Annotated in this window: 28 protein-coding genes and 1 pseudogene (2 of these 29 running past the window's edge); 10 read left to right on the top strand and 19 right to left on the bottom strand. The window is 73.5% G+C overall.

The features are described from left to right. The 3 genes from ACP56T_RS13760 to ACP56T_RS13750 form a co-directional block, all read left to right on the top strand. Nucleotides 1-163, top strand: the 3' portion of a protein-coding gene (locus ACP56T_RS13760; protein WP_430912693.1) for a 2OG-Fe(II) oxygenase. Its footprint begins 548 nt before the window's first position; the window shows 163 of its 711 coding nt (coding positions 549-711); its start codon lies off the left edge, out of view; its stop codon occupies nucleotides 161-163. Between the two features lie 223 nt (nucleotides 164-386). Further along, on the top strand, nucleotides 387-1346 hold the full coding sequence (locus ACP56T_RS13755) for a DMT family transporter (RefSeq protein ID WP_430912692.1): 960 nt from the start codon (nucleotides 387-389) through the stop codon (nucleotides 1344-1346). Between the two features lies 1 nt (nucleotide 1347). Continuing rightward, a complete protein-coding gene (locus tag ACP56T_RS13750) occupies nucleotides 1348-1800 on the top strand; it encodes a GNAT family N-acetyltransferase (protein WP_430912691.1) in 453 nt (150 codons plus the stop codon). A 63-nt stretch (nucleotides 1801-1863) separates the two neighbouring features. Here the strand turns inward: ACP56T_RS13750 and ACP56T_RS13745 are convergent, their stop codons facing one another. From ACP56T_RS13745 to ACP56T_RS13730, 4 genes and pseudogenes are all read right to left on the bottom strand, one after another. Beyond that, nucleotides 1864-2370, bottom strand: coding sequence for a Ros/MucR family transcriptional regulator (locus ACP56T_RS13745; protein ID WP_430912690.1), 507 nt, complete (start codon nucleotides 2368-2370; stop codon nucleotides 1864-1866). 311 nt (nucleotides 2371-2681) lie between these two features. Continuing rightward, the gene (locus tag ACP56T_RS13740; RefSeq protein ID WP_430912689.1) at nucleotides 2682-4403 is read right to left on the bottom strand and encodes a B12-binding domain-containing radical SAM protein; all 1722 of its coding nucleotides are present in this window, start codon (nucleotides 4401-4403) and stop codon (nucleotides 2682-2684) included. Nucleotides 4404-5175: 772 nt separating this feature from the next. Continuing rightward, a pseudogene (locus tag ACP56T_RS13735) lies at nucleotides 5176-6972 on the bottom strand (carbamoyltransferase family protein); the annotation flags it as partial. Nucleotides 6973-7020: 48 nt separating this feature from the next. Next, nucleotides 7021-7971 carry an SGNH/GDSL hydrolase family protein gene (locus tag ACP56T_RS13730; RefSeq protein ID WP_430912688.1) on the bottom strand — a complete coding sequence of 317 codons (951 nt, stop codon included), beginning with the start codon at nucleotides 7969-7971 and terminating at the stop codon, nucleotides 7021-7023. Between the two features lie 71 nt (nucleotides 7972-8042). Here ACP56T_RS13730 and ACP56T_RS13725 point away from each other — a divergent pair, with 71 nt between their 5' ends. Beyond that, on the top strand, nucleotides 8043-8861 hold the full coding sequence (locus ACP56T_RS13725) for an aspartyl/asparaginyl beta-hydroxylase domain-containing protein (RefSeq protein WP_430912687.1): 819 nt from the start codon (nucleotides 8043-8045) through the stop codon (nucleotides 8859-8861). 14 nt (nucleotides 8862-8875) lie between these two features. Here ACP56T_RS13725 and ACP56T_RS13720 read toward each other — a convergent pair whose 3' ends face one another. Continuing rightward, a complete protein-coding gene (locus tag ACP56T_RS13720) occupies nucleotides 8876-10612 on the bottom strand; it encodes a CocE/NonD family hydrolase (RefSeq protein ID WP_430912731.1) in 1737 nt (578 codons plus the stop codon). A gap of 234 nt (nucleotides 10613-10846) precedes the next feature. Here ACP56T_RS13720 and ACP56T_RS13715 point away from each other — a divergent pair, with 234 nt between their 5' ends. The 3 genes from ACP56T_RS13715 to ACP56T_RS13705 all read left to right on the top strand — a co-directional run bounded on the left by ACP56T_RS13715 (nucleotide 10847) and on the right by ACP56T_RS13705 (nucleotide 13938). Next, complete coding sequence (locus tag ACP56T_RS13715) at nucleotides 10847-11617, top strand: thioesterase II family protein (protein WP_430912686.1); 771 nt, start codon at nucleotides 10847-10849, stop codon at nucleotides 11615-11617. Between the two features lie 191 nt (nucleotides 11618-11808). Then, nucleotides 11809-12024, top strand: a complete 216-nt coding sequence (locus ACP56T_RS13710; protein WP_430912685.1) for a hypothetical protein — start codon at nucleotides 11809-11811, stop codon at nucleotides 12022-12024. Between the two features lie 333 nt (nucleotides 12025-12357). After that, nucleotides 12358-13938 carry a hypothetical protein gene (locus tag ACP56T_RS13705; RefSeq protein WP_430912684.1) on the top strand — a complete coding sequence of 527 codons (1581 nt, stop codon included), beginning with the start codon at nucleotides 12358-12360 and terminating at the stop codon, nucleotides 13936-13938. Between the two features lie 10 nt (nucleotides 13939-13948). Here ACP56T_RS13705 and ACP56T_RS13700 read toward each other — a convergent pair whose 3' ends face one another. From ACP56T_RS13700 to ACP56T_RS13655, 10 genes are read right to left on the bottom strand one after another with little or no spacing between them, the layout of a single operon-like run. Next, nucleotides 13949-15310, bottom strand: coding sequence for a TldD/PmbA family protein (locus ACP56T_RS13700; RefSeq protein WP_430912683.1), 1362 nt, complete (start codon nucleotides 15308-15310; stop codon nucleotides 13949-13951). Then, the gene (locus ACP56T_RS13695) at nucleotides 15303-16763 is read right to left on the bottom strand and encodes a TldD/PmbA family protein (RefSeq protein ID WP_430912682.1); all 1461 of its coding nucleotides are present in this window, start codon (nucleotides 16761-16763) and stop codon (nucleotides 15303-15305) included. Before ACP56T_RS13695 ends, ACP56T_RS13700 begins: the two co-directional genes overlap by 8 nt. 16 nt (nucleotides 16764-16779) lie before the next feature. Then, on the bottom strand, nucleotides 16780-17718 hold the full coding sequence (locus ACP56T_RS13690; protein WP_430912681.1) for an ornithine carbamoyltransferase: 939 nt from the start codon (nucleotides 17716-17718) through the stop codon (nucleotides 16780-16782). Between the two features lie 52 nt (nucleotides 17719-17770). After that, complete coding sequence (locus ACP56T_RS13685) at nucleotides 17771-18967, bottom strand: cytochrome P450 (protein ID WP_430912680.1); 1197 nt, start codon at nucleotides 18965-18967, stop codon at nucleotides 17771-17773. Continuing rightward, nucleotides 18964-19173, bottom strand: a complete 210-nt coding sequence (locus tag ACP56T_RS13680; protein ID WP_430912679.1) for an MbtH family protein — start codon at nucleotides 19171-19173, stop codon at nucleotides 18964-18966. Before ACP56T_RS13680 ends, ACP56T_RS13685 begins: the two co-directional genes overlap by 4 nt. After that, nucleotides 19170-21752, bottom strand: coding sequence for an amino acid adenylation domain-containing protein (locus ACP56T_RS13675; RefSeq protein WP_430912678.1), 2583 nt, complete (start codon nucleotides 21750-21752; stop codon nucleotides 19170-19172). Before ACP56T_RS13675 ends, ACP56T_RS13680 begins: the two co-directional genes overlap by 4 nt. Next, a complete protein-coding gene (locus ACP56T_RS13670) occupies nucleotides 21749-37192 on the bottom strand; it encodes an amino acid adenylation domain-containing protein (RefSeq protein WP_430912677.1) in 15444 nt (5147 codons plus the stop codon). Before ACP56T_RS13670 ends, ACP56T_RS13675 begins: the two co-directional genes overlap by 4 nt. Then, nucleotides 37185-38450 (bottom strand): MupA/Atu3671 family FMN-dependent luciferase-like monooxygenase, encoded by a 1266-nt coding sequence (locus tag ACP56T_RS13665; protein WP_430912676.1) that lies wholly within the window; start codon nucleotides 38448-38450, stop codon nucleotides 37185-37187. The genes ACP56T_RS13670 and ACP56T_RS13665 overlap by 8 nt, the downstream gene beginning before the upstream one ends. Further along, nucleotides 38447-42994, bottom strand: coding sequence for a type I polyketide synthase (locus ACP56T_RS13660; RefSeq protein ID WP_430912675.1), 4548 nt, complete (start codon nucleotides 42992-42994; stop codon nucleotides 38447-38449). Before ACP56T_RS13660 ends, ACP56T_RS13665 begins: the two co-directional genes overlap by 4 nt. After that, nucleotides 42991-48237, bottom strand: a complete 5247-nt coding sequence (locus tag ACP56T_RS13655; RefSeq protein ID WP_430912674.1) for an amino acid adenylation domain-containing protein — start codon at nucleotides 48235-48237, stop codon at nucleotides 42991-42993. The genes ACP56T_RS13660 and ACP56T_RS13655 overlap by 4 nt, the downstream gene beginning before the upstream one ends. A gap of 480 nt (nucleotides 48238-48717) precedes the next feature. On the opposite strand from ACP56T_RS13655, the gene tyrS reads away from it, so the two are divergent. After that, a complete protein-coding gene (tyrS, locus tag ACP56T_RS13650; protein WP_430912673.1) occupies nucleotides 48718-49977 on the top strand; it encodes a tyrosine--tRNA ligase in 1260 nt (419 codons plus the stop codon). Nucleotides 49978-49992: 15 nt separating this feature from the next. Here the strand turns inward: tyrS and sbnB are convergent, their stop codons facing one another. The 3 genes from sbnB to ACP56T_RS13635 form a co-directional block, all read right to left on the bottom strand. After that, nucleotides 49993-51060 (bottom strand): 2,3-diaminopropionate biosynthesis protein SbnB, encoded by a 1068-nt coding sequence (gene sbnB / locus ACP56T_RS13645; RefSeq protein WP_430912672.1) that lies wholly within the window; start codon nucleotides 51058-51060, stop codon nucleotides 49993-49995. Beyond that, nucleotides 51057-52034, bottom strand: coding sequence for a 2,3-diaminopropionate biosynthesis protein SbnA (sbnA, locus tag ACP56T_RS13640; protein WP_430912671.1), 978 nt, complete (start codon nucleotides 52032-52034; stop codon nucleotides 51057-51059). Before sbnA ends, sbnB begins: the two co-directional genes overlap by 4 nt. Nucleotides 52035-52219: 185 nt before the next feature. Next, on the bottom strand, nucleotides 52220-52819 hold the full coding sequence (locus tag ACP56T_RS13635) for a hypothetical protein (protein WP_430912670.1): 600 nt from the start codon (nucleotides 52817-52819) through the stop codon (nucleotides 52220-52222). Between the two features lie 232 nt (nucleotides 52820-53051). Between ACP56T_RS13635 and ACP56T_RS13630 the strand changes: the two genes are divergently transcribed. Next, nucleotides 53052-54320 (top strand): NHLP bacteriocin system secretion protein, encoded by a 1269-nt coding sequence (locus tag ACP56T_RS13630; protein ID WP_430912669.1) that lies wholly within the window; start codon nucleotides 53052-53054, stop codon nucleotides 54318-54320. Nucleotides 54321-54410: 90 nt separating this feature from the next. Next, entirely contained in the window at nucleotides 54411-54953 is a 543-nt protein-coding gene (locus tag ACP56T_RS13625; RefSeq protein ID WP_430912668.1) for a cyclic nucleotide-binding domain-containing protein, read from the top strand. A gap of 19 nt (nucleotides 54954-54972) precedes the next feature. Here the strand turns inward: ACP56T_RS13625 and ACP56T_RS13620 are convergent, their stop codons facing one another. Then, a protein-coding gene (locus tag ACP56T_RS13620) for an NHLP bacteriocin export ABC transporter permease/ATPase subunit (protein ID WP_430912667.1) crosses the window boundary here: on the bottom strand, nucleotides 54973-57671 show its 3' portion. 157 nt of this gene lie beyond the right edge of the window; the window shows 2699 of its 2856 coding nt (coding positions 158-2856); its start codon lies beyond the right edge, outside the window; the stop codon is at nucleotides 54973-54975.

Below are 57671 nucleotides of genomic sequence, written 5' to 3'. Positions count from 1 at the left end.
GGTGGTGGATCTGACGCGGGGCGAGGGCGTGATCTTCGCCGTCCACACGCGCCCCTTGCGCGGCGCGCGGGGATATTACCGGGTGAATCTGCGCCACGGCGTCAGCCGGCTGCGCTCCGGGGCGCGCCACGTCGTCGGCATCATCTTCCACGATGCCCGCTGAAAGCGGGTAGACTGTCGACGCGGCCGGCCACGCCCTATGACGGAGCGGCCGCGCGAACCGGCGGAGGGCGTGGCCGGACCGAAGAGCACGGGCCAAAGAGGGCGGGCCAAGAGGATGACAGGCATATGAGGACGATGCGGACGGGCCGCCGGCCGGCCTTCGGGGCTCTCCTCTCCCGCGCCTTCGCGATCGCGAAGACTCTCGGGACCATGCGGCTCCCGCGATGAAGCGCACGGAGATCGTCTCGGCCGCCCAGCCGGCTGCGCTGCCGGCGGGCGCCGCCGCCTCGACGGCCTATCCGCTCCTCGTCGGGACGGCGCTGCTCTGGGCGGGCAACACGGTCGCCGGGCGCTGGGCCCCCGGCGAGGTCTCGCCGCAGGTGCTCACCTGCCTGCGCTGGGCCATCGCCTGTGTCGTGCTGCTGGTGATCGCGCGCCGCCGGTTCCTGGCCGAGCGGCGCGTGCTGGCGCCCTACTGGCTGCGCGTGCTGCTGATGGGCGCTTGCGGCTACACCATCTATGCGAGCCTGTTCTACGCGGCCGGCGCCTACACGAGCGCCGTCAACCTCGCGCTGTTCCAGGGCGCGATCCCGGTGCTCGTCATCCTGATGAACGTCGCCGTGCGGGGCACGCCCGTGCGGCTCGCGCAGGGGATCGGCGTCGTCGTCACCCTGCTCGGGGCGGCGGTCGCCGCGACCCACGGCGACTGGACCGTGGCGGCGACCATGAACTTCAACCGCGGCGACCTCCTGATGCTCACGGCCTGCATCTTCTATGCCGGCTACACGGTTGGTTTGCCGGCACGTCCGCCGGTCTCCGGCGTCACCTTCTTCACGGCCATGGCGGCGGCGGCCTTCCTGACCTCGCTGCCGCCGCTCGCCGTCGAATACGCGGCCGGGCACCTGATCTGGCCGACGCCGAAGGGCTGGGCCATCGTCGCCTTCGTGGCGCTCGGGCCCACCCTCGCCGCCCAGCTCTCCTTCATGCGCGGCGTCGAGCTGATCGGGCCGAACCGCGCCGGCCTGTTCGTCAACCTCGTGCCCGTCTTCGGCGCGCTGCTCGCGGTGGCGCTGGTGGGCGAATCCTTCGGCCGGCCCGATGCTGTGGCGCTGCTGCTCGTGCTCTGCGGCATCGCCATCGCCGAGCGGCGCCAAGCGCGGCCGGAGAAGAAGAACGGCGGCTGACATGAGCGGAGACGGATGGCGGGTGCGGGACCTGCGCCCCGACGACGAGGCGGATTGGCGCGGCCTCTGGTCGGGCTATCTCGCCTTCTACGGCGAGGCGCTGCCCGAGGCGGTGACGGCGGCCACCTGGGCCCGCGTGCTCGATCCCGAGGCGCCCCTCCTCGGCCGGGTCGCGGAGCGGGACGGCGCGGCGGCCGGCTTCACCCTGTCGGTCCTGCACGCGGGCACCTGGACGCTGGCGCCGGTCTGCTATCTCGAAGACCTGTTCGTGCGGCCGGACCTGCGCGGGGCGGGTGTCGGCCGCGCGCTGATCGACGACCTCGTCGCCCTCGCCCAGGCGCGCGGCTGGGGGCGCCTCTACTGGCACACCCGCGAGGACAACGCCCTCGCCCGGCGCCTCTACGACAGCTTCACCCCGGCCGACGATTTCCGGCGCTACCGGCTCGTGTTCTGAACGGCGAAGGCCGGACCCGCTGCGGCGGGCCCGGCCTTCTCGCATCGTTCCGGGCGTCGCCGCTCAGGCGTCGGCGACGGCCTTCTTGCGGCCGCGGGTCTTCTTGACCTCGGGCTCCGGCGCCGGCTCGGGCGTGGCGGGGGCCTCGGCCGTCTTGCGGCGCTGCTGGCCGAGGCCGAGATTCTTGGCGAGCGCCGAGCGTGCGGCCGAATAGCTCGCCGACACCATCGGGTAATCGGCGGGCAGGCCGTAGCGGTCGCGATAGCCGTGCGCGTCGAGGCCGTGCCGGGTCAGGTGGCGCTTCAGGCTCTTGTAGGGCTTGCCGTCGATGAAGCTGACCAGCGCGTCGGGGGTGACGGACTTGCGGATCTGCGCCGGGCTGGCCTTGGTCTTCTCCGGCTCCTCCGAGGCGGCCTGCGTCTGGCCGAGACCGGAGAGCGCGGCATGCACGCTCGCGATGAGGGCGGCGAGATCGGCGACGGGAATGGAGTTGTTCGAGACGTAGGCCGACACGATATCGGCGGCGAGTTCTACGTGGTTGTTGTGCTCGACCGGCACTGCCTCAGACATTCGACATTCCTTCTGCTTATCCTGTTTCGGACCTTTAAGCGGATCACAGAAGAACGCAAGCACGAGTGTGCAATCGCGGCACGAAAAAGTCTTTGGCAGTGGACGAGGCCCGAGCATTTCGCGGCACCGGTCCGAGAAGCCGAAACAATGCCGTTACCTTGATCGGCCCGCACCCTGCGGCTCGCGGCTCCGGCCGGCGCGTTGCTTGGGTTCGACATGGCCGTTCATGCCGCGCGGACCGCGCGTCGTTCGCGGAACCATTTCGGACGGCGTAAACCATACGGCCGCGCCGTCCTTCCCCGGCGGAGCCTCTACAGGGCGGCGAGATCGACGGTCCGGGCCGGGGAAGCGGCAGGCCGTCCGCCCGCATGGGCGAGCCGCTCGAAGGCGAGGGCTGCGGCGCGGTCGGAGCCGTGATCGGCGCCCGGCTCGTAGCCTTCCCATTCGCGCAGCGGCGCCATCCAGTAGCGGTCGTCCTCGTCCCGTCCGACGAGCTTGGCCTCGAAGAGGTCGCGCTCGATGAACAGCCGCATCGCCGGCCGGCCGCTGGCGCGCGGATGCGCGTTGACCATGCGCATCGTGGTCTCCACCGTCCGGTGGACGCGCTCGGGGTCGAGGGCCGTGGTGGTGGGCTGGTTGAGCCCCACCGATTCGCACAGGCGATAGACGGGATGGTTGCGCGGTACCGTGTAGCCGCGCGCCTCGGCCACGCGGGGCAGGAAGTATCCGGCGGTGATCGGCGCCGCGCCCGAGGGGCGCACGCAGGAATAGGCGGGATGGTGCGGCGCGTCCGCGGCGGCGCTGCCCGGCATGAAGCGCAGGACGTTGAGGTTGAGATAGTCGGGCTCGCACCGCTCGATCCCGAAGCGGATCGCCGCGATGTCCTCCTCGAAATCCGTGGGCCGGTAGGCGACGACGCGCGAGCCGGACTCGTCCAGCACCGCCTTCGGCAGGCCGAGGATGATGAAGTAGCTGCTCGGCAGCCGCGCCGCCCGCATGTCGGCGAAGGCGCGCACCACCAGCGACGGATAATTCTCCGCATCGCGGAGCTGCGTCGACCAGCTGCCGTTGAACTTGCCGATGGCGAGGCCCACGCCGGGGTCGATATGCTCGACGCCGAAGAACATGTAGTCGCAGCCATGGGCGACGAAATGCTGCATCATACCTGCGTCGATCATGTCGATGCGGGTGTTGGACCCCCATTTCAGGCCGCTTTCCCCGAGCAGCCGGGCCTCGCGCTCGGCGGCGGCGCGATTGACCGTGAAGGTGTCGACGTCGAGATAGACCGCCTCGAACCCCTGCGCGCGCAAGGATTCGAGCTGGTCGCGCAGGGATGCCTCCCCGAGCCGCGCGACGCCGCCCCCCTCCGTGCTCTTGTTGCAGTATCCGCAGCGCCAGGGGCAGCCGCGCTGCGTGAAGAGCTGCGCCGATTTCAGCTGCCGCCCGTCGGGAGCGCGGAAGATGTCCATGTCGTGCACCGCCGGGACGTGGACGAAGCCGAGCCCCTGGTCGATGGCGTCGAAATTCGCCACGCGCGGAGCCGTGCTGCGGTGGAAGCGGCCGTCCGGCGCGACGTAGCAGAGGCCCTGGACCTCGGCGCGGCCTTCCGGGAAGCGGCCGGCGGCGACCAGCTCCGCGATCCGGGGCATGGCGTCCTCGCCCTCACCCTCGAAGAACGCGCTGATCCAGGGGGAGGCGCGCGCGATGTCCTCCACGCCCTTGGCGGCGTAGCCCCCGACGATCACCGGCACGTCTTCCCGGCCCGCCTGCAACAGGGCGTCGCAGACGCGGGCGGCGCTGACGTCGAGCTCCGGCCATTGCGGCGACATGCAGCCGGCGAAGGCGACGAGATCGCTGCGCACCGCCGCGCGGCAGACATCCTCGATGGTGACGTCGCCGCGTTCGAGATCGAGCTGAAGGACGTCCCGGAAGCCGGCATTCCGAAGCGCCGAGGCGAGAACCGGCAGCGCCTTGTTGGCGCCGTTGAAGCTCCGGGACCGAAGCGCCTCGCCGATGAGCAGGATGCGGATCATGATCCCTCGTGAGCTGGCGCCCGATCCCGCGGCCGAGCGTGACGGATGCGGCGCCGACGAACGCTCCGGTCCTCGGGAATAGCGGCGAGTATGATCAATACGGCGCGACTTCACAACATGGGATCGCGACGTCGAAACCTGACAATCGTGCGATCACGCCTGAAAATCGCAAGGCCGCGACCGCATTGATCGTCCAAGAGTAGAATATTTCCCGCCGATATGGCGTCGATCCGCTCGCCGCATGCGGCCCGGCGGTTCGCGAATGCGGGGTTTCGATTGCCGATCCCATGAAAGCCGGCTCGGGACCGTCGATGGGCGGACGGGACCCTCAGAACATCGCGTAGAGCGAGGTCGCGACATCCGCCGTCTCCGGCGGCAGCGCGTCCGCCAGGATGCGCGCGGTCCGGGCGTGCCGGGCGCTCGCCTCCGCCAGCGGGAGGTCCGTCTCGCGCTCCCATAGCGACCGAAGGGCCTCGGCCAGCCCGTGCTCGTCGTCATAGGCCGCCACGGTCCATCCGCGAACGCCCCTGCGGCGCTCGGTCTCGGCGCGGGCGATGAAGCGCGGCGGAGCGGCCGGCGCGTCGTCCAGGGGGCGGATGCCCCGCGCGGCCGCGAGTTCGTGGAGCGGCAGGATCGTCGTCTCGAAGAGGTCCGCGATCTCCGCCGCGACGCGCTCCGCCATACCCTCCTCCGCGAGGGCCCGATCGAACTCGTCGGCGAGGAGCCGCACAGTGGCTTCCAGCTCCGCGAGCATCGGGATCGGCGTACCGACCGGGGGCTGCTCCGATTTCCACAGGAGGCAGTCCTCGAGGACGAGCAGGTCCATCCGGGTCCGCATGAAGCAGGCATAGGCGTGCCTCGGGCTGCACACGATGGGCTCGTCGCGCACGTTGAACGAGGTGTTGACGAGGACCCCGCAGCCGGTGAGCGCCTCGAAGGCGGTGAGCAGCGCGTGGAGATCCGGATTGTCCCGCGCGTCGACGGTCTGGACGCGGGCGCTGTAGTCGACATGCGTCACCGCCGGCACGTCGGAGCGCGCCATGCCGATCGTCGCGACGAGATCGTCGGCGTCGAGGATCTCGGGCGGTTGCGGAAGGCGGCGCTCCGCGCGGACCGGCGCGACGAGCAGCATGTAGGGGCTCTCGCCCTCGAGATCGAAATACTCCGCCGCCCGTTCGCGCCGCACGGCGGGGGCGAAGGGCCGGAACGATTCGCGGTTCTTGATCGCCACGTTCATCGCCTGCTGCATCGCGGGATCGCGCGGGTCCCCCAGGATCGAGCGGGCGCCGAGGGCGCGGGGGCCGAACTCCATCCGCCCGCGCAGGACGCCGACGACCTTGCCCTCCGCCAGGGCTGAGGCGACGATGGCGGCGCGCGCCGCGTCGTCCGCGCAGACATGGTGCGGGAGGCCGTGCCGGTCGAGCAGGGCGCGCACCTCCTCGCCGCCGAAGGCCGGCCCCAGGAAGCTGCCGTTCTGCCCGTCGCGTCTCCCGGCGATGGGCGGGCGCGGGACGCGGAAATGCGTATGCGCCGCCAGGAGCGCCGCCCCCACAGCGCCGCCGGCATCCCCCGCCGCCGGCTGGATCCACAGGCCGTCGAACAGGCCCGCGCGCAGGAGCTTGCCGTTCGAGACGCAGTTGAGCGCCACCCCGCCGGCCATGACCAGGTGGCGGGCGCCCGTCTCCCGCTTGGCGGTGCGGGCGAGGCGCAGCACCGCCTCGTCCAGCACGCATTGGATCGAGGCCGCCATGTCCCGCTCGCGCCGGGTGATGCGCGATTCCGGCAGCCGCGCCGGGCCGCCGAAGAGCTCGGCGAAGCGCGCGTTGGTCATCTCCAGCCCGTCGAGGAACCCGAAATACCCGGTGTTCAGCCGGAACGCGCCGTCCTCCCCGAGGCAGATCAGGCGGTCGAGGATCAGCGGCGCGTAGCGCGGCTCGCCGAAGGGCGCGAGCCCCATGAGCTTGTACTCGCCGTCATTGACGGCAAACCCGCAGAACTGCGTGACCGCGCTGTAGAGGAGCCCGAGCGAATGCGGGTATTCGATTTCGCGCAGGAGCTCGATCTCCGATCCCTCGCCGAGGCCGATGGTCGTGGTCGCCCATTCCCCGACGCCGTCGACGGTGAGGATCGCGGCCCGGTCGAAGGGCGAGGGATAGAACGCCGAGGCGGCGTGCGCCTTGTGATGCCCGGCCGTGAGCAGGCTTCCCGCAGCCCCGAGGCCGCCGAGCAGATCGCGCGTCAGCCGCTGGATCCACAGCTTCGAGCCGAGGATCGTCCGCGCCGCCGCCTCGAATTGCTTTCGGCTCGGCTCGCCCGCCGCGATGCAGCCGCGTACCACCCGGTCCCAGGTCAGCACGGGGTCGTCGTGATAGGCGATCCCGTCGATGTCCGCGATGTCGATCCCGCCCTCCTCCAGGCAGTAGTTGATCGCCTGGAGGGGAAAGCGGGGATCGTGCTTGCGCCGGGAGAAGCGCTCCTCCTGCGCGGCGGCGACGATGCGGCCGTCCACGACGAGCGCCGCGGCGGCGTCGTGGTAGAGCGCGGAGATTCCGAGCACGCGCGTCGTCATGGCCGCCCCGCCGTCCGGGCCGTCATCGCGGCCGCGCGCCCCCGGCGCCTATCCGGCATCGCCCGTTCCGGCGAGCACCCGCTCGATGGCGGGCCGGATCGAGGCGGCCAGGGCGCGATGTCCGGCGGGCGTCGGGTGGATGTCCCGCGGGAACCGGAACCCCCGGCGCGTCTCGGGCGGATAACGCCGCAACTCGGGCAGAGGGTCGTGCAGGAGGCAGCCCGTCGCCTCGCTCAGCTCGGAAAAGCGCGCGCGGTAGGCTGACGGGTCGGCCTCGCCCTCCACGAAATCGTGGAGCGGCAGCGGCACGATCAGCACCGGCCGCCGGCTCTGCGCGATCCAGAGCGTCAGGATGGCCCGCATCAGGAGCCATGAGGGGTCGTCCGCGTCGTCGTATTCCGGCAGGGGGGCGGGCGACGGCGCGAGCCGGCCGTAATGCTTGATCTGCCGCAAGCCGGCGCTCGTCTCCGGCGAGAGGGCGCTGGCCCCGAAGGGAAATCGCGGAACGGGGACGCCCCGCAGGGACAGGCCGTCCGGTCCGAGCTCGAAACGAGGCTTCGCATAGGCGCAGAACGTCCCCGATTCGTCGATGAGGGGCGTGTATGTGGGCTTGATCCGCCGAATATTGTCGATCAGCACGGCGATTACAAGGAGATCGTGGGATATTTCGCGCCCGAATTCCCGCCAGCACAAATATTGCTGATCGGTGCCCGTCGCGGGCAGGCCGAGATTGTATATCTCCACGCCCTGCATCAGATTAGACAGGCGGTCGCCGAAGCGTTCGGCGTTCGGGACGCCGTCGCCGGCCGTGAACGAGTCCCCGAACAGAAGGACACGTCGCATGCCCGGCTTCGGTTCGCCGACGAACTCATGGTCGCTGCGAAAGCCGAGCGCGTTGGTGCGAATCGGGTAGCCGCCGTCCTCATGCGGAACCCGCGCCCGCAGCCCCGGCACGAAGCGGTAGCCGAGCACGGGATCGAAGCGGAAGAGCTGGCGCATGCTGGGATGCCCGCCGCGCGCCCGGCCCGCGACGGTTCGGGATGAGCCGCCGAGACAGGAGAGGAACAGCGATGGACGATAAGCCCGCCGTCTCGCCCGAGCAATTGGAGCGGCTGCTCGCGGAGTTCGACCGCCTGCGCGCCCGGCACGGACCCGCCGCCCTCGACCGGGTCGAGGAGGCGCTCTTCGGGGAGCCGCCCGAGCCCGTCGGGGACGGCTCCGAGCGTCCGACCTTCCGCGTGCCGGGGCTGACGGCCCGCCCGTGGCACGACCCCGCGAGGTTTCCCGCCTGCCATGCGCTCGAGGCGGGGGCGGAGGCCATTCGCGGGGAGTTGCTCGACACGCTGGGCCGGCGCGAGGGGTTCCAGGCCTACCGGCAGGATTGCGACTTCTTCGTCCCGAAGGACCACTGGAAGACCATGTATTTCCTTGTGGGCGGAAACCGCGTCGAGGAGAACCGGCGGCTCTGCCCGCGCACGGCCGCCATCCTCGACGCCATCGACGAGACGTTCGGGATGGTGATGTTCTCCGCCCTCCTGCCGGGGGGGCATATCGCGCCCCATCGCGGGCCCTCGAACTGCCGCATCACGATCCATCTCGGCCTCGTCGTCCCCCCCGATTGCGGTCTGCGCGTGGGCGAGGAGACGCGCGGCTGGGAGGCGGGCCGGTGCCTCGCCTTCGACGACACCTTCGAGCACGAGGCGTATAACCGGAGCGGCGAGGCCCGCTTCGTCCTGTTCGCCGATGTCTGGCATCCCGAGCTGTCGGAAGCCGAGATCGCCGCGCTGACGGCCATGCAGCGCCTCTTCGCCCAGGGCAGCAACCCGCAGAGCCTGGGCCGTGTCCTGGCCGATCGCGAGGCGGAGCGCGGGCACGCCTGGTGGGCCTGAGCCTCCCGCCGCGCCTATCGCATCCGCAGCGGAAGCACGAGGCGCGACGCGTGGGCCCCAGCGCGCAGCACCTCGATCTCGGGGGGCTCGTCCGGCACCGGCTCGAAATTGTCCCGGTCCGCCCCGGCGACGGCGAGGCGGATGGCGTGGCCCGCCGCGAACAGATGCGACACGGGCATCAGGTCGAAGGTGATCTCGGTGATCTCGCCGGGCACCAGCGGCCGGGCATGGGCGCGGGTCAGGCTGCGGTAGGGAACCCCCTGGGGCAGGCGATAGGGCGGCGGCTCGTCCGTCGGGGCGGGGCGATGCAGCGCGCGGCACAGGCCCTCGGTGACGTAGCGGACCTCGCCCCCCGGCGAGACGTCCTCGAGATAGGCGAAGACCTGCCCGTCCTCGGCGCTGGAGCGCAGGAACAGGGTCAGGATCGGGTGCCCCGTGACCTCGGCCGCCCGGTCGAGGGGGGCCGACTGGTAGACGAGGAGGCGCCGGTCGCGCGCCCGCCGGTCGGGGTAGCCGACCCTGGTGCCGCCGACATTGGCGAGCGACACCCAGCGCGAGGTCGGCCCGCTGCTCGCGGCGGGGTCGACCCGGTAGCGGTCCCATCCGGTCTCGGCGGCGGGAGGGGTCCAGCTCAGGCGGTGGCCGCCCTCGAGATAGAGCGGCGTCGGCGGGAAGCCCGGCGGCGGCCAGGTCTCGGCGCTCTTCCAGGCTTCCTCGCCCATGGTGAAGTAATGCACCGGCGGCTCGCGCTCGATGCCGTTGGCGAGGCCCTTCAGATGCCGGTCGAAATAGCGCAGCACCTCGCCGAACTGGTCGAAGCCGCTCCTCCGGCTGGGAGCGAAGGGATTCGGGTTCTGCGTCCCGCCGTGATCCCAGGGGCCGAGCAGCAGCCGGTTGTCGGGGGAGCGGACGCTCAGGAAGCGCTTGACCGCTGCCAGTCCGTTGGCGCCGTCGAAATAGCTGCTGACGCTGTAGACCGCGGCGCCGGATGCCTCCAGCTCGGGGAGGAAGGCGTGGGGGCTGAACGCGTCGTACTGCACGCCCGCCGCCGTCCGGTCGTCGCGAAAGGCGATGCCGAGCGCGGTCTCGATGATGTCGTAGTTCTCCGCGTGGCCGGCGACGGCCGCCGCGCGTTCCCGTCCGTCCTCGTCGCCGTCCACGGGCGCCGCGCCCTCGATGGGCAGCGCCGCCAGCCGGCCGAGCGCCGTGCGCGCCAGGGCGGAAACCTGGTTGCCGTCGAGCGCGCGGTTGAGCGCCGACCAGATCTCGAGGAAGCGCCGGTTGCGGACGCCGCCGGGATTGGCGATGTCCGCGCAGATGTCGAACGGCGCGTAGCGGATATGGGCGGCCTTCACCGCCGGATGGCGGACGGTGAGCAGCATCTCGGCGGCGGTGCCCACATACGAGATCCCGGTGACGCCCACTGTTCCATCGGACCAGGGCTGCCGGACGATCCAGTCGACCACCTCGGCGCCGTCCGCCACCTCCTCGGGGGACCATTCCATGCGCCGCGCGCCGAACGAGGCGCCGGACCCGCGAACGTCGACGGTGACGAAGGCGTAGCCGTGGCGCATGATCCGCCCCCGCGCCGCGCGGAACGGATCGGTGAGGGCGAACAGCGCCGCGAAGAGCGGCCTGTAGCGCGTGCGGCGGTGATACCGCGTCTGGCACAGGATCGTCGGGATCCGGTCCCCCGCCCCGAGATCGCGCGGCAGGTGGAGGTCTACCGCGAGTCGCACGCCGTCGCGCATGGTCACGTAGAGCGAGCGCCGGGCCTGCCGTGGCCCGTACCTGAACGGCGGTGTCCATTGCGCGTGCCACCAGGCGGTGTCAGGCTTGGGCCTCCTCGACAAGGTTCACCCGTGATCTGAGAGGCGGCGGCCATGCGGCCGGACCGGAGGAATCGCTGAGCCCATGCTGCCCGATCGCCGCGCCGTCCCGCAACGGAACCCCCGGTTCGCCGTGCCGCCCGGCACGCGCCGCTCGTGAGCGCGCGCGGCATCGTCCGCCTCAGGGAGCGTGCCGGCGACGCGCTCCTGCTGATCTGCTTCCCCCATGCCGGCGGCAGGGGCGCCGCGTTCCGGGCCCTGGTCCCGTTCCTGCCCCGGTCGGTCGGGCTCGTCGCCGTCGATCTGCCGGGGCGGGCGGGTGCGGCGCAGGAGAGGCCGTTCGAGGATGTCGAGGCCGCCGTGACCGGCCTGCTGCCGCGCCTCGCGCCGTGGCTCGACGGGCCCTTCGCGCTGGTCGGCCACAGCGTCGGTGCACTGCTGGCCTTCGAGATCGCCCACCGCCTCGCCGCCGGGGGAGGCCCGATTCCCCGCCGCGTCGTCGTCGCCGGATGCCGCGATCCCGCGAGCGTCCCGCAGGGGGAGGCGCTGTCGCGGCTGCCGCGCGCCGATCTCCTGCGCTACCTGGACGATCTCGGCGGGATGCCGCCGGAGGTGCTGGCCAACGAAGAGCTTCTCGATCTCATGCTGCCGCCGCTGCGCGCCGATCTCGCGCTCGCCGACCGCTATGTCTATCGGGCGCGGGCTCCCCTCCCCTGTCCGCTCTGGGCCTTCGGCGGAACCCGCGACCGCGAGGTGCCGCCCTCCTCGCTCGCGGCCTGGGGGCGCGAAACGGCGGCCGGCTTCCGGTACGCGATGCTGGAGGGGGACCATTTCTTCCCGCTCGCTGACCCGGCCGGCTTCGTGGGGGCGATCGTCCCCGAGGGCGACGCGCCATGGACCGCCCGCGCATGCACCGCCCGCGACTGAACGCTTGTCCACAGGGCGCCGATATTGACGTTCCCGCCGCACGGCGCGCGCTGGACAGAACAGGAGCAATCGACGACCTTGCTTCAATTGTCGAGCAGTGTTAAAAATCGCGCAGGGTGAGTCAGTTCAGCAGTTTACGGTGTCCTTGAATCGGGCGGCTGTTGTCGCCGGATGCATCCCAGGAGCTTCAAATGTCCGATCGCTCGATGGAAGACGAGATCAAGAAGGAAGTCGAGGAAGTCCGCCAGCTCGTCGAGCAGAACAACGACGAGCTCGGCGACGGGCAGCTCGACGATGTCTCGGGCGGCCGGTTCTCGTTCAACCGCGTCGCGTTCGCCGAGCGGAACGTCCTTCTCAACCAGCGCATCACCAACATCTCGCGTCTCGTGAGCGTGATGCAGATCTGACGCGGCCTGTTGTCAGGTTGTGATCGCCGGCTCGTCTTCGCGTCATGGCGAAGACGTCCGGTTTGTCTGGTGACGTCCGGCACGATGCCGGCCGATATGGCGGCTCTCCTCGGGGCCGCTTTTGGAAGCATTCCGCCGCCCTTCACGGCAGACGCCGAATCGAGAGCGGATCACCGGGCCTCCTCGGCTCGGTGATCCGCTCTTCGCGTTTCCGGCGGTAGGCGGCACTATCGGGTCCCGGTCTCCGACGAGCGGGAGGCGGCATCCGGCAGGCCGGGTCCCGCGCATCCCGCCCCTCGTCGGGGTGCCTGCTGCTGTCAGGGCGGAGCGTCCGTGAATCGTCAGGACATCGTCGTCTCGCTCGTCGCTCACGGCCCCGACGGCGCAGCCCCTTCCGTCGCGGGGCTGGAAGGGCATGGCGCGCGCGCCATCGTGCTGCTGCGCGACGCGGGAGAGTTCGCCTCCTTCCTGGAGACCGCCGACGCCGCGTCGATCACGGTGATCGCGGCGTGGTCTGACCTGACCGCCGACCTGCTTCGCCGTCTGGCGGAATGGGCGGCCGAGCGCCCCGGACGCGGCTGCGGCGTGATCCCCGCCGACGCCGCCTCGCGGGAGCGGCCGAGACCGCCCGGCGGCCCCCGGCAGGCCCTGGTGGCGAGCTTCGACGGCTTCGGGATGCTGGCCGGCGGCAACCTGACGGAGCTGGCACCGGCCGCGTTCGAGGCGGCTCTCGACACCCCGGACATCGTCCTGGCGATCACGGGACACGGGGGCGAGCACTGCATCACGCTGGGCGGCGACTGGATCGGCACCTACCCGGAGGCCGGTCTGCCGGGACGCCGGATCCCGCCCGATTCCATCCGGTGCGCGGCGGCTCTGCTGAACACCTGCGGCTCGCTGCGCCTCGGCGATTCGGTGGTTCCGCGCCAGCTCTCGCTGGCGGCGCGCCTGTTCGCGCAAGGGGGCGCCGTGATCGGCGCCTATCACAACCAGTTCGCCTTGCCGGACGCGGCGCTCCTCTTCGCCCGCGACGTGCTCGCCGGCCTGCCGCTGGGGCGGATCGTCGGCCGCCTGAACCGCGAATCGCGGGCGCGGGGCAATCCGGCGACCTCCTACCAGCTCCTCGGCGACGCCATCACGGTGCTCGGAGACGGCGCCGCCTGGCCGGAGCCTCCGTCCCGGACGCTGAGCCGGCCGGCCTCCGCGCCGCTGGTCGAGGAGATGGGCTGGCTCGAGCAGGTGGACGCGACGATCGGCAGCTGGGTCGAGACGCGCCCGGCCGAGGGGGCCGCGCGGGCCCCGTGGCGCCGGGCCGTGCGGAACCTGTACACCGCCGCCCGCGAGAGCGCGCGCGCGGTGCTGAGCGACGAGGAGGTCGCCGCGATCGAGGACGATGCCCGCGACGCCGCGCGGGCGTTCCGGGCGGATCTGCTCGAGGAGCTGGCCTCCCACTCCCTCGCGGGCGCGTGGCCGCAGACGCTCTGCTCGCCGGTCTCGGCACCGGCGACCCATCACGCGTCCCGCTGCCCGCGATGCGGCAGCCGCGTGCTCCAGCACGGCTTCTCCCCCCGGCGGCCCGGCCTGCTCTCCCTGCGCTCGGAGGATTGCGACCGTTGCGGGACGATCCGCGACGTCATCGGCGAGGCGCCCGCGCCGGTGCGGCTGGAGGCGGCCGTCGAGGACGGCGCCATCGGCCTGCGGCTTCCGGCCCTCGAGGCGGGCTGCACCGGGCGCGCGCTGGTCTATCGGTCCGTCTCGCTGCCGCCGGTGCCGTGGCCGGCACGAGGCGGGATCGTCCGCTTTCCCGTGGCCGGAATCCCGTTCCGGGGAAAGACGACGCTGATCGCCTCGCAGCTCGGCCCGGCGCATCTGTCGATCACCTACACGACGCTCTTCGTCGATCCCTCCCTCTGATCCCCCCGCGTCAGTAGGGGGCGACCTCGGTGAAGCGGAAATCCGCCACCTGCATCGCGGGCACGACCATGTCGAAGGTCTCTTCGCCCGATGCCCTGACCGCGGGCGACAGCGCCACGACGTTCCTCAGCATCGCGATGAGGCTCTGGTTGAAGCGCATGTTGCGCAGGCCGCAGGCGATCTCGCCGTCCTCGATCAGGAAGGTGCCGTCGCGCGTCATGCCGGTGGCGGTCTTCGCGGAGGGGTCGAGCTCGCGGATGTACCAGAGGCGGGTCACGAGGATGCCGCGCCGGGTCGCGCCGATCATCTCGGCGATTGAGGTCGCGCCCCCCTGGATCACGATGTTCACCGGCCCCTCGCCGATGGGGTCGAGCAGGGGGGCCCCGTGGCCGGTGGGCGTCGCCCCTGCCCGTGCCGCGCCGGCCCGCCCGTAGGCGAGCTCGCGCGGGACGCCGTCCTCCACGAGGGTGAGAGGCCGGCGCGGCACGCCCTCCGCGTCGAACGGCGGGCCGGACTGGAGGGGATGGAAGGCGTCGTCCCGGATGGAGATGGTCTCGCCGAAGACCGGCTCGCCGAGCCGGTCCGTGAGGAAGCTGCGGCGGTCGGCGACGGCCGAGCCGCTGAAATCGGCGAAGAGCAGGCCGAGCAGATCGAGCACCGCCGCCGGCTCGAGCACCACCGTATAGGCGCCCGGCGCCACCGCGCGCGGGCTGCGCGACAGGCGCGCCTTCTCCGAGGCGGCGCGCGCGAGCGCCGGCAGGTCGAGATCCGCCGCGCGCGTGGCGGCGGCCTTGGCCCAGCCGGTGCTGTCCGTGTCGGTGGCGGTGACGGAGAAGGTGGCCGTCGTCTGCGCGTGGTGGACGCACACGCCGCGCGTGTTGTGGACGGCCTCGACCGACTGCTCCGTGGCGTAGAGCCCGGCCGCCGTCCGGGACGCCGCCGCCACGGTTCGGATGGCCTCCGCCACGGCGCGCGCCCGCTCCGCCGGGCCGGCGGCGGCCGTCGCCGGGCAATAGCGGTGGACGGGCGGCACGGGCTCGGCGCCAGCCAGTTCCGGCACCGCCGGCCCGGCCTTTGCCGCCCGCGCCAGGGCAAGCGCCTGCCCGACGGCTCCCCCGATGGACTCCGCGTCCAGCCGGTTGGTGGTGGCGCAGGCGGTGCGCCCCTCCACCACCACGCGCACCGTCGCGGAGCGCGATTCGTCGCCGACATGCTGGTGGATCGCGTTGCCGGCAAAGCGCGTATGGCCCGCGCGCCGCCCGCAGACGCGCAGCTCGACATCGCGCAGGCCGAGGCCCCGCGCGGCCCTCTCCGCCGCGCCGAACACGGTCGCGCAGTCCTGCGCCGACAGGATCGGCCCGACCTCATCCATGGGCGAGGCCCACCTGGATGTCGCGGAACCGGGCCGGGCTGGCGCCGTGCCCGGTGCCGATCACCTGCTCGGGCTGTCCCTTGCCGCAGATCGGGATGCTCCACAGGCGCCAGTGATCGCGGTTCGCGATGGCCTCGCAGCCGTTCCAGAACGCGGTGGTGACGCCGCCATAGGTGGGGTTCTTCAGCATGCGCACCCGCCGGCCGCCGCGCAGCTCCCAGCCGATCTCGCATCCGAACTGAAAATTGTAGCGCCGGTCGTCGATGGAGCCGCTCTTGTGGGTCTCCATGTAGATGGCGCGGTCGGCGCCGCCCATCACCTCCTCCAGGCTCTGCTCCCCCGGCAGCAGGCTCACATTCGTCATGCGGATGAGCGGAAGCCGGGACCACCCGGTCGCGCGCATGGTGCCGTTGGAGCGCGCCTGGCCGATGCGCGCCGCCGTCTCGCGCGAGGTCATGTAGCCGCAGAAGCGGCCGCCGCGCACGAGGTCGATGCCCTGGGCCGGCACGCCCTCGTCGTCATAGGCGAAGGTGCCGAGCCCCGGACCGTGCTCGGGCCTGGCGTCGCAGACGAGGTTGACGATCTCCGAGCCGAGGCGGAGCGTGCCGAGCCGGTCGGGGGTGAGGAAGCTCGTGCCCGCGAAGTTCGCCTCGGCGCCGAGAACCCGGTCGAGCTCGGTGGGATGGCCGATGGTCTCGTGGATCTGCAACGCGAGCTGGCTGCCGTCGAGGATCACCGTCGCGGGGCCGACCGGGCAGGGATCGGCCCCGTGCAGCGCCACCGCCTCCTCCGCCACGCGCGGGGCCTGCCCGAGGAGGTCGAGCTCGTCGACGAGCTCGTAGCCCTTGAGCTGATGCAGCCCGCCGAACCCCGCCGGATAGGAGCGCTGTTGCAACTCGCCGTCCTTGAAGCTGTAGGCCCGGCAGCCGATGCCGGTGGAGGTCCGGGTCTGCTCGATCCGGCTTCCCGAGGACGACAGGAAGAGCTGCCGGGTGCGCTCGCAGACGAGGGACGCCTCGGCCAGGGTCACGCCCCGCGTCCGGCCGAGCTCGGCGTTGACGGAGAGAAGCATCGCGATCTGGGCGTCCACCGGCACGGCGAGCGGATCGACGGCGCAGGGCGAGGTCCAGCGATCGACATGGGCGGGCTCCGGGGCGAGCGCGACCGCGCGCCCCTGCACGAGACCGCTGGCGCGCGCGGTCGCGACGGCGCGCGCCACCGCCCGCTCGATGCCGTCGCCGCTCAGGTCGTCGGTGCCGGAAAAGCCGAGGGCGCCGTCGACCAGCACGCGGATGCCCACCCCGAGGGATTCGGTCTGCGTCGCGTGCCCGACGCCCTCGCCGCTCGCGAGCAGGCTGCGGCCGTGCCGGTGCACGGCGCGGATGTCGGCCTCGCGCGCGCCCCGGCGCATCGCGGCGTCGAGCGCCGCTTCGGCGATCGCCGTCAGGTCCATCGCTGCCCCCGTTCGATCAGGCCCCGCATCCGGTGCTCCAGGCCAGCACCGCCATCGCCGCCGTGAGCTTGTGATAGGCCTGCCGGAAGGCGATGCTGCGGGGGCCGTCGAGCACGGCGTCCGTCACCTCCTGGCCGCGCATGGCCGGCAGGTCGTGCATGAAGACGGTGTCCGCCTTCGCGACGCGCTCCATCACCGTCTCGGTGACGGCGTAGGGGCGGTAGTGCTCCAGCCAGTTCGGATCGGCTTTCGGGACGCCCATGGTCGTCCAGCGGGTGGTGTAGACCACGTCGACCCCCTCCGGCAGGCGGTCCATGCGGTGATGCTGCTCGATGGCGGACCCGTTCGCGGCGGCGAGGCGCCGCGCCCGTTCCAGCGGCTGCGCCGGCAGGCCGGCGCCCTCCGGCGTCACGATGGTGAGCCGCATGCGCGGGGTCTTCGCGACGGCGAGGGCGAGGGCGGCGGTGGTGTTGTTGCCCTCGCCCAGATAGAGGACGTGCAGGCCCTCCAGGCGCCCCAGCGCCTCGCGCATGGCGCTCAGATCCGCGATCGCCTGGGTCGGATGCTCGTCCTCGCTCATCGCGTTGACGACCGCCATCGTGGGTTGCGCGGCGAGGTCGCGCATCTCCTGGATGCCGTCGTTGGTGCGCACCACCAGGGCGTCGAGATAGTTCGCCAGCACCCGCCCGGTATCGGCCATCGACTCGCCGGTGGCGAGCTGGAGGTCGTTCGGCCCGTAGGCGATCACGCTGCCGCCGAGCCGGTGGGCGCCGACGGTGAACGAGGTGCGGGTGCGCGTCGAGGTCCGGCGGAAATACACGCCGATGCATTTGCCGGCCAAGGGCTTGCGGTCGTCCCACGCGCCTCGGGCGACTGCCGAGGCGTCGTCGACGAGGCGCCCCAGCTCGGCATCGTCGAGATCCGCGATGGACAGGAGGTGTCGGGCTCGGCTCATGGCTCTGGACTGCCTCTCGCTGGGCGTCGGTCGATGGGGAGGCCGCGCCGGTTCACCGCAGCGCCACCGGCAGCGTGCGCAGGGCGCGGTATCCCGCGACCTCGAAATGCCAATCGGGACGGCGCGCCAGCAGGCGCATCCCCGGTAGAAGTTCGACCAGCGCGCCGACCGCCGCGCGCACCATCGCGAGCGCCACGGCCTGCCCCAGGCAGAAATGCGCGCCGAGCCCGAAGCCGAGATGGCCGGGCCCGCCCCGGTCGACGCGGAAGGCGTCGGGCTCCTCGAACCGGGCCGGGTCGCGGTTGGCCGCCCCGAGCAGGACGAGGACGCGCTGTCCGGCCCTCAGCGGGTGGCCGCAGAGGGCCGTGTCCTCCCGGACCTCGCGCACCGCCGACTGGAACGGGCAATCGTAGCGCAGCATCTCGTCGACGGTATCCTGAAGGCGCGGCGCCGAGCACAGATCCGCGCGGTGCTGGCCGGGATGGCCGAGCAGCGCCAGCATGCCGTTGCCGATCAGGCCGATGGTCGGCTCGTAGCGCCCCGAGAGCAGGCTCGTCACCGTCGCGAACATCTGCTCCTCCCCCTGGAGGTCGCGGATCTCGCGCAAGGGGCAGCGCTCCGCGCCGCGGGACGGCCGGTCGATCACCTCCGCCAGGGCGGCGCGCCAGGCCGCCACGGCGGCCAGGGCCTGCTCCCCCGTCTCGCGGCCGGGCGCGTGCCGGAAGCGGACATAGGCGTCGACCCAGGGGCGGAACCGGGCCATGTCGTCGCGCTCCAGTCCGAGCAGGTGCGTGACGACCAGGGCCGGGAAGGGCTCGAAGGTCTCCACGATGTCGAGCGTGTCGTCCTGGACGGCGCGGGCGACGAGATCGCGGGCGAGGTCGGTCAGCTCCGCCTCCACGCCCTCCGCCGCCGCCGGTCCAAACAGCCGCGCCCAGGGGGCCCGGATGCGCGTATGCTCGGGCGGATCGGATTGCTGCATCCAGCGCCGCTGCATGGCGACGAGCGGCGCGCACAGGGCGCGGGTCTCGGGATCGATGACGTCGGGCGGCATGATGTCGATGCGGGACGACAGCGCCCGGTCGCGCAGCGCCGCCCCGGCGGCGTCGTGGCCGGTCACGAGCCACGCCTGGAGCGGGTCGCTCCAGTGGACCGGCCCCAGGCTCCGCACCCAGTGGTAGAACGGATACGGGTTCAGCAGCACCGGCAGGCTGTGCAGCTCCGCCGTCGAGGCGAAGCCCGCCGTCACGGCCGCTCCATCCGCTCGCGCAGGCTCTTCGGGCGCATGTCGGTCCAGTGCTCGCGGATGTAGTCGAGGCAGGCGTCCTTGGTGCCGGACATGCCGGCATCGCTCCAGCCGAGCGGGTTTTCCCGGTCCAGCGGCCAGATCGAGTACTGCTCCTCGTGGTTGAGGACGACCTTGTAGGGCTCGTCCTCGGCGCCGGTCTCGCTCATGGGGTCTCTCCGACTGGGGGGTGAGGTAGCCAAGACATGGCCTGCGCGAGGGCCGCGACATGCGGCTCCGTCAGGACCTCGCCATGGGTGGCCGGGATGTCGACGACGGTGATCCCGCCGAGGCTCAGGGCGCCCCAGGCGGCGGGGTCGGCCGCGTCGGCGGGCGTGCTCCCGGCCTCCTGGACCGTCGCGCGGAACAGGCTCACCGGCGCCAGGCAGGGCCCTTGCGGCCGGTAGCCGCGCCGCAGGACGATATGCGCCGCCGAGGCGCGCAGCTCCCGCCCGAGCGCCGCTGCCGTCGCCGAGGGCATCGACGCGGACAGGCGCGCCTCCAGGGCGTCGAGCAGGTCGGCGTCCGGCAGCGCCTCGAAATCCTCGTCGGCGAAGGAGAGCCCCGCCCGGCGCGCGAATCCGCCGACCATCCGGATCAGGTCGCCGCTCGCCAGCGCCGCCGGCCGTGGCGGGCCGGGATCGAACAGGAACAGCCGCTCGACCGTGCCGCCGCGCCGTTCGATCTCCCGCGCCAGCTCGAAGGCGAGGACGCCGCCGAACGACCATCCGCCCACGCGCAGCGGTCCGGCATGCAGCCCCTCGACCGCGTCCGCCAGCCGCGCCGCCGCCTCGGCGAGGGAAGCCGGGGCAGCGACGGCATGATGCAGCGAGGGGGATTCCAGCCCCCAGACGGGTTGCGTGCCGGGAAGATGCCGGGCCAGCGGCAGGTAGCAGAGCGCGCTGCCGCCCAGCGCATGGCAGAGCAGCAGCGGCGGTTCCGACCCGTGCGCGCGGATGCGGGTGACGAGGGAGGGCCGGCGCCGCGCCCCCTCCTCGCCCGCGACGACGGCGGCGAGATGCTGGATCGTGCGCTCCTCGAGCAGCTCGGCGATGGGGATGCTGCACCGCCAGATCTCCTCGATCCGCGCGATGACGCGCACCGCGAGGATCGACTGGCCGCCGATCTCGAAGAAGTCGTCGGTGACGCCCACCGAATCGAGGCCGAGCAACTCGCACCAGATCTGCGCGAGCGCCTCCTCGACGGCGGTGCGGGGCGCAACGGCGGGGGGCCCCGCCGAGTCCCGGTCGAGGGCCTCCAGCCGGTCGTGATCGATCTTGCCGTTCGCGGTGAGGGGCATGTGCGGGACCGGCACGATCCGCGCCGGCACCAGATGGTCCGGCAACCGGTCTTGCAGGCGCCGCCGCAGGGCGGCCGCCCCGGAGGCCGGCCCTTGCGGCTCGCGCAGGACCACATAGGCCAGAAGCCGCGCGTCGCTGGTGCCGGCATGCTGCCCGACCACCGCCGCCCCGGCGACGGCATCGTCGGCGAGCAGCGCCTGCTCGATCTCCAGGGGCTCGACCCGGTGGCCCCGGATCTTCAACTGGCGGTCGCGCCGGCCGACGAATTCCAGCACCCCGTCGGCCCGCATGCGCGCGATGTCTCCCGTCCGGTAGAGGCGCGCCCCGGCGCGCGCGGCGTAGGGGTCCGGCAGGAAGCGCTCGGCGGTCAGGTCGGGCCGGTTCAGGTAGCCGCGCGCGACGCCGGAGCCGCCGATATGCAGCTCTCCGCGCACGCCGAGGGGCACCGGCCGGCCGCGCGGGTCGAGCACGTAGGTGGAGACGCCGGGCAGCGGACGGCCGATGGCGGCGCCCGGCACGCCCTCCCCCGCCGTGCAGACGGTGGCGCAGACCGTCGCCTCGGTCGGTCCGTAGGCGTTGACGAAGCGTCGCCCCGCCGACCAGCGCGCGAGCACCGCGTCCGGGCAGGGCTCTCCCGCCGAGACGACGGTCGCCAGAAGCGGCAGCCCCTCGTGCGGCAGGACGGCGAGGACGGAGGGCGGCAGCGTCGCCACGGTGACGCCGTCGCGCAGGACGGCGAGCAGCGGCGCTCCGACCGTCAGCGCCTCCCGGCTCGCCACCCGCAGCGAGGCGCCGGTGCAGAGGGCCGTGAACAGCTCGGAGACCGAGGCGTCGAAGGCGAGCGATGCGAATTGCAGCACGCAGCTCTCCGGCCCGATCCCGAACGCCGCCACCTGCCCCGCGACGAGGGCCAGGACGCTGCCATGCTCGACGCAGACGCCCTTCGGCCGCCCGGTGGAGCCGGAGGTGTAGATCACGTAGGCGAGGTCCCGCCCGGTCGCCGCGTCGTCGGGAGAGATTCCGTCCTCGCCGGAGGATTCCGCGAGGAGCGCCTCCAGCGACGCGATCCTGTCCGGGGGCCCGAGCGTATCGGCGTCGCCGCGATCGGTGATCGCCAGGACGGGCCGCGCGTCGTCCAGCACCTGCCGCAGCCGCGCCGGGGGCGAGGCGGGATCGAGCGGCAGATAGGCGGCGCCGCATTTGAGGACGGCCAGGATCGCGACCACGGCCTGCGCCGATCCGGGCAGCGCCAGCGCCACCAGGCTGCCGGCGCCGACGCCCCTCCGGCGGAGGCGGCCGGCAAGCCGGCTCGCGCTCAGCTCCAGATCGCCATAGGTCAGGCCGGCGCCATCCCCCCGGACCGCGACGCGCTCCGGCGCCTGCCGCGCCCGAGCCGCCACCAGGGCGTGGATCGTCTCGGGGCCGTGATCGGTCGCGCGCGGGCTCACGTCGTCGCCTCCGTCTGGGTCGCGAGGCGCAGCGCCCCGGCGGCATCCGCCTCGTCCATGAGCGGGATGTCGTCGATGCGCATGTCCGGCCGTGCCAGCGCGGCCGCGACGAAGTGCAGGAGCGAGCGCCCCATGTGCTCCACCGTGCCGCGATCGAACAGCGCCGTCCGGTAGGAGAGCGTCGCGACCGGGGCCTCGGGCGGGCCGGCGACGACCAGCGCGAGGTCGAACTTGGCCGTCTCGGCCCGGCTGGCGACCGGCTCGACGCTCAGTCCAGGTAGGGAGAGGTCGTCCTCGGCCCAGGGCTGGAGGGCGAACATCACGTTCGGCGCCGGCCTGTCTCGGCCGGGGCCGGCCGCCGCGTCGAGAACCTGCTCGAAGGGCACGTCCTGATGGGCGAGCGCGTCGATCGTCGTGCGCCGGGCGGCGGCGACCGCCTCGCGGAAGGGCCGGCCGCCGCCGGTCCGAAGGCGCAGCGCCGCGACAGTGACGAAATAGCCGACGAGGGCTTCGAGGTCGCGCCTCGGCCTGCGGGTCACGGGGGAGGCCAGGAGCAGGTCGTCCTGTCCCGTGTAGCGGGAGAGCCATGTCTGGAACCCGGCCAGCCACACCACGTAGGGCGTGCAGCCCTGGGCCCGCGCCACGGTTCCGACCGCCTCGCGCAGGGCGGCGGGAACGGGAAACGCGACCTCCGCTCCGGGAGAATCGGCGCGCGCCGAGCGCGGCCTGTCGGTCGGCAGGTCGACGCTCGGCGGGGCGCCCGCGAGCATGTCGCGCCAATAGGCGCGCTGGCGGGCGAGCCCGTCCGAGCCGGCGCCCTGCCTCTGCCGGCGCGCATGGTCGGCATAGCGCAGGCGCAGCGGCGGCAGCTCCGGTTCCCGCCCGGCGGGGGCCGCGTAGATGCGGCCGATCTCGTCGAGCATCACGCGGATCGACCAGGCGTCGCAGACGATGTGATGCAGGCAGAGGAGCACCAGGTGGTCGCCCGCGTCGAGACGCCAGAGATCGGCCCGGAACAGCGGGCCCGTCTCGAGGTCGAAGGGGCGGCGCGCCTCCTCCTCCATCGCCCGCGCGGCCGCCGGCCAGCGCTCGGCAGGGGGCAGGCCCGAGAGATCCGTTCGCCGGAGGTCGATCCCGTCGTGGCGGACGATCTGGACGGGAGCGCCGTCGCGGGGCTCGATCGCGCCGCGCAGGACGTCGTGCCGGCGCGAGACCCGATCCACGGCGCGCGCCAGCGCCGCCGCGTCCAGGGGCCCGCGCAGGCGCAGCGCCACCGGCACGGTGTAGGTCGGCGTGCCGGGGGTCAGCCGCTCGAAGCTCCAGAGCTGCTCCTGCGCGAAGGTCAGGGGCGCCCAGTCCGAAGGGTCCGCCTCGGGCTGGACTCGGGCGGGAACCGGCGCCAGCGCGCGCAGCCGTGCCGCCAGCGCCCCGAAGGTGGAGGCGGCGAAGACCTCGTGCAGCGGGATCTCCACGCAGAGCGCCTCGCGGATGCGGCTGGCGAGCTGCATGGCCCGCAGCGAGTGGCCGCCGAGGGCGAAGAAATCGTCCTCCGGCGCCACCTTGGCGATGCCGAGGAGATCCTGCCAGATGCCGGCCAGGACCGCCTCGACCTCGTCCCCGTTGCCCACGGCCGGCGCCGCGCCCGGTCCGGGCGGGCGTTGGGCGAGGGGCCGCGCGGCCAGCGCCGCCCGGTCCAGCTTGCCGGTCTCGCCCAGGGGAAGGGCGTCGAGGACGACGAACAGCGACGGCACCATGTATGTCGGCAGCAGCGCCGCCGCGTGCGCGCGAAGGTCGGGGGCCGCGGGCGCGTGTTTCCCGGCCAAGACATGCTCGGCCAGGACATGCCCGGCTAGGACATGCTCGGCCACGACATAGGCGACGAGCACCGCGTCGCTCCCGTCCGCGCCCCGGTGCGCCACCACCGCGCAATCGCGCACGGCCGGATGCCGGCGCAGCGCCGCCTCGACGTCGCCCGGCTCCACCCGGTAGCCGCGCAGCTTCACCTGACCGTCCAGGCGGCCGCGCAGTTCGAGGCGGCCGTCATGGGCGTAGCGCGCCGCGTCGCCGGTCCGGTACATGCGCGCGCCGGGCTCTCCGGCGAACGGGTCCGGGAGGAAGCGTTCGGCGGTGAGGGCGGCGTCCGCGACGTAGCCGAGGGCGAGGCCGTCGCCGGCGGCGTAGAGCTCGCCCCAGACTCCGGCCGGCAGCGGCTCGAGGCGCTGGTCGAGCACGTAGGCGCGGCCATGCGCGATCGGGCGGCCCACCGGGACGGCCGCGCCCTCGGGGATCGCCTCGCAGACGACCTCGCAGGCGGTGAAGGTGGTGTTCTCGGTGGGGCCGTAGCCGTCGACGAGCCTGCATCCGGGCAGCGCTTCGCGCATGCGGCTCACCCGCGCCGGGGAGACGACGTCGCCGCCGGTGACGAGCGTCCGCAGCCCCGAGAGGATCGCGATGCCGTCGTCGACCACGCGATGGAAATGGCCCGCCGTCAGCCACAGGGTCGTCACCCCCTCGGCCCGGAGCACCGCGCCGAGTTCCTCGACCCCGAGCGGTCCGGGCGGCGCGACGGCGAGGCGGCCTCCGTGCAGCAGCGCCCCCCAGATCTCGAAGGTGGCGGCGTCGAAGGAGGCCGGCGCCAGATGCAGGAGGGTCTCGTCCGGCCCGAACCGGCAGTAGTCCTGCCCCAGGACGAGGCGCGCCACCGCGCGATGGGGCACGCAGACGCCCTTCGGACGCCCCGTCGAGCCGGAGGTGAAGACGATATAGGCCGGGTCCGTGGCGCGGGCCGTCCAGGGCGGCCGGTCGGCGCCGGCCTCCGCCGTCAGGCCGACCACCGCCGCGCCGGGCCCGGCGATCTCCGGCCGCACGCCGCCGAGATCGCCGCCCTCCACCCACACCCGTATCCCGGCATCCGCGACCAGCGCCCGCGCCCGCTCGGGAGGAAGCGTCGCCTCGACCGGGACGTAGCAGCCCCCGGCCTTCAGGATGCCGAGGAGCGCGATCACGAGGTCGGGGGAGCGCGTCGCCGGCAGGCCGACCGGAACCCCCGGCCCGACGCCCGCCTCCCGCAGCCGGCGGGCGAGCCCGTTCGCGCGGCGGTCGAGGGCGGCATAGGTCAGCGTCCGCCCCGCGCCCGTAAGCGCGATCCGCTCCGGCCCCTTGTCGACGGCGGCCTCGAACAGCGCCGGCAGGCTCGCCTCGCGCGGATAGGCTGGGTGCGGCGCGTTCCAGTCCCGAAGGAGAGCCGCGCGCTCGGCCGTGCTTGGAAGCGGCAGCGCGTCCGGCCGGCCTTCCGGCGCGTCCGCCATGTGTTCGAGCAGGCGGAGGAAGCGCTCCGCCATGCCCGCGACCGTGCGGGGCTCGAAGAGGCACGCGTCGTATTCCAGCACGGCGCGCCAGCCGCCCTCCGCCTCGTGGACGCTGAGGGTGAGGTCGAACTTCGCGGTGGCGAAGTCGATGTCGAGGGGTTCCGTGCGCAGGCCGCCCGCCTCCGGCAGGGCGGGCGGGGCCTGCTGCATCGAGAACGCCGCCTGCACCAGCGGCGGCCGCGACAGGTCGCGCTCGGGCGCCAGCGCCTCGACGAGCCGCTCGAAGGGCACGTCCTGATGGGCGAGCGCGTCGAGCACCGCGTCGCGGGCGCCCCGCAGCACCTCCCGCGTCGTGCCGCCCGTCGCGACCCGCACCACGAGGGTGTTCACGAAGTAGCCGATCAGCGGTTCCAGCGCGGGCAGCGGGCGGGTGGTGCTCGGCGAGCCGATCAGCACCTCCCCGACGCCTGCATGGCGCGCGAGCAGGACGCCGTAGGCGGCGAGCAGCGTCATGAACGGCGTCGCCCTCTCCGCTCGCCCGACGCGCTCCAGCGCCTCCCGCAGGCGCGGCGCGATGCCGACGACGTGGCGCCCCCCTGCCGGGGCGGAGCGCGCCCGGCGCGGATGGTCGGCCGGCAGGTCGAGGACGGGGGAGGCCGTGCGGAGTGCCGCGACGCGGGCGGCGATGCGCGCGTCGAGGCTCCCGGTCGCGAGCTGACGGCGCTGCCAGGCGGCGTAGTCGGCGTATTGGAACGACAGCCGTGGAAGTCCCGGCTCCGTCCCCCGCAGCCCCGCCTCGTAGAGGGCGGCGAGCTCGCGCGCCAGGATGGCGGTGGACCAGCCGTCGCAGACGAGATGGTGCATCACGAGGAGGAGCACATGCTCCTCCGGGCCCGTCTCGTAGAGCGTCGCCCTGAGGAGCGGGCCGCGCTCCAGGTCGAAGCCCCGCGATGCCTCCTGCCGCAGCCGCCCGTCCAGCGCCGCGCGCGGGAGCCGCTCGCGCCCCATCGCCGGCTCCGCCGCCGGGGCGATCGCGGGCGCCGGACGTCCGTCCTCGACCGCCACCGTCATGCGCAGGACCTCGTGGCGGTCCATGAGCGCCCCGAGCGCCCGTTCCAGCGCGCCGGGGTCCAGCGCGCCGGACAGCCGCATCGCCGAGGGAACGTTGTAGGTCGGCCCATCGGGGTCGAGCCGATGCAGGATCCAGGCGCGCTCCTGCTCCGGCGAGAGCACCGGCGGCTCTGTCGCGGGGCGGGCGGCGAGGGGCGGCACATGCCGTCCGCCGCCGTCCCGCGCGATCCGCCCGGCGAGGGCGGCGACGCTCGGCGCCTCGAACAGCGCGCGCACCGGCAGGTCCGTCCCGAGCCCGGCGCGGATGCGCGCGGCGACCTGGAGCACCGCCAGCGAATCGGCCCCGGCCGCGAACACGTCGTCCTCGACGCCGATCCGAGGGATCTTCAGCACCTCCGCCCAGATCGCCGCCAGGGACGCCTCCAGGGCGGTGCGCGGCGCCACGGGCGGATGGCGGCCGGCGGGCAGGCCCGACCGCGCGAGTGCCGCGCGGTCGACCTTTCCGTTCGGCGTCAGCGGCAGCGCCTCGAGGGTCACGACCGCGGCCGGCAGCAGGAAGCGCGGCAGCGTCCCCGCGAGCCAGGCGCGAAGGCCGTCCCCGTCCGCCGCCGTCCCGTCGCAGACGGCGTAGGCGACGAGCGCGGGACCGGCCGGCCCCGCCACGGCGACCGCCGCGCAGGCCCGCACGCTCGGGTGGCGCGTCAGGGCGTGCTCGACCTCACCGGGCTCCACGCGCCGGCCGTGCAGCTTGACCTGATCGTCCAGGCGCCCGACCCATTCGAGCTGGCCGTCGTCGCGGTAGCGTCCGAGATCGCCGGTCCGGTAGAGCCGTGCGCCGGGCTCCCCGCTCCACGGGTCGGGACGGAAGCGGTCGGCCGTGAGGTCCGGCGCACCGAGGTAGCCGCGCGCGAGCTGCGGGCCTCCCAGCCAGATCTCGCCCACCGCGTTCCTCGGAACGCGATGCAGGTCGGGCCCGAGCAGGTAGACGCGCGCGCCCGGCACCGGCCGGCCCAGCGGCGGCGCCTCCCCGTCCGGGACGCATTCGGCAAAAATCGCGTCGACGGTCGCCTCGGTCGGGCCGTAGAGGTTCAGGAAGCGCCGGCTCCCTCCCCAGCGCCGGACGATCTCGGGGGGGCAGGCTTCCCCCGCCGAGCCGACGAGCACCAGCGCGGGGAGCGCGGAGGGCGCCGCCGAGGCCAGCACCGAGGGCGGCAGCGTGGCATGGGTGATGCCCGCCCCCTCCATGAACGCCACGAGGGCATCCCCCGCCCGCTCATGGGGCGGCACGATGCGGATCGCCGCCCCGGAGCACAGGGTGCCGAAGATCTCGGGAACGGAGGAATCGAAGCCGAGCGAGGCGAAGTGCAGCACGCGGCTGCCGGGCCCCGTGCCGAAGGCGGCGACGTGGAAGCGCGTGACGGCGGCGAGCCCGCGCCGCGTCGCCATGACCCCCTTGGGGGTGCCGGTCGAGCCGGAGGTGTACATCACGTAGGCGAGGTCGTCCGGCGAGCCGGCGGCGGGCAGGGGCCCTGTCCGGGCCTCGTCGTCCTCCTTGTCCAAATGGATGACGGGGACGCCGGCGGCCCGAACCGGGGGCGCCCAGGAGCCGCCGCGCAGCACGGCGCGCGGCCGGGCCTGTGCCAGCAGGCCGGCGAGGCGCTCCGGTGGCTGGTCGGGATCGAGGGGCAGATAGGCGGCGCCGGCCTTCAGGATCGCGAGGATGGCGGCGACGGCGGCGGCCGAGCGGTCGCAGGCCAGGGCGACGAGGTCTCCTGGCCCCAACCCTTCCGCGCGCAGCCGCCGGGCGAGACCGTCGCTGCGCGCATCGAGCCGCGCATAGGACTGCACGGTGTCCCCGTCGCGCACCGCCGGGGCGTGCGGGGTCCGTCGCGCCCAGGCCGAGAAGGCCGCGACCACGTCCGGGCACGGCGCGTCGGTCCGTGCCCCCGCCGAGAGGGCCAGCAGCGCGCGGCGCTCCTCCTCGGGCAGCAGACTTTCGGGAACGAAGGGGGCGCGGATATCCGCCGCGATGAGCCGCAGGGCGTGCAGGACGTGATCGGCGATCCGCTCCGCCCAGCCGTCCGGCAGCCCGCGCGTATTCACCGCGAGGGCGTCCGGCATGACGCCGACCTCGATGGCGAATTCGGTCCTCTCGTCGGCGTCCACGGCCAGGACCTCGACGTCGGACCCAGCGCGGAGCCGGTCGTAGACGTGGAAATCGACGAAATTGAACGAGGTCTCCAGCCGCAGCCCGGTCGGGCGCAGGATCTCGGACAGCGGCAGCCAGCGGTGCGGGAGGATCGCCGTCTCCGCCGCGAGAACCTGCCGGAGCAGCGTGTCCCATCCGGCCTCCGGCAGCCGCAGCCGGCAGGGAAGCGTGTTGAGGAACAGGCCCAGCACGCGGTCCCCGTCCTCCCGCTCCGGCCGTCCGTTCGTCACCAGCCCGGTGAGGACGTCGCGGGAGCCGGTCAGCAGGCAGAGCGCCGCCAGGTGCGCGCCGAGGAACACCGTGCGCAGCGGGACGCCGGCCGTCGCCGCCGCCCGGCGCAGATCCGCGCGCAGCCGCTCCGGCAGGGCCTGCTCGCTGCGGGCGTGGAGGGAAGTGGATGCGTGGCGCGGCAACCTCGGCGCCTCGGCGCCGGCGAGCTGCCTCTGCCAGAAGGCTCGGGTGCCGGGGCTGTCCTCGGCCGCGCGCTCGAGGCGCAGGAACGCGGGCATCCCCGCGAACCTCGCCGGCGGCGGCACGGGAGCGCCGGTCCCCATCCGCGCCGCATAATGCGCGAACAGGTCGGTGAGGAGCGTCGCGATGCTCCAGCCGTCGAGGATCGCGTGATGGGTGACGAGGACGAGCCACGCGGTCCGCTCGTCCTCGCGCAGCACGTCGAGCCGGAACAGCGGCGCGCGCGCGGTGTCGAAGCGGAACGCGCGCGCCTCCTCGATCCGGGCCGACACCCGCGCCGCGCGCGCCTCGGGCGCCATCCCGCGCCAGTCCTCGACGCGCAGGGGCAGCGGCAGGCAGCGATGCACCACCTGGAGCGGCCCGTCCGCGCCGGAGAGGTCGAAGCCGGTGCGCAGCGCCGGATGGGCGTCGACCACGTCCTGAAGAGCCTCGCGCAGCACGTCCTCGTCCAGATCCGCCTCCAGGCGCAGGCCGAGCACGTTGTGGTAGAGCCCCTCCCCCGCGCCCTCCTCGGCGTGGAAGAGCATGCCGAGCTGGAGCCTGCTCGCCGGGAAGGCGTCCTCGATCCCGGCGGGAAGCGCGGCGCGGCGGCCCTCGCCGATCATGGCGAAGGGGCGGCCCTCCTCGATGGCTGGGCCGGGCAGTTCTTCGGGGCGCGGGCGCGCCAGCTCGCGGATCGTCGGCCGGGCGAACAGCTCGGCGAGCGACAGCGCGAGGCCGTGCCGGCGCGCCAGCGCCGCCAGCCGGATGCTTCGGATCGAGTCCCCGCCGAGCTCGAAGAAGTCGTCGTCGATGCCGATTTCATCGACGCCGAGCACCGTCGACCACAGCGTGGCGAGCAGCCGCTCGCGGTCGGTGGTCGGGAGGGCCGGAGGCCGCGCCGCCGCCTGACGCTGCGAGGGCGGATCGGGAAGGGCTCCGCGATCGAGCTTCCCCGAGGCGGACAGGGGCAGCGCCTCCATCGCCACGAAGGCGTGGGGGATCATGTAGTCCGGCAGGCGGCGGCGCAGGAACGCCCTCAGGGCGGGCTCGTGCATCGCCGCGCCGGGCGCGGGCACCAGATAGGCGACGAGGCGCTGGTCGTCCGTCCGGCTCACGGCGGCGGCCGCCTCCCGCACGTCCGGATGCGCGCGCAGGGCGACCTCGATCTCCTCCAGCTCCAGGCGGAACCCGCGGATCTTCACCTGATGATCGACGCGGCCGAGGAACTCGATCTCGCCGTCGAGGGTCCAGCGCCCCCGGTCCCCGGTCCGGTAGAGGCGCGCCCCGGCCTCCCCGAACGGGTCGGGCCCGAAGCGCTCCGCCGTCAGCCGGGCTTGCGCGAGATAGCCCCGGCCGACGCCGCTGCCCCCGACATGGATGTCGCCGATCATGCCGGGCGGCACCGGCCGCATCAGGCCGTCGAGGACATGGACGCGGTTGCCGCCGAGCGGCCGGCCGAGGAGGCTGCCGGAGATCTCGCGGGCGCAGCGCGCCGTGATCGGGCGATGCGTCACCGCCACGGTCGCCTCGGTGGGCCCGTAGACGTTGACGACGCGCGGGCGCTCGTCGCCATGGCGCGCGAACCAGGGCAGGAGATCGCCGAACCGCAGCGGCTCCCCTCCGAGGAAGAGCAGCCTGAGGCGCGACGCGCCCGTCTCCGGCCCCTCCAGCACATGCGCGGCGAGCTGCGCGAAATAGGACGGCGTCTGGGTGAGGACGCTCACGCCCTCCCGGACCAGCAGCTCGTGGAAATCGGCGGGCGCGCGCGCCGTCTCCTCCGGCACCAGCACCAGCCGGCACCCGTGCGAGAGGGCGCCCCACATCTCCCAGACGGAGAAGTCGAAGCCGTAGGAGTGGAACATCGTCCAGACGTCGTCGGGACGAAAGCCGTAGAGCCCGGCGGCCGGCGCGAAATGCGCGGCGGCGTTCGCATGCGTGACCACCACGCCCTTCGGCCGCCCGGTCGAGCCGGAGGTGTACATGACATAGGCCGGATCGTCCGGCCGCGCCGGGGGGGCCGGCGGCGATCCGTCCGCGGCCGGGGCGGGCTCGTCGAGGCGGAGCACCTGCGGGCCGTTGCCGGGCAGGCGATCCACCAGCGCCGCTTGCGTCACCATCACCGGCACCGCGCTGTCGCGCAGGATGGCGGCGAGGCGCTCGGGGGGCGCCTGGGGATCGACGGGGACATAGGCCCCTCCGGCCTTGAGCACGGCGATCATCGCCACGATCATCGCCGGCGAGCGGGACAGGTACAGGCCGACGAAGCTGCCCCGGCCGATGCCGAGGGCCCTCAGGCGGGCGGCCAGGGCGCCGGCCCGCGCGTCGAGGGCGCCGTAGCTCAGGGCCTCGTCCCCGCATGTCACCGCGATCGCGCCGGGGGCCGCTGCCGCGTGCGCCTCGAAGCGCCTGTGCAGGAGATCGCTCCCGCAGAGCCCGTCGAGGTGACCCCGCGCCCGTGAAAGGGCGTCGCGCCGGCCCGCGTCGTCGAGGAGCGGCACGTTCTCCACGGGGCCCGCCATCCCGGCGGCGAGGCCCGACAGGGCGCAGCGCAGCGCCGAGAGCAGCACCCCGGCCGAGGCGTCGTCATGGGCGGCGCCGTCGAAGAGCAGGGCGAATTCCAGGCGCGCGCCGGGGATGGCGAGCAGCGTCAGCGGATAGCTCGTCTGCTCGACCGCCTCCGGATCGCGCAGCCTCAAGGCCCCCCGCGTCGCCGACAGGACCTCCCCCATGGGATAGTTCTCGAAGACGAGCACGCTTTCGAACAGGTCGCGGCCGGGCGGCAGCCCGAGCCATTCGCTGATCCGGGGCAGCGGCGTGAAGTCGAACGCCTTCGCCGCGACCTGCCGGTCCTGATGGGCGCGCAGCCAGGACAGGACGGGTTCGCGCGCCGGGACCGCGATCCGCACGGGAAGCGTGTTGACGCAAGGCCCGACGATCCGCTCCGCGCCGGGCAGGTCCGCGTGCCGACCGGCGCCTGTAGCGCCGAACAGCACGTCCGCCTCGCCGGAATAGCGCGACACGACGATCGCCCAGGCGCCCTGCACCAGCGTGTTCAGGGTGAGCCGGTTGCGGCGCGCGCAATCCTGAAGGATCGCCGTCTCGGCCTCGTCCAGCGCCATCCGCCGGGTGCCGCACCGGGAGGCGCGCGCCGGGCGGGGCATGCGCAGGCGCGTCGGCCCGGCGACGCCCGCGAGCTCCGCCCGCCAGAACGCCTCGGCGCCCGCATGGTCCTGCCTGTCCAGCCAGCGGATGAAGGAGCGGTATGGCGCCACCTCGGGGAGCGCCGCGTCGCGGCCCTCCACCGCCGCCTCGTAGAGGGCGAACACCTCCCCCAGCACGACCGGCATGCTGAACCCGTCGAGGATGACGTGGTGATGCGTCCAGACGAGCCGGTGCGCGCGCTCGCCCGTGCGGAAGACGGCGAGCCTCATCAGCGGCAGCCTCGCGAGGTCGAAGCCGCGTCGGCGGTCCCGCGCCAGATGGTCCGCGAAGCGGTGCGCCTGTGCCTCCGGCGGCAGGTCCCGCAGGTCCTCCCAGGCGCAGGCCAGCTCGGCCCGCCGGAGGACGACCTGCACGGGCCTGTCGGCGTCCCGCTCCCAGTCGAAGCGGGTGCGCAGCACGGGATGGCGGGCGATCGCCGCGCGCCACGCCCGCTCGAAGGCCGCAGGGTCCAGCTCTCCCTCCAGGCGGCAGTGAAGCTGCTGGACGTAGACGCCGGAATCCGGTTCGAGCAGCGTGTGGAAGAGGAACCCCTGCTGCGTCGGCGAGAGCGGGTAGGCGTCCTCCGCCTCCTCGTCCGCGATCTCGGAATCCGCCGCGGGGACGACAGCCGGTGATGCGTCGTCGTCTTCGTGGCCGAGCTCGCCGAGCGCGGTCCCGATCGCTTCGGCGAGGGACTCGATCACCGTCTCCTCATGCAGGGCGGCGTCGTAGCCGATGCGGATGCCGAGGCGCCCGTCGAGCACGAGGGCCTCGACCTCGATGGGAAACGGCCGGACGGCGCCGGGCGCCTGCATGGTGCCCGGATCGTCCAGGATCGGCGCGAAGGGAGCGCCGGCGCGGGCGCTCTCCACCCGGCCGAGATAGTTGAAGGCGATCTCCGGCTCCGGCGCGGCGCCGAGCGCGCGGGCGCCCTCCTGCGTGAGATGGCGCAGGACGCCGTAGCCGATCCCGCGTCCCGGCACGGCGCGAAGCTCCTGCCGGACGCTCCGCAGGACCTCGCCGCAGCCGCCCTCCGGCGAGACCGGGCAGGTCAGCGGGACATGCTGCGTGAACCAGCCGACCGTGCGCGAGACGTCGGCGTCGGCGACCGCGCTTTCCCGGCCATGGCCCTCGACCATGACAGAGACGGCGTCCGCCTTCGTGATCCGCGCGAGCGCCTGCATGAGGGCGGCGATCAGGATCTCCTGCACCGTGGCGCCGGTGCGGGCCGGGAGCCGGCGGACGAGGATGTCCGTCTCGGCGGCACTGAGCGCGAGATTTCGCGCGCGGATGCGCGACGGGCCGCTCCGGCCGGCCGTAGGCAGCGGAAGCGGCACCGCCGGCCGCGCGGTCCAGTACGGGAGGTCGTTCTCCAGGGCGCGGGCGCCGTACGCCTCGAGGAGCCGCGCCCAGGCCAGGAAGGAGCAGCCCGGTCGCGGCAGATCGGGCGGCGAGCCGGCGGCGCATTGCGCGTAGGCGGTCTCGATGTCCTCGACGAGGATCCGCCAGGACACCACGTCGATGACGAGGTGATGGGCCGCCAGGAGCAGCCGCATCCCCTCCCCGCCGAGATCGAGTAGGCGCGCCGCGAACAGCCGCCCCCCAGCGAGGGAGATCCGGCCATGCGCTGCCTCGATCTCGGCCGCCAGGGCCGCGGCCCGCTCGGGCTCGCTCACGTCCCCGAGGCGCGCGACGTCGAGGACGAGCGGGTCGTCGGGGGCGCCGGCATGCTGGCGCCATCCCTCCCCGGTCCGCGCGAAGCGGGTGCGCAGGGCCTCGTGGTGCCGCCAGACCGCCGCCAGCGCTGCCGCGAGATGGCCGGCATCCGTCCGCTCCGGCAGGGACACCGCCAGGGCCAGGGTGAAGCGCCCGGTGCCCTCGGGATCGCGCTCGAAGAACCGGGCCTGGGCGGGCGTCAGGGCCGCCGAGATCACCGCCGGCTGCTCCGGGACCGGCTCCGCGAAGGCGGCCGCGCCGGCCAGCTCCCGGACCGTCTGATGGGCGAACATGTCGGCGAGCCGCAGGCGGATGCCGGCTTGCCCGGCGCGGGCGACGATCTGGATCGCCAGCATCGAGTCGCCGCCGGTCTCGAAATAGTTGTCGTCGACCCGCAGGCCGGTCGCGCCGAGCACCTGCTCCCAGATGCCGAGCAGCGTCCGTTCGAGCGGGTCGGGCTCGGGGGCCGGCGGACGCGTCGCGGGCGATTGCCGGGGCGCGGGCAGCGCGCGCCGGTCGATCTTCCCGTTCGGCGCGGTGGGCACCGAGGCGATGGGGGTCAGCCAGGACGGCATCGCCGCGTCCGGGAGCCGGCGCCGAAGCTCGGTCCACACCTCCGCCAGATCGGCCTCGGCCCGTTCGAGCACGACATAGGCGGCGAGCCGGGCCTCGCCGCGCTCGTCGTCCCGCGTCACCACCACGGCGTCGCGCACGTCGGCATGCGCGCGCAGGGCGTGCTCGACATCCCCGAGCTCGATGCGGTTGCCGCGAATCTTGACCTGCTCGTCGGCCCGGCCGAGGTACTCGATGGCGCCGTCGTGGAGATGGCGCGCGAGATCGCCGCTGCGGTAGAGGCGCGCCCCCGGCACATCGGAGAACGGGTCCGGCACGAAGGCGGCCGCCGTCAGGTCGGGGCGCAGCAGGTAGCCGCGCCCGAGATGCGCGCCGCCGATATAGAGGTGGCCGACGGCGCCCACGGGCACCGGCCGCATCCGCCGGTCGAGGATGTGGATGCGCGTGTTGTGCACGGGCCGCCCGATCGGGACGCGCGCATGGGAGCGGTCCCGCCGGCACGGCCAGGCGGTCACGTCGATGGTCGCCTCGGTCGGGCCGTAGAGGTTGTGCAGGGCGATGGCGGGGAGGCGCTCGAAAACGCGGTCGTGGGTCCGCGCGGGGAGCGCTTCGCCGCCGGAGAACAGCAGCCGCAGGCTCGTGCAGGCCTCGACCCCCTCGGAATCGAGGAAGGCGCGCAGCATCGAGGCGACGAAATAGACGGCCGTGATCCCCTGCTCCCGGATCAGGTCCGCCAGATAGGCGGGATCGCGATGGCGGTCGGGTGCCGCCAGCACCAGGGTCGCCCCGGTCATGAGCGGCCAGAACAGCTCGAAGGCCGACACGTCGAAGGAGATCGGCGTCTTGTGCAGGAAGCGGTCGGCGCGGCCGAGCCCGTATTCCGCCTGCATCCACCGCATGTGGTTGACCACCGCCCCGTGGGAAATCATCACGCCCTTCGGCACGCCGGTCGAGCCGGAGGTGAAGATCGCGTAGGCGAGGTTGTCGGGATGGGCCTCGACCCCCGGCCGGTGGGCGGGGCGCGCGGCGACGAGGGCGGCGTCGGCGTCCACGAGCACCACGAGCCCGTCCCGCGCCGCGAGCCGGTTTCCGGCGCTCGTGACGAGCGCGGCGAGCGGCGCGACGGCGAGCATGGCCGCGAGCCGGTCGTCCGGGTAGCCGGGATCGAGGGGGACATAGGCGGCGCCGGCCTTGAGCACCGCCAGCAGCGCGACGACCAGCTCCTCCGAGCGCTCCAGCGCGATACCGACGCGTGCCTCCGGGCTGATGCCGTGCGCCCGCAGGTGATGCGCGAGCCGGTTCGCGCGCATGTCGAGGGTCCGGTAGGTGATCGCCCCGCCCTCCCAGGCGACCGCCTCCGCCTCGGGCGTGGCGTCCGCCTGCGCCTCGATCAGGCGGTGCAGGCAGGCCGGCGGATCGTGCCGCTCCGTCGCGTTCCACGCGTCGATCAGTGCCCGGTCGTCGTCGGTGACGAGCGGCAGGTCCGAGACACGGGTGTCCGGCGAGCGGGCGAGCGCGTGCAGGAGCGCGGCGAGATGGGCCGCGAAGCGGGCCATGGTGACGTCGGCGAAGACCTCGGTGCTGTATTCGAGGAAGCCGTCGATCCCCTCTGAGCCCTCCCGCAGGTCGACCAGGAGGTCGAATTTCGCGCGGCCGTTATGCGTCTCGACGGAGGAGATGCCGAGCCCGGCGACCTCCACCTCCCGCACCCCGCCCGCCTCGTAGAGGAACTCGATCTGGAAGAGCGGGCTGCCCTGCGCCGCGCGCTTCGGCCGAAGCGCCTTGACCAGCCGGTCGTAGGGCAGCTCCCGGTTCGCGTAGGCCTCGAAGGTGGTGTCGCGCACCCGCGCGACCACCTCGCGCAGGGTCGGGTCCCCGGAGAGGTCCGTCCGCAGCACCAGCGTATCGACGAAGAACCCGATCAGGAGCCGCAACTCGTCGCGGTCGCGGTCGGCGTGGAGGGTCCCGACGACGATGTCGTCCTGGGCCGTGTAGCGGGCGAGGAGCGCCTTCAGCGCCGCCAGATGGACGACGAACGGCGTCGCGCCGGTGTCCCTGGCGAGTTGCCGGAGCGCCGCCGCCACCGGCGCGGGAATCGCGAAATGCCGCCGGGCGCCGTGGAAGCTCGGCTCGGCGGGGCGCTCGCGGTCGTGCGGCAGCCGCGCCGCCGATTCCGCCCCCTCGAGCCGCTCGGCCCAATGCGCGACGCGGGCCCGCAGCACCGCGTCCGGCATGAGGTGGCGCTGCCAGTCCGCGAAGTCTCGGTACTGAATCGGCAGGGGAGGAAGCGGCGCCTCCCGTCCGGCGGCGAGCGCCTCGTAGAGGGTCGCGGCCTCCGCGATGAACACCCGATGCGAGCCGGCATCGCAGACGATGTGATGCATGGTGACGATGAGCCGATGCTCCTCGTCGGCGAGCCTCAGGAGGCGCGCCCGGAACGGCCATTCCGCCGCCAGATCGAAGGGCCGCGCCGCCTCGGCGCGGGAGACGGTTGCGACCGCCTCCTCGCGCGCCCCGGGGGGAAGGTCGCGCAGGTCCTCCACCGGCAGCGCCAGCGGGCGGGGGGCGTCGACGCGCTGCGTCGGCGTCCCGTCCCGCGCGTCGATGCGCGAGCGCAGCACCTCGTGGCGAGCGAGAATCGCGTCGAGGCTGCGCGCCAGCGCCCCGGCCGCGAGAGGCCCGGCGAGGCGGAAGACGCGGGACTCGTTGTAGCGCTCCGGCGCGGCGCCGAGGGTGCCGTCGACCCAGAGCCGCTCCTGGGCGAGGGAGAGCGCGTAGGACTCCGCCTGCGCCAGGCGCGGGATCCCGCCGCTCGCCGGCAGGTCGAGGCCGCGTTCGCGGATCCGGGCCTGGAGGAGCGCCTGCTTCTCGGGGGAGAGGGCGGCGATGCGGGCGGCGAGGTCAGTCACCGCCGCGGTTCCGGTCCCGGAGCTCGGCGAGGAGGCCGAGCCCCTCCGTCATCGTGGCGCGGTCGAGCCCGAAATCGACGAGGCATCCGATCTCGTCGACGCCGCTCGCGCGGATGCGCGCCAGGCGCGGCAGGCAGGACTCCACGGTGCCGAACAGTCCGTTCTCGCCGAGATAGCGCTCGAACGCGATCTCGGCGATCGCCTCGCGGTCGTCCGGGGTCAAGCGAGAGACGTCCATGGGAAGACCGCCGCCGGCGAGCCCCTGCATCTCGTAGAGGCTCATATGCGTGCGGATGTAGCCCAGCAGCGGCTCGCGGACCTGTGCGCGGACATACCCCTCGTCGCGCCCGACGAAGGTGTGGATCATCAGGGTGACGCGGCCGCTCTCGGGGTCGTGGCCCGCCTCCCGGCGCGCCTCGCGATAGGCCGCCGCGTGCCCGGCGACCTCGCCGAGGGTGCCGCGCAGCAGGCCGGTGAGGACGTTGAGGCCGAGGCGCCCCGCCTGGATCCAGGTCTCGCGCGAGCCCGAGGTCGTCAGCCACACCGGAAGCTCCGGTTGCAGCGGCCGGGGAAAGCTGCGCACGGCGACGGCATCCCCGCCTCCGGGGGGCGGGAACGGGACGGTCTCGCCGCGCCAGAGCCGCCGGAACGCGGCCAGTCCCTCCAGCAGCGTCGTCCGGCGCGCCTCGAAGGGGGCGCCCGCCAGCACGAAATCCTCCGGCACCCATCCCGATGCCAGCGACACCCCCACGCGGCCCCCCGAGAGGTTGTCGAGCATCGCCCAGTCCTCGGCCACCCGCGCGGGATGGTGGAGGGGCATCACGACGCTGCCCGCGCGGATGCCGATGCGGCGGGTGCGCATGGCGATGGCGGCGGCGAGCACGGCAGGGTTCGGATAGAGCCCGCCGAAGCCGTGGAAGTGCCGCTCCGGCACCCAGACCGCGTGGAAGCCCTGGGCGTCCGCCCATTCCGCCGCTTCCAGCAGGGGGCCGTACTTGTCGTTCTCCCGAGAGAACCCGTCGCCGGAGAAGAAGAACAGGCTGAACGCCAGTTCGGAGGCCGAAGGCGTCGGCGCGGCGGGCTCCGGGTCGCGGGCTGCGCGAGGGGGGCGGAGTTCCGGTCTCGCCGGGGCGTCCGCCGCCACTGGGGGGGCGCCTTCGGCGGTGTCCGCCAGCCCGCGATCGCGCAGGGCCGCCTCGAAGCGGGCGCGCTGCTCCGGCGACAACCCGCCGATCCGCTGGCGCAGCTCCTCCTTCATGGGCGCTCCGCCGCGTCTTGGGCCGCGTCTTGGGCCGCGCCCTGCGGCCCCATCGCCTCGATCTCGGCGAGCAGGAGCTCGATCTCCTCGTCCCGCGCCGCCGCGCGCGCCCGCTCCTCGCGGGCCTGCGCGATCGCCGCGCAGACCCCGGCGACGCTCGGGGTCTCGAACAGCACCCGCAGGGGCAGCTCGATGCGGAAACGGTCGCGCAGGCGCGCCACGATTTGCGTCGCCAGCAGCGAGTCGCCGCCGAGCTCGAAGAAGTTGTCGTCCACCCCGATCTCGGCGATGCCGAGCATCTCGCCCCAGATCCCCGCGACGATGTGCTCGTCCTCGCCGCCCGGCGCGCGATAGGGCACGCTCAGCGGCGGCCGCGCGTAGGTCCGCGTCCCGGCGGGGGGCGCCGGGGGCGCGGGGGCGACCCACCGCGCGAGCCTCGCCGCGAGGTCGCCGCGCGCCACCACGAGCTGCGGAGGGCTCGGCTCCCCGGCGAGCAGCCGCGCCAGCACCCGCGCGGTCTCGTCCCGGTCCATGGCGAGGGCGAGCCGCGCGGCGCCGGCCTCTCCGGGCGACGGCCCGGTTCCGGGCTCGAGATTCCAGGTCTCCAGCGCGGCGCTCGTCCAGGCGTGGCGATCCTGCCGGCGCGCCGCCGCGAAGGCGTCGAGGAAGGCGTTGGCCGCCGCATAGGCCGTGTGGCCGAGCCCGCCGAGGACGGAGGCGAGGGAGGAGATCAGCAGCACCTGCGTCGGTGGCTGGCCTTCGAGGGCGCGCTCCAGCGCCAGCGTCCCGTGCACCTTGGTGGCGAAGTGGCGCGCGCAGACCTCCGGCGTGGTCTCCGCGAGGGAGGCGATCTCCTCGGCGCAGCCGGCCCCGTGCACGATCGCCCTCAAGGCGCCGTGGGCGGCGGTCACGGAGTCCACGAGGGCGCGCAGCGCCTCGGGGTCGGCGATGTCCACGCGGCGCGTCTCGATCCGGACGCCCCGTGCCCGCAGCCCGGCCAGCACACCCGGCGGCGCGTCCGCCTCGTCCCGGATGTCGGCCAGGACGACGGCGTCCGCGCCCGCCTCGGCGAGGAGCGCGGCGATCGCGAGGCTCACGCGCCCCAAGCCGCCGAGCAGCAGATAGGCGCCCCCCGGCGCGGGCCCCCGGCCTGCCGCCGTTTCCGTGGGGGGCGCCGGCACGAAGGCCCTCCCCCAGCGGCGGCCTTCGCGGAAGGCGACGAGGGCCTCGGCCGGCTCGTTCAGGATCTCTCCGGCCAGGCGCTCGGCCGCCTGCGCGACCGGGCCGCCGTCCAGATCGACGACGACGCGGCCGATATTGGCGTATTCCTGCGCGACCACCCCCGCCGCCGCCGCGACCGGCGCGAGCGCCGGGGCGACCGCCTCGTCGCCGGTCACGGCATGGGCGTGGCGCGTCGCGATGAACAGGCGCAGCGGAGACGTCCAGCCCGCCCGCGCCACGCTCTCGATCAGGAGCGGGAGGGGATGGAGCGCGATCTCCTGCGCCGCCTCGAAGGCCGAGGCGTCGAGCGGGCCCGCCCGCGCGTCGAGCGGCCAGCAATACACGAGCGCGTCGACGGGGCCCCGCGCCTCCAGCCCGGCGAGCAGACGCGCGAAGCTCGCCGGATCGGCCGGATCGAGACCCTCGGCGCCTCCGCGCCGGGCGATGCTGACGGCGACGCCCCGCTCCGCGAGCAGGGCCGCCGCCCGCTCGCCGATGCCGCCCTCGTCCGCCAGCACCAGCGCGTGACGGGGGATCGCCTGCGCCGCGCGGGCCGGTCGCTCGGTCCAGACGGGGCGGTGGAACCATGCGTCCACATCCGCGCCCACACTCGTGCTCGGGCCCGGCCGGGCGGAGGGCTCGGGCGGGCGGGCATCGATGAAGTAGCGGCGGCGCTCGAAAGGATAGCCGGGCAGGCGCACCCGCGCCCGCCTCTCGTGGGCGTGGAAGCCACACCAGTCCACCGCGCCGCCGGAGACCCAGACCCTCCCGAGGGCCTCGACCATCCGCTCGGATTCGTCGGCCCGGCCGGCGGAATCGTTCGCGCTGACGAAGACCTCGTCGCCGCCGGCGGCCGTGCGGCGCGCCAGGGCGGTGAGCGCGCTTCCGGGGCCGACCTCCAGCCAGAACGCGCCCTCGCAGCCCTCCCGGACCGTCGCCATGGCGTCGGCGAAACGGACGGGCGCGCGGATATGGTCGGCCCAGTAGACCGGGCTCGTCGCCTCGCCCTCCCCCAGCCACGCGCCGGTTGAGTCCGAGGCGAAGGGGATCCGGGGAGCCGAGAGCGCCACGCCGGCCAGCGCCCGCCGGAACGGCGCCACGGCAGGCTCCATCATCGGGGAGTGGAAGGCGTGCGAGGTGCGCAAGGGGGCATGGCGGATCCCCTCCCCGTCCAGCACCCGCGCCAGGGCCTCCAACGCCGCCGCCGGGCCGCTCGCGACGCATTCGCGCGGCGCGTTGACGGCGGCGATCCCGCACCCGTCCGGCAGGAGCGAGGCGGCGCGCCCGGCATCGCATTCCATGGCCAGCATGGCGCCGGGGGGGAGCGCCTGCATGAGCCGGCCGCGCTCGGCGACGAGGGCGAGCGCGTCCTCGAAGGACAGAACCCCCGCCACGCAGGCGGCGGCATAGGCGCCGACGCTGTGCCCGAGCACGGCCTTCGGGCGCAGGCCCCATTCCGCCCACACGGCGGCGAGGGCGTATTCGTACAGGAACAGCACCGGCTGCGTGATCGCGGTGCGCGAGAGCGTCGCCTCCGCCGCCCGGTCGGCCGGCGCCGCGAGGAGCAGGTCGCGAAGGTCGAGCCCGAGGGCCGGCGCCAGGGCGCTCGCCCCGCGATCGATCCAGCTTCGGAAGGTCGGCTCGCCGTCGTAGAGCGCAGCCCCCATTCCGGGCCGCTGGCTGCCCTGGCCGGGGAACAGGAACACCAGCGGCCGTTCCCCCGCGACCGGCGCGGCGGGGGCGGCGATGGCGGTTGCTCCGTGCAACCGGGCGGCGTCGCGGCAGGCAAAGGCCCTCCGGTAGGGCAGCGCGGTCCGCCCCACATGGAGCGTGAAGGCGGCGTCGGCGAGGAAGGCGGGATCCCGCTCCGGGGCGATCCGGGCCAGCATACGCTCCGTCAGCGCGTCGAGCGCCTCCGGCGAGCGGGCCGAGACGGTGAGGAGCTGGACCGCGCGGCTGGGCGGCTCAGAGGCCGGGCGCTCGGGCGCCTCCTGGAGCACCACATGCGCGTTGGTGCCGCCGACCCCGAAGGAGCTGACCCCCGCCCGCCGGGGGGCGCCCGAGGAGGGCCACGCCGCCGGCTCGGCGCTCACCCGGAACGGCGTCCGGCCGAGGTCGAGCCGGGGGTTGGGCGCCTCGAAATGAGGGGTCGGAGGAATCTCGCGATGCTCCAGGGCGAGCGTCGCCTTGACGAGCCCGGCGATGCCCGCCGCCGTGTCGAGATGGCCGATATTGGCCTTCACGGTGCCGAGCGCGCACCAGGGCGCTACGGCCGGCCCCCCGAAGGCCCGCGTCAGGGCCTCGACCTCGATCGGGTCGCCGACGGGCGTGGCGGTGCCGTGGGCCTCGACATAGCCGATGCTCTCGGGCGCCGCGCGCCCGCGCGCCTGGGCCGACTCGATCACCTCCGCCTGCCCCGCCACGCTCGGCGCCGTGTAGCTGACCTTGCGCGACCCGTCGTTGTTGATGGCCGAGCCGCGGATGACCGCGCGGATCGCGTCGCCGTCCGCGATGGCATCGGCGAGGCGCTTCAGCGCGACCATGCCGGCCCCCGAACCGCCGACCGTTCCGGTGGCGCCGGCATCGAAGGCGCGGCAGAGGCCGTCGCGGGACATGATGCCGTCCTGCCGGAAGACGTGCCCCGCCACCTGCGGGAACTTGATCGCCGCGGCCCCGGCCAGCGCGAGGTCGGATTCCCGCAGGAGCAGGCTGTTGCAGGCCAGATGCACGGCGACGAGGCCGGTGGAGCAGCTCGTCTGCACGTTCACCGCCGGCCCCCGCAGGTCGAGCTTGTAGGCGATACGCGTCGGGAGCGTGTCCTTGTCGTTCAGGATCATGATCTGGAACTCGTCCATCGATCCGATCCGGTCCTGGTTCGGCACCACGTTCTTCAAGAGGTACGTGTTCAGCCCGACGCCTGCGAACACGCCGATGGCGCCCGGATACTGGTGCGGGTCGCAGGCCGCGTCCTCGAGCGCGTGCCAGGCGCATTCGAGCAGGATCCGCTGCTGCGGGTCGAGCACCTCGGCCTCGCGGGGGCTGACGCCGAAGAAGGCCGCGTCGAAGGCGTCCGCCTCGTCGAGCACCCCTCGCACCGGCACGTAGGACGGGTCGTCCGCCAGCGCGGCCGGCACGCCGGCGGCGATGAGCGCGTCGCGCGTGAAGCGCGTGATGCCGCAACGGCCCGCGCGAAGGGCCTCCCAGAAGGCGTCGCAATCGGGCGCGCCGGGAAAGCGCCCGGCCATGCCGACGATCGCCACGTCGAGCTCGTCCCCGGCGTCCTCGTTCCCGGCGTCGTGGTCTTGAGCGGGCTGCGTCATCATCGGTCGTCGTACCGTCTCGGGGCGCGGTGCGCGGCGATCAGCGACGCCGTCCTGCGCGCCGCCGTCGCGGGATCGGGCCGGGGCGCGGCCTTGGGCTCCTCCGCTCCGGGCGCGCCCAGCCGGCCGGCGAGCGCGTCGACGGTCGGGTAGGTGAAGAGGTCGATGAGCGGGAAGCTGCGGCCGAGCCGGGTCTGCAACCGCGCATGGACCTGCGCCGCGCTGAGCGAGGTGCCCCCGGCATCGAAGAAGTTCTCGTGCCGGGAGACGCGCGCGGTGGGGATCACCTCGCACCAGGTCTCGGCGATGAGCCGTTCGAGCGGGGTCGCGAGGGCCGCGGGCCGGAGGTCGGGCGCCGCGACGGGCTCGGGAAGCGCCGCGCGGTCGACCTTGCCGCTGAGGCCGCGCGGGATCGCGTCGACCTGCACCAGGGTCTCGGGGATCATCGGCGCGGGGAGTTGCGCGCGCAGATGGGCCCGCAGCGCCGAGGGCGACGGCGCCGCCTCGGGCTCGGCGACGAAATATCCGACGAGCCTGTGCCCGCCGCCCGCCGCCTCCGCCACCGTCACCGCGCAGGCGCGCACCGCCGGATGCGCGGCGAGCGCCGCCTCCACCTCGCCCGGCTCGACGCGGAACCCTCGGATCTTGATCTGCTCGTCGCAGCGTCCGACGAACTGGAGCCGCCCGTCGGTGCGCAGGCGGGCGAGGTCCCCCGTCCGGTAGAGCCTTGCCCCCGGCTCGTTCCCGAACGGGTCGGGCAGGAAGCGCTCGGCGGTCAGGGCCGGCTGCCCCTCGTAGCCGCGCGCGACCCCGGCGCCCCCGACATACAGTTCGCCGACCGTGCCCGTCGGCACCGGCTCCAGGGCGGAATCGAGCAGGTAGACGCTTGCGTTGGCGATCGGGCCCCCGATGATCGCGCCCTGCTCGTCCGGCCGCAGCCGGGTCAGCGTCGCGCAGACGCTCGCCTCCGTGGGCCCGTAGGCGTTGATGAAGCGGCGCCCCGGCGCCCAGGCCGCCACCAGGGCGTCCGTGCAGCGCTCTCCCGCCGAGACGAGGGTCGCGAGGCCGCCGAGCCGGTCCGGTTCGAGGGTGGCGAGCACCGGGGGAGGCAGGGTGACGGCGGTGACGCCGTCCGCGAGAAGCCGCGAGAGGGGTTCGCCCACGAGCACCTCGTCCGCATCGGCGAACCGGAGCGTAGCGCCTGAGAGGAGCGCCGTGAACACCTCCGAGACGGAGGCGTCGAATCCGAAGCTCGCGTAATGCAGCACCACGGAGCTCGGTCCGAGCCCGAACGCCGCGATCTGCGCCTGCGCGAGGTTGCAGACCCCGCCATGCTCCGCGACCACCCCCTTGGGACGGCCGGTCGAGCCGGAGGTGAAGATCACATAGGCCGCCGCGCGGGCCGGGACGGGCTCTGTGATCGGGGGCGCCCCGGACGGCCCGTCGAGGTCGACCGGGATGCGCGTGCCGGGGACCGCCTCCGGCGGGGCCGCTCCGGCGCGGGCCACGATCAGCCGCACGCCGGCGTCCTCGGACATGCGCGCGGCCCGTGCCGGCGGGAGCCGGGGGTCGAGGGGGACATAGGCGCACCCGGCAACGAGGATGCCGAGCAGCGCGGCCACGGTCTCCGGCCGGCGCTCGGCATGGACGGCCACCCGTTCCTCGGGGGCGGTCCCCGCCGCGAGCAGGTCGCGCGCCACCGCATCCGCCGCCTCCGACAGGCGCCCGTAGCTCAGCGATCCCCCCGGCCATGCCAGCGCCGTGCGGTGGCCATGCGCGCGGGCCGCCTCCCGCCACCAGGCGACCAGGGAGGTATGCGGGGCGGGCCGCGCGGGGCCCGCGAGGAGGCCGGCGTCGTCGCGGGAATCCTGGAGGGGAATGCGCGAGACCCGCGTCGCGGGAGCCCGGACGGCGTTCGCGAGCAGCGTGCCGAACCGCCGCGCGAGCGTCTCGACCGTGCCTGCGTCGAAGAGGTCCGCGTCGTATTCGATCGAGGCGGCGAGGCCGTCGCCCGTCTCCACCAGCGAGAGCGCCAGCTCGGCCTGCGGGGCGCCCACGGGGAGCGCGATCGAGTCCATGTCGAGGCCGGCGAGGAGCACGGGCTCGGCCCCGCCCCCGAGCATCCAGGCGCCCGCGCCGCCATGGGTGCTGCCATGGGTGCCGCCATGCGCGCCGTTCATCGTCACGAGCGTCTGGAAGGCTGGCCGGAGCGGGTCTGTCCGCTCCGGACGCAGCGCGTCGAGCAGGCGCGGGAACGGATAACCGCGCTGCGCGAGGGCCGCCGTCCACTGCGCCTGCATGCGCGCGACGAGCGCGGAGAAGGACGGGTCGTCGTCGAGGCGGACGCGCAGCGGGAGCAGGTTCACGAGATATCCGACGGTGCGGGAGAACCGTTCCTCGTCCCGGCAGGATGTCGGGCAGCCGACGACGATCCCGGCCCGGCCCGCGCCGCTCATTCGGCCGAGCAGGACGGCCCAGGCACCGACGAGCAGGACGTAGGGCGTCGCGCCCTCGCGGCGGGCGAGCGCGCGCAGCGCCGCCGCCGTCGCCGCGCCGACCGTGAAGCGGACCCGTTCCGCCCGCGTCCCGGCGCTTGGTCCGCGCGGCCGGTCGCTCGGGATGTCGAGGGGCTCCAGACGCGCCCCGAGGACGGCCCGCCCGTGCAGGAGCGCCCGGCCTTCGAGCTCACCTCCGGCCGTCGCGAGGGCCCGCTCGCGCGCCGCGAAGATCGCGAAGGGGGCGCCCGGTGCCGGCAGGCTGTCGTCGCCGGTGCCGAGGGCCGCGCGGTAGGCCGTCCCCAGTTCCTCGAACAGGATCGCGAAGGAGGCGAAATCGACCACCGCGTGATGCGCCTGCGCCAGCAGGATCAGGCCGTCCCCGCCGCGATCGTACAGGACGACCCGGAACAGCGGCCCCCGCGCGAGGTCGAAGGGCCGTGTGGCATCGGCGCGCAGGCGCCCGTCGAGGCGGGCCGGGTCCCACGCCCGCGCATCCACCTCCTCGAGCCAATCGCCGGCCTCGCCCCGGTCGGCCGCGAAGGGCCGTCCGTCCCGGTCCGGGAAGCAGGCGCGCAGGGCGTCGTGCCGGGCGACGAGGACGCCGAGCGCGCGGCACAGCGCCGGGGCCGATACGCCCTCGCGGATATGGAAGGCCCTGGCCAGGCTGCTGCCGACGCCGCGCGCGCGGTCGAGCACCCAGAGCGCGCGCTGGCCGGCGGTCATCGCCGCCGGATCGGGCGGGGCCGCGTCCGGGTGCGCGGGAGGCGCCGCGCCCGCCCTCCCCGCGACGGCGGCGATGCGGCCGGCGAGCCCCGCCAGCGTGGTTTCGCCGCCGAGGAGGTCGGCGATGTCGACGGGCACGCCCCAGCGCCGCGCGCAGTCGTGCTGCAAGGAGGCCGCTCTCAGCGAGTCGAGCCCCAGCGTCACCAGGGCGGCCGTCGGATCGAGGGCGTCCGGGGGCGACTCCGTCAGCCGCGCGAGGATGCCCGTCAGGACATGCTCCACGGAGCCCTCGGCGGGCGGCTCACGGGGCGGTGCGGCCGTTGCCGCCACGGGCAGCCTGCGCAGGCTGCTCTCCAGGAACGCCTGCCGGCAGGCCCGCCGCCTGATCTTGCCGCTGGAGGTGCGCGGCAGCGCCCCCGGCGGCACGAGCGAGACCACCTGCGGGGCGATCCCGTGCGCCTGCGCGATCGCCCCGCGCACGGCCGCCGCGATGGCCGCCCCGTCGCCGCGTGCCCTGGAGGGCACCTCGACGAGGACGGCGAGCCTCTCCTGTCCCCCCTGCTCGAATCCGAAGGCGGCGGTGCCGCCGGGCCGGATCGCCGCGTGGCAGCGTTCGGCCGTCGCCTCGAGATCGTTCGGATAATGGTTGCGCCCGGACAGGATGACGACGTCCTTCAGGCGTCCGGCGACGTGGAGCCGCCCGTCGCGGATGAACCCCAGGTCCCCGGTGCGCAGGTAGGGGCCCCGCCCGTCCGCCAGTCGCGCCCCGAAGATGCGGTGCGTCCCTTCGGGATCGCCCCAGTACCCCCGCGCCACGCTCGGCCCCGCGAGCCAGATCTCGCCGATCCGGTCCGCCTCGCAGGGCCTGCCGCTCTCCGGCTCGGCGACCACCGCCTCGTGCCCCGGCGCGATCGCGCCGCAGGCCACGATCTCACGCGCCGTGGCCGTCGGGGCCGCCGCCTCGACGGCGCCCCGCGCCAGCGCCTCGGCATCGACCCGCGCCGTGACCGCCCTCCCGCTCCCGCGCGGGCCGCCCGCCGCGAAGAGCGTGGATTCGGCGAGGCCGTAGCAGGGATAGACCGATGCCGGGGCGAAACGGCGCGGCGCGAAGGCGTCGGCGAACCGCGCCAGGGTGTCCGCCCGGATCGGCTCCGCCCCGGTGAAGGCGACCTGCCACGACCGCAGGTCGATCCCCTCGCGCTCCTCCGGCGTGGACCTGTGCACGCACAGGTCGTAGGCGAAGTTCGGCCCCCCGCTCACCGTGGCCCCGAACCGCGCGATCGCCTCCAGCCACGCGAGGGGGCGCCGCGCCACGGCGGAGGGCGGCATCAGGACGACCTCGATGCCGCTGTAGAGCGGCTGGAAGAGGCCGCCGATCAGGCCCATGTCGTGATGGGGCGGCAGCCAGATCACGCCGCGGCTCGACCGCGTGTGCCCGAAGCGCTCGTGGATGACGGCGCAGTTCGCCAGCAGGTTGGCATGCGAGATCATCACGCCGCGCGGCGTGCCGGTCGATCCCGAGGTGTACTGGAGGAGCGCCAGCGACTCGCCGGAGACCTCCGGCGCGCGCCAGGACGATCCCCCGCCGGCGTCGTCGGAGATGGCGAGCGTCTCGATCCCCGAGGTGGCAAACGATTCGGGAGGGTCGCCGCTCCCGGCGAGGACGAGCCGCGCTCCCGAATCGGCGATGATGGCGCCCAGCCGCTCGCGCCCGCGGCTCCCGCGCGCCGGATAGGCCGGAACCGCCACCGCGCCGGCATAGAGGCAGCCGAAGAGGCCGGCGACATAGTCCAGCCCCGCAGGCGCCGCCAGGACGACGCGCTCGCCCGGCGCGCAGGACGCCCGGATGCATGCCGCCAGCCCCCGCGCCCGGAGGGCGAGTTCGCCGCAGGTCAGCGCGCGGGTGCTGCCGTGCTCGAACCAGGTGAAGACGGTGGCGTCGGGATCGGCGGAGGCGCGCCGCTCCAGGAGGTCGACGAAGGTCCGCGCGCCTGTGCCGGGCGGGCGCTCGGATGCGGGGCGCATCGGCGTCAGGCGTCCGGGGAACGACGGGGCGGGCCGCCGGGGGACAAGCGCGCCCGTGTCGCAAGACCACGCCCGTCGGCCATGTCGCACCCCAGATTGCTGCCACAGCAGATCGCCGGAGGCCCGGTCTCGCATCCGGGCGCGTGAAAGACCCGCCGTCATTCTACGGCCCGATACGCGACCGGCAAGGCCGTTCACGGGACGAGGACGACTCTTTTTCGGTACAACCACGCATCAACATTGTCCGTCCGTGCCGACGCACACCCGGACATTGGTATTGACGGAAGAATGACGATTTCCGACAAATCCGACCTCGCCGCGCGCCGGGCCGGCCCGGCGTAAGCCGGGGGCGGATTCGCGGCCCTTGTGGTCGCGGCACGCCTGCGGCATGAGCAGCGGCCCATGCGGGGCGCGCCGCCCGGATCCCGATCCGCGCGAGGGCGGGCGACACTCCGGGCGACGTTTCGACAGGCTGTCTCGATGAATTCTCCCTCCTTCCGGTCGGACTTCCTGCGCGTGATGAGCGAGCGCGGATTCCTGAACCAGTGCACGGATCTGGAGGGCCTCGACGCGAAGCTCTCCTCGGGCGAGGTCAGCGCCTATGTCGGCTACGACATGACGGCCAAGAGCCTGCATATCGGCAACCTCATCAGCCTGATGATGCTGCGCTGGCTCCAGAAGACCGGCCACCGGCCGATCCTGCTGACCGGGACCGCCACCACCAAGGTCGGCGACCCCACCGGCAAGAGCGAGCAGCGCCCGCTCCTGACCGACGCGCAGATCGCAACGAACAAGAGCCACATCCGCACGGTGTTCGAGCGGCTCGTCTCCTATACGGGTCCGCGCGCGGCGATCGAGGTCGACAATATCGACTGGCTGTCGAAGCTCGGGTACATCGAGTTCCTGCGCGACTACGGGGTGAACTTCACCATCAACCGGATGTTGAGCTTCGAGAGCGTCAAGATGCGCCTCGACCGCGAGGAGCCGATGACGTTCCTCGAGTTCAACTACATGTTGATGCAGGCGGTCGATTACCTGGAGCTGTACCGCAGCCACGGCTGCGTGCTCCAGATGGGCGGCGCCGATCAGTGGGGCAACATCCTCAACGGGGTCGAGCTGACCCGCCGCATGGCGGGCGCGCAGGTGTTCGGCATGACCTCGCTGCTGCTGCTCAACAGCGCCGGGGCCAAGATGGGCAAGACCCTGGCCGGCGCGGTCTGGCTCAACGCGGAGCAGTTCAGCCCCTACGACTACTGGCAGTTCTGGCGGAACTGCGACGACGCCGATGTCGGCAAGCTGCTGAAGCTGTTCACGGAACTGCCGATGGACGAGATCGCCCGGCTGGAGCGGCTGGAAGGCGCGGAGATCAACGAGGCGAAGAAGATCCTCGCGGACGAGGCGACCGCGCTGGTGCATGACCGCGACGCCGCCAACGCCGCCCGCGCGGCCGCCCAGTCGGCGTTCGAGACGGCCGGGAAGCTCTCCTCGGATCTCCCGACGCTGGAGGTTCCCCGGCACGAGATCGAGGCCGGGCTGCCGCTCGCCAACCTCGTCGCCCGCGCCGGGTTGGCGAAATCCAACTCCGAGGCGCGCCGGCTGGCGAGCGGCGGCGGCGTCCGCCTGAACGACGCGGTGATCTCGGACGCGGGCATCCTGGTCGAGCCGGGGCATTGCGACGCGGACGGCATCATCAAGCTGATGGTCGGCAAGAAGCGTCTGGTGCTGGTGCGGATCGTCTGAGGGCCGGCCCTACCCTCACCGGGCCGTGTCGCCCCCGGCGGCCGGCCAGCGCATGGCGTGCGAGAAGAAATCCGGGATGGCGACGGCGCCCCCGGTCTCGCGGGCGCGCCGCAGGACGAACTCGCCGAGCGCGATGTCGAGGACGCCGAGCCCGAAGGGCGAGAACACCCGCGGCCGCGAGAGGTCGGGGGCCAGGCGACCGTCGAGCAGGTCGGCCAGGGTGCCGTGGACGAAGCCGCGATGTCCGACGGCCTGCTCGACGAGATGCAGGGAGGTCGCCGCCTTGAGGGCGTGGCCGATGTCGTCGACGACATTCTGCGAGGCCAGGATCTGCGGCATGCCGAGATCCCGCAGCGAGAGATGCAGGACGGTCGGAGCCTCGCCCAGGGCGCCGGGGGGCACATGCGGCGCCCCGGCGGTGGTGGCGAACAGCACCAGGGAGGCCGCGCGCGTGGCGTCCGCGAGCGCCTCCGCCGCCGTCACCGGCCATCCGGTCCGTTCTTCCAGCCAGCCGGCGAAGCGCGCCGCCTCGCGCGGGTCGGCGTCGTGGAGCAGGACCCGCTCGAACCGCCACCGCCTGTGGATCAGCCACGCGACCACGGCGCGGGCGATCAGGCCGCAGCCGACGATGGCGAGCGTGCCCGTGCGCCCCTCCGGGCTCAGGGCCTCCGCCGCGAGCGCCGCCGAGGCCGCCGTGCGCTCGGCGCTGATCACCGAGCCTTCCAGGCAGGCGATCGGATAGCCGGTCTCGCAATCGTTGAGGATCACGACGGCCGAGGCGCGGGCGAGGTTGCCGGCGCGGTTGTCGGGAAAGCTCGCGATCCATTTCAGGCCCGCGATCTCGCCGGGGCCGCCGAGATGGGCCGGCAGGGCGATGATCCGGCAGGCCGGCTTCTCGGGAAAGCGCAGGAAATAGCTGTCCGGGTTCACCGACCGGCCGCCGGCATGGCGGCGGTAGGTCTCGGCCACGAGATCGAGGACGGCGTCCCGGTCCTCGTTCAGCATGTCGGCGACGACGGCGCCGGGAACGACGTGGAACGGCGTCGCGCGGGGCGAGAGCTGGGCGGGCGCGTCGGCGCTCATGATGCGGCCTCGTCTCGCGGGGGCTCGACCGGCCCGATGCGCTCGGCGACCCAGGCGTCGTCGTAGACCGAGTCCAGGTACTTGTCGCCGAGGTCCGGGGAGATCGCGACGATCGTCTCCCCCGGCCGGAAGCGGTGGCTCATCCGCCGCACCCCCGCGAGCACCGATCCGGTCGAGCCGCCGATCAGCAGATGGTGGTGCCGCACGAAGTCGCGGCAGGTCCGCACGGTGGACGCCTCGTCGATATGGAGCACGGCATCGGCGAGCTCGGGCCTGACGAGGCCCGGCCGCCTGCTGGAGCCGATGCCGGGAATGTTGCGCCGGGCGGCCTTGGAGCCTTCGAACGTCACCGACCCCTCCGGCTCGACGGCGACGATGCGGGTGCGCGGGCTGCGCAGGCGCATCGTCTCGGCGCATCCCACGAAGGTCCCCGTGGTCCCCGTGGCGAGGAAGAGCCAGTCCGGCGCCGGGAACGCGGCCAGGATCTCCTCGGCGGTCTCGCGGGCATGGACGGCCTTGTTGGCCGGATTGGCCGATTGATCGAGCCAGACGGCGTCGGGATCGGCGGCGAGGATCTCGCGGATGCGGGCGAAGCGCGTACCCAGGTAGCCGCCGTTCTCGTCGCGCCGGTCCACGACGATCACCTCGGCGCCGTAGGCGCGCATGCCCAGGATGTTCGCGCCCGTGGTGTCGGGGTCGGTCACGCAGACGAAGCGGTAGCCCTTGATCCCGCAGACGATGCTGAGGGCGATGCCGAGATTGCCGGAGGAGGATTCGACGATGGTGGTCCGGCCCGGCCTAGCCGCGCCGCGTCTTTCGAGGTCCTCGACCAGTCCCATGGCGGTCTTGACCTTGATCGAGCCCGAGACGCTGAAGCCTTCCATCTTCAGATACACGTCGGACGCTCCGGCATAGGCCGGAAGTCTGTAGAACAGCTCCCGAAAGATGAAATCCAGCGGGGAATCGGCTATCATCGATCGGCCTCGTCAAGACCTGCCGGGAGCGTGTATTTCAGTTCGTTCCGTCCCGCTCTCATGACGTCCGTCGATCTCCCGCCCAGGCCGTGCGTTCCCGAGGGAAGAACACCATCGCCCATGTCGGCGGTAAGACGAGCCCATTCCGCATCGCTGTCAAATCGGAAGGCGGCCGCCGCGCCGCCCTACAGCCGCGACAGGACGGATTGCAGCGTCGTGATGGTGGTCTCGATCATCTGGAGCACCGATTTCGCCTTTCCGCTGGAGATGGGCAGGCGGGCGCACTGGTCGGGCGGCTGGAGGAGGCGCCTGCGCTCGGCGTTGAGGACGTCGAGGGCCTTGTTGAGGGCAAAGATCACGATCTCCCGCGTGGTGCCCTCGTCGCTGTAGGTGTTGAGCTGCGATTCGATCTTCATCAGGGCCTCGTAGCCGGACAGCTCCTGGCCGATCTGGATGAGATCCTGCGAGATCGTGCTCATGCAGTCGCGTTCGCCCTCCGTGAGGTCGGGCTGCCTCAGCGACTCGCTCAGGCCGACGATGGTCTGCGTGAAGTTCGTCTTGATGCTGGTGACGCGCTCGAAATCCTCCTTCGGCAGCACGCCGGCCGATGCGGGCGCGCCGCCGAGGCCGGTCAGGGCGAGGCCGAGGAGGAGCGCGGCGGGCGTCGTTCCGAAGGGCGGGGTTCCCGAACCCGCCGGGTGGCTGCCGGCCCCGCGCCGAGCCCGGTGGGAAAAGATCCCGATACGACCCCGCCGCGCCATCGTCCCGGCACCCGTGTCAGCCATATCGGCAACCGTCCTTCGATCAGCATGAGCGCCACGCTTCGCCCGAGCGTACCAGACGGGGAGCCGGTCCCGAAGTCCCCGCCGCGATCCTCTCCCCGCCGGAGTGCTGGTCTTCGGCGCGGCGGGCGCCTATGAGTTCGTTCCGTCGATCCTTCATCGCCCGAATACTGATGATGGGCGGCACGATCCATCGACAGCGGGCCTCGTCGCGTTTCGATTTTCGGGAGATGCCATGGCGAGGTCCCAGGAGCAGGTGTTCCGAGCCGTCGCGATCGAGCGCGCCTCCTCCCCCGAGCAGCTCGACCATCTCGTCAGGATCATCCGGCCGTTCGACTGGATCATGATCTGCGTGATCTTCCTGCTGCTCGGCACCCTGCTCGCCTGGGGCGTGCTCGGGCAGATCCCGACCCGTGCGCCCGCCGAGGGAATCCTGGTCAGGAGCGGCGAGCGCATCGTCGACGCGGTCTCGGCGACGACGGGCCGGCTCGCCTCCGTCGACGTCGCCATCGACGACCGGGTCACGAAGGGCCAGCCGATCGCGCGGGTGGTGCGCACCGACGCGGAGCAGAATCTCAAGAGCGCGCGCGACATCCTTGCCGAGCGCGAGCGCGAGCACGCGGACCGGGTGGCGCAGGTCAAGGCCGAGCTCGCCGCCAAGGCGAGGAACTTCGCCAAGCTCGAGGAGGCGTTCCAGCAGGTCGTGAAGGCCGCCGACCAGCGCATCGCCTACCTGACCCAGGACGTCGAGAACCTGTCCATGCTCATGGGGAAGGGGTACGTGACCCGGCGGACCGTCGAGGACCGGCGCCAGGAACTCACCGGCACGGACCAGCGCCGGAAGGACGCCCAGAACGAGATCCTCAAGCTGCGCACCACGCAGACCGATCTGGAGACGCAGCGCGAGCGGGAGAACCGCGAGAGCGAGGAGCGCCGGAACGAGGCGCGCCGCCAGGTCGCCCGCCTCGCCGACGAGCTCGGGCAGAACACCCAGGTGCTCAGCCCCATCGACGGACAGGTGGTGGAGGTGAAGATCGCTCCCGGCTCCGTGCTCAGCGTCGGGACGCCCGTGGCCGCGATCCAGGCCGGGGGCACCGTGCTGGAGGCGGTGGTCTACATCCCCACCGACCGGGGCAAGAGCGTCAAGCCGGGCATGGAGGTCCGGCTGGAGCCGAGCACGGTCAAGCGCGAGGAGTTCGGCACCATGATCGGCACCATCCTGCGGGTGTCCGAGTTCCCGGTGACGCCCCAGGGCATGTCGGCCGTCTTGCAGAACGACAGCCTGGTCAGGCAGTTCACCGGCTCGGGGGCGCCCTATGCCGCCGTCGCGCGCCTCGCGGTCGACGAGAACGCCGTCAGCGGCTACCGCTGGGCGGTCGGCTCCGGGCCGCCGATCCACCTGACGAGCGGCACCCTGGTCAAGGGCGAGATCACCACCCGCTCGCAGCGCCCGCTCGACCTCGTCCTCCCGTTGATGAGGCGGCTGAGCGGAATCCTGGACTAGGATGTCCGGGAGAAGGGGATCCCGGTTCTCCGCGCGGACGGACGGCAGGCTCCCGGCGCGGGACCGGGCAATCGACAGGGCGGCTCCCGCATGCGCAAGATCCTCTACGTCTTCGGTCTCCTCACCGACGCCGACGTCGCCTGGATGGCCGGTGCCGGAACCCGCCGCCGCGTGCCGGCCGACGGGACGCTCACCGTCGAAGGGACGCCCGTCGATTTCCTGGGGATCGTGCTGGAGGGCGAGCTTCTCGTCTCGGCGCGGGGGGCGGGCCATCTCGCCCGGCTCGGCGTCGGGGAGGTGATCGGCGAGATGTCGCTCGTCGAGGCGGCGCCCGCCTCGGCCACCATCCGCGCGGCGCGCGACAGCCTGATCCTGTCGATCGACAAGGCGGCCCTTCTCGACAGGCTGGGCGCCGACGACGGCTTCGCGGCCCGCTTCTACCGCGCGCTCGCCGTCTTCCTCGCCGACCGTCTGCGCTCCGTGACGGCCCGCGTCGGCGCGGGACCGGACGCCCCCGCGGAGGCGCTGCCCGAGCGGGACGAGCTCGACGCCGTCGTGCTCGATTCGATCTCCGCGGCCGGGGAACGCTTCCACCGGATGCTCAAGGTGCTGGCCTCCGCCCGCCCCTCGTGAGCGCGGGGGGCGCCGCCGCTCAGAGGAGCTGGCGCTGGGCGAGGTCGGCGAAGACGCCCGGCTGGCCGCTCAGCACGTCGAAGGGGCCCGACTGCACGATCTTCCCGTCCACGAGGACGACGATGCGGTCCGCCTCGCGGACCGTGCTGAGGCGGTGGGCGATGACGATGCGGGTGACGGCGAGGTTGCCGAGCGCCGCGCTGACCACGGCCTGGGAGCGGTTGTCGAGGGAGCTGGTCGCCTCGTCGAGCAGGATGATGCGCGGCCGCCGCGAGATGGCGCGGGCGATCATGATGCGCTGGCGCTGCCCGCCGGAGATGGTGCTGACGCCCTCCGAGATCACCGTGTGCATGCCCATGGGCATCGCCTGGATGTCCTCGTCGAGGCTGGCGAGCCGCGCCGCCTCCCAGGCCTGCTCGAGGGAGAGCTGCGCCCCGCCGCAGATGTTGTCGTAGATGCTGCCGTTGGAGAGCTTGCCGTTCTGGAGGACGACGCCGAACTGGCGCCTGAGCGCGCCGATGTCGAGCGTGTCGATCGCCTTGCCGTCGTAGAAGATGGCGCCCGATTCCGCCTTCTCGAAGCCGAGCAGGAGCCGCAGCAGCGAGGACTTTCCGCTGCCGGAGGGGCCGACGAGCGCCACGTATTCGCCAGGCTCGATCCGAAGCGTCAGGTTGTCGAGGATGGGCGGGCCCGCTTCGGCGTAGCGGAAGGTCAGCCGCGACAGCTCGATGGCGCCGGACAGGGGACCCGGCGGCTTGCGGTCCTCGGAGATCTCGACCGCCCCCGTGAGCAGCGGCTTCATCCGGGTGAGGCGCGGGATGACGGCGAGGGAATCGCTGACGGCGGTCGCCCACGACCCGATCGAGCCCATCGCCTGCCCGAAGGCGGCGAAGAAGCCCAGGAAGGCGCCGAGATCCCGCGTCAGCGAGCTTTGCAGGTACAGGGCCGCCGAGAAGATGGCGAGCGTGGCGATGACGCCGAAGGAGCCGTCGAAGACGGTGAGCGCGTTCGCGATCCGCCGGGAGGTGATGAACTGCCGCTTGGCGGTGGCGAACTGCTCCCCCCAGACGGCGAGCCCCCGCATCGTCGCGTTCGCGACCCTGAGCTTGCCGACGCCGGCGAGGAGCTGGAGGACGAGGCCGCTGACCTTGCCGTCGAGGGTGATGTGCCGCGCTTCGTAATAGAGCCGCAGCGTGCAGGTCGCGATCGTCACCGCCGCCCGGAACAGGATCAGGGCGAGCGCCACGAGGGCGAGCTTGCCGTCGTAATAGACCATCAGCGCGATGCTGAACCAGGCGAACACCCCCGACATCAGGCTGCGCAGGGTCTGGCCGGTGAAGATGCGCCGGATCGCCTCGATGCCGAGCGCGCGGTCGACGAAGTCGCCCACGGTGAAGGCGCGGAAGACGGAGGCCGGCAGGCGCAGCATCCGGTCGATGACGGCGGCCTGGAGCTTCCAGTCGATCAGGCCCTCGATCCTGAGCAGCGCCGTCATCTCGAGGAGCTGCACCCCGGTCGCGGCGACGGTCGTCACCACGAGCGCCAGGGCGCAATAGGCGAGCTGGTCGAGTTCCGTGCGGGGAATGACGGAGGTCACGATCGCCTGCGTGATCAGCGGCGTGACCAGGGACAGCAGCCCGATGAAGGCCACCGAGAGCACGAGCCGGCCGTAGCTGCCGCGCGAGTGCCGCAGCGCGAAGGCGAGGAGGTCGCGCATCCGCAGCGGACGCGCGGGCAGCGGCGGGTAGAACGTCGCCGCGAGCGGCGAGAGCTCGGCGGCGAGGGCCGCCGTGACGCGCCGGCGCCGGCCGCCGGCGGCGGGATCGACCATGACGTAGCCGCGCCGGCCCTCGGGCAGCAGCGCCACCGGGTTCCGCTCCTCGCCGAGCCAGGCGAGCAGCGGGCCGCCGTCCCAGCGCCACCACTCCCCGCTCAGGACGGTCTGGCGGACGCGCAGGCGCGAGGCCCGCGCGATGTCGAAGACGGAGGAGATGTCGTCGGCCTCCTCCCCGAACGAGGACGGGCGCGACAGCCGCGCATGCCCGGCCCCGGCGACGATCGCGCAGGCGGAAAAGAGCGGGTCCTCGAGGCCCGCGGAGACCGTCGGCGTCGCGGCGTTCCGGCGCGCGATGACGCGGGACAGCGAGTCGAACAGGGCGAGGGTCTCCGCGCCCGCCCGCTCCTCGCGTTGCGCGAGGCGCGCCGCCTGCCTGTCCGATTCCTCCGCCAGGCGGCCCCGGATGCAGCCGAGGGCGCAGGCATCGAACGCGTCGAGGGCGGCGGCGAGGGCGCTGCCGCTCGGGGGCGCCCGGTCGCCGGCCAGCGTGCAGCCGCCCTCCCCCGCCTCGATCCACATGCCCGAGGTCAGCGGCACGGCGGGTCCGTCCTGCGCGTAGTCCGGGCCGACCCCCATCAGCCGCGCCGATCCCCGCGCGACCGACGCCCAGACGAGGCCGCGCGCCGCCCCGCGCCGGCGCTCGCCGGGAGCGAGCACGTCCCTTCCGGTGCCGGCCTCTCGGATGTCCCAGGCCGGATAGCGGCCGACGATCGCTCCGGCGAGATGCCCGATCCATTGCGCGAGGGCCGGGCCGTCGATCCCGCCGCGCGGCTCCGGGACGGCCTGCGCATCGGAGCCCCCCACGGCCAGGATCGCGACGCCGCCGGCCTCCTCTGCGTCGGGGCCGGGGAAGCCGAGGAGGACGCCCCCCGTCTCCACCC

This window comes from Methylobacterium endophyticum, assembly GCF_050591105.1.
Classification (GTDB): domain Bacteria; phylum Pseudomonadota; class Alphaproteobacteria; order Rhizobiales; family Beijerinckiaceae; genus Methylobacterium.
This window is presented reverse-complemented; position numbering and strand designations above follow the sequence as displayed.

Excerpts from the sequence above, each read along its gene's own strand:
- ACP56T_RS13750 (WP_430912691.1), top strand. The coding sequence starts at position 1,348 with ATGAGCGGAGACGGATGGCGGGTGCGGGACCTGCGCCCCGACGACGAG.
- sbnA (WP_430912671.1), bottom strand. The coding sequence starts at position 52,034 with ATGATAGCCGATTCCCCGCTGGATTTCATCTTTCGGGAGCTGTTCTAC.
- ACP56T_RS13690 (WP_430912681.1), bottom strand. The coding sequence starts at position 17,718 with ATGAGCCGAGCCCGACACCTCCTGTCCATCGCGGATCTCGACGATGCC.
- ACP56T_RS13745 (WP_430912690.1), bottom strand. The coding sequence starts at position 2,370 with ATGTCTGAGGCAGTGCCGGTCGAGCACAACAACCACGTAGAACTCGCC.
- ACP56T_RS13720 (WP_430912731.1), bottom strand. The coding sequence starts at position 10,612 with ATGCGCGACGGCGTGCGACTCGCGGTAGACCTCCACCTGCCGCGCGAT.
- ACP56T_RS13680 (WP_430912679.1), bottom strand. The coding sequence starts at position 19,173 with ATGAGCGAGACCGGCGCCGAGGACGAGCCCTACAAGGTCGTCCTCAAC.
- ACP56T_RS13710 (WP_430912685.1), top strand. The coding sequence starts at position 11,809 with ATGTCCGATCGCTCGATGGAAGACGAGATCAAGAAGGAAGTCGAGGAA.
- ACP56T_RS13655 (WP_430912674.1), bottom strand. The coding sequence starts at position 48,237 with ATGCGCCCCGCATCCGAGCGCCCGCCCGGCACAGGCGCGCGGACCTTC.
- ACP56T_RS13755 (WP_430912692.1), top strand. The coding sequence starts at position 387 with ATGAAGCGCACGGAGATCGTCTCGGCCGCCCAGCCGGCTGCGCTGCCG.
- ACP56T_RS13730 (WP_430912688.1), bottom strand. The coding sequence starts at position 7,971 with ATGCGCCAGCTCTTCCGCTTCGATCCCGTGCTCGGCTACCGCTTCGTG.
- sbnB (WP_430912672.1), bottom strand. The coding sequence starts at position 51,060 with ATGAGCGCCGACGCGCCCGCCCAGCTCTCGCCCCGCGCGACGCCGTTC.
- ACP56T_RS13625 (WP_430912668.1), top strand. The coding sequence starts at position 54,411 with ATGCGCAAGATCCTCTACGTCTTCGGTCTCCTCACCGACGCCGACGTC.
- ACP56T_RS13660 (WP_430912675.1), bottom strand. The coding sequence starts at position 42,994 with ATGATGACGCAGCCCGCTCAAGACCACGACGCCGGGAACGAGGACGCC.
- ACP56T_RS13725 (WP_430912687.1), top strand. The coding sequence starts at position 8,043 with ATGGACGATAAGCCCGCCGTCTCGCCCGAGCAATTGGAGCGGCTGCTC.
- ACP56T_RS13665 (WP_430912676.1), bottom strand. The coding sequence starts at position 38,450 with ATGAAGGAGGAGCTGCGCCAGCGGATCGGCGGGTTGTCGCCGGAGCAG.
- ACP56T_RS13740 (WP_430912689.1), bottom strand. The coding sequence starts at position 4,403 with ATGATCCGCATCCTGCTCATCGGCGAGGCGCTTCGGTCCCGGAGCTTC.
- ACP56T_RS13635 (WP_430912670.1), bottom strand. The coding sequence starts at position 52,819 with ATGGCTGACACGGGTGCCGGGACGATGGCGCGGCGGGGTCGTATCGGG.
- ACP56T_RS13700 (WP_430912683.1), bottom strand. The coding sequence starts at position 15,310 with ATGGATGAGGTCGGGCCGATCCTGTCGGCGCAGGACTGCGCGACCGTG.
- ACP56T_RS13695 (WP_430912682.1), bottom strand. The coding sequence starts at position 16,763 with ATGGACCTGACGGCGATCGCCGAAGCGGCGCTCGACGCCGCGATGCGC.
- tyrS (WP_430912673.1), top strand. The coding sequence starts at position 48,718 with ATGAATTCTCCCTCCTTCCGGTCGGACTTCCTGCGCGTGATGAGCGAG.
- ACP56T_RS13630 (WP_430912669.1), top strand. The coding sequence starts at position 53,052 with ATGGCGAGGTCCCAGGAGCAGGTGTTCCGAGCCGTCGCGATCGAGCGC.